Annotated in this window: 46 protein-coding genes and 1 tRNA gene (2 of these 47 running past the window's edge); 27 read left to right on the top strand and 20 right to left on the bottom strand. The window is 58.8% G+C overall.

Translation table 11 applies throughout. From position 1 onward, the window contains the following. The 4 genes in view from QQK16_RS19015 to QQK16_RS19000 are tightly spaced (at most 58 nt apart) and all read right to left on the bottom strand, a layout consistent with a single transcriptional unit that may run on beyond the window. A protein-coding gene (locus tag QQK16_RS19015) for an ATP-binding protein (protein ID WP_284198062.1) crosses the window boundary here: on the bottom strand, positions 1-1,606 show its 5' portion. The gene continues 206 nt to the left of window position 1, outside the view; only the first 1,606 of its 1,812 coding nucleotides appear in the window; it begins with the start codon at positions 1,604-1,606; its stop codon lies beyond the left edge, outside the window. Beyond that, positions 1,560-2,360 (bottom strand): D-hexose-6-phosphate mutarotase, encoded by an 801-nt coding sequence (locus QQK16_RS19010; protein WP_284198061.1) that lies wholly within the window; start codon positions 2,358-2,360, stop codon positions 1,560-1,562. The genes QQK16_RS19015 and QQK16_RS19010 overlap by 47 nt, the downstream gene beginning before the upstream one ends. Positions 2,361-2,418: 58 nt before the next feature. Beyond that, on the bottom strand, positions 2,419-2,562 hold the full coding sequence (locus QQK16_RS19005; RefSeq protein ID WP_284198060.1) for a hypothetical protein: 144 nt from the start codon (positions 2,560-2,562) through the stop codon (positions 2,419-2,421). Between the two features lie 56 nt (positions 2,563-2,618). Further along, positions 2,619-3,650, bottom strand: a complete 1,032-nt coding sequence (locus tag QQK16_RS19000; RefSeq protein ID WP_284198059.1) for an MBL fold metallo-hydrolase — start codon at positions 3,648-3,650, stop codon at positions 2,619-2,621. A gap of 90 nt (positions 3,651-3,740) precedes the next feature. Here QQK16_RS19000 and QQK16_RS18995 point away from each other — a divergent pair, with 90 nt between their 5' ends. The 16 genes from QQK16_RS18995 (at position 3,741) to QQK16_RS18915 (ending at position 17,948) form a co-directional block, all read left to right on the top strand. After that, positions 3,741-4,118, top strand: coding sequence for a MerR family transcriptional regulator (locus tag QQK16_RS18995; protein WP_284198058.1), 378 nt, complete (start codon positions 3,741-3,743; stop codon positions 4,116-4,118). Positions 4,119-4,275: 157 nt separating this feature from the next. Beyond that, on the top strand, positions 4,276-5,439 hold the full coding sequence (locus QQK16_RS18990; protein WP_284198057.1) for an isovaleryl-CoA dehydrogenase: 1,164 nt from the start codon (positions 4,276-4,278) through the stop codon (positions 5,437-5,439). Positions 5,440-5,495: 56 nt separating this feature from the next. Next, positions 5,496-6,677 (top strand): acetyl-CoA C-acetyltransferase, encoded by a 1,182-nt coding sequence (locus tag QQK16_RS18985; RefSeq protein ID WP_284198056.1) that lies wholly within the window; start codon positions 5,496-5,498, stop codon positions 6,675-6,677. A 57-nt stretch (positions 6,678-6,734) separates the two neighbouring features. Beyond that, on the top strand, positions 6,735-7,499 hold the full coding sequence (locus tag QQK16_RS18980) for a substrate-binding periplasmic protein (RefSeq protein ID WP_284198055.1): 765 nt from the start codon (positions 6,735-6,737) through the stop codon (positions 7,497-7,499). A 10-nt stretch (positions 7,500-7,509) separates the two neighbouring features. Continuing rightward, positions 7,510-7,968, top strand: coding sequence for a MaoC family dehydratase (locus tag QQK16_RS18975; protein ID WP_284198054.1), 459 nt, complete (start codon positions 7,510-7,512; stop codon positions 7,966-7,968). Position 7,969: 1 nt separating this feature from the next. Further along, on the top strand, positions 7,970-8,569 hold the full coding sequence (locus tag QQK16_RS18970) for a glutathione S-transferase family protein (RefSeq protein ID WP_284198053.1): 600 nt from the start codon (positions 7,970-7,972) through the stop codon (positions 8,567-8,569). 49 nt (positions 8,570-8,618) lie between these two features. Further along, a complete protein-coding gene (locus QQK16_RS18965) occupies positions 8,619-9,758 on the top strand; it encodes an acyl-CoA dehydrogenase family protein (protein WP_284198052.1) in 1,140 nt (379 codons plus the stop codon). Positions 9,759-9,807: 49 nt separating this feature from the next. After that, complete coding sequence (locus QQK16_RS18960; RefSeq protein ID WP_284198051.1) at positions 9,808-10,317, top strand: GNAT family N-acetyltransferase; 510 nt, start codon at positions 9,808-9,810, stop codon at positions 10,315-10,317. A gap of 5 nt (positions 10,318-10,322) precedes the next feature. Continuing rightward, positions 10,323-11,063 (top strand): GNAT family N-acetyltransferase, encoded by a 741-nt coding sequence (locus QQK16_RS21245; protein WP_308447079.1) that lies wholly within the window; start codon positions 10,323-10,325, stop codon positions 11,061-11,063. Between the two features lie 19 nt (positions 11,064-11,082). Beyond that, positions 11,083-11,430 carry a cupin domain-containing protein gene (locus tag QQK16_RS18945; protein ID WP_284198050.1) on the top strand — a complete coding sequence of 116 codons (348 nt, stop codon included), beginning with the start codon at positions 11,083-11,085 and terminating at the stop codon, positions 11,428-11,430. Positions 11,431-11,521: 91 nt separating this feature from the next. Further along, complete coding sequence (locus QQK16_RS18940) at positions 11,522-13,129, top strand: carboxyl transferase domain-containing protein (RefSeq protein ID WP_284198049.1); 1,608 nt, start codon at positions 11,522-11,524, stop codon at positions 13,127-13,129. 12 nt (positions 13,130-13,141) lie between these two features. Then, complete coding sequence (locus QQK16_RS18935; protein WP_284198048.1) at positions 13,142-13,780, top strand: matrixin family metalloprotease; 639 nt, start codon at positions 13,142-13,144, stop codon at positions 13,778-13,780. Positions 13,781-13,837: 57 nt separating this feature from the next. After that, complete coding sequence (locus QQK16_RS18930) at positions 13,838-14,599, top strand: TylF/MycF/NovP-related O-methyltransferase (RefSeq protein ID WP_284198047.1); 762 nt, start codon at positions 13,838-13,840, stop codon at positions 14,597-14,599. Further along, entirely contained in the window at positions 14,596-15,069 is a 474-nt protein-coding gene (locus tag QQK16_RS18925; protein ID WP_308447078.1) for a YaiI/YqxD family protein, read from the top strand. The genes QQK16_RS18930 and QQK16_RS18925 overlap by 4 nt, the downstream gene beginning before the upstream one ends. Before the next feature lie 11 nt (positions 15,070-15,080). Continuing rightward, positions 15,081-15,869, top strand: coding sequence for an enoyl-CoA hydratase/isomerase family protein (locus tag QQK16_RS18920; protein WP_284198046.1), 789 nt, complete (start codon positions 15,081-15,083; stop codon positions 15,867-15,869). Between the two features lie 81 nt (positions 15,870-15,950). After that, positions 15,951-17,948, top strand: coding sequence for an acetyl/propionyl/methylcrotonyl-CoA carboxylase subunit alpha (locus QQK16_RS18915; RefSeq protein WP_284198045.1), 1,998 nt, complete (start codon positions 15,951-15,953; stop codon positions 17,946-17,948). Between the two features lie 85 nt (positions 17,949-18,033). Here QQK16_RS18915 and fliD read toward each other — a convergent pair whose 3' ends face one another. Beyond that, entirely contained in the window at positions 18,034-19,434 is a 1,401-nt protein-coding gene (gene fliD / locus QQK16_RS18910) for a flagellar filament capping protein FliD (RefSeq protein ID WP_284198044.1), read from the bottom strand. Positions 19,435-19,550: 116 nt separating this feature from the next. On the opposite strand from fliD, the gene QQK16_RS18905 reads away from it, so the two are divergent. After that, entirely contained in the window at positions 19,551-20,315 is a 765-nt protein-coding gene (locus QQK16_RS18905) for a class II glutamine amidotransferase (protein ID WP_284198043.1), read from the top strand. Between the two features lie 372 nt (positions 20,316-20,687). Here the strand turns inward: QQK16_RS18905 and QQK16_RS18900 are convergent, their stop codons facing one another. Together QQK16_RS18900 and QQK16_RS18895 are read right to left on the bottom strand one after the other, a co-directional pair. Further along, a complete protein-coding gene (locus tag QQK16_RS18900) occupies positions 20,688-22,379 on the bottom strand; it encodes a fused response regulator/phosphatase (protein WP_284198042.1) in 1,692 nt (563 codons plus the stop codon). Between the two features lie 82 nt (positions 22,380-22,461). After that, the gene (locus QQK16_RS18895) at positions 22,462-22,770 is read right to left on the bottom strand and encodes an STAS domain-containing protein (protein ID WP_284198041.1); all 309 of its coding nucleotides are present in this window, start codon (positions 22,768-22,770) and stop codon (positions 22,462-22,464) included. Positions 22,771-22,994: 224 nt separating this feature from the next. Here QQK16_RS18895 and QQK16_RS18890 point away from each other — a divergent pair, with 224 nt between their 5' ends. From QQK16_RS18890 to QQK16_RS18850, 8 genes are all read left to right on the top strand, one after another. Further along, positions 22,995-24,251, top strand: a complete 1,257-nt coding sequence (locus tag QQK16_RS18890) for a methyl-accepting chemotaxis protein (RefSeq protein ID WP_284198040.1) — start codon at positions 22,995-22,997, stop codon at positions 24,249-24,251. 37 nt (positions 24,252-24,288) lie between these two features. After that, entirely contained in the window at positions 24,289-24,654 is a 366-nt protein-coding gene (locus QQK16_RS18885; protein WP_284198039.1) for a response regulator, read from the top strand. A 58-nt stretch (positions 24,655-24,712) separates the two neighbouring features. Next, a complete protein-coding gene (locus tag QQK16_RS18880) occupies positions 24,713-26,911 on the top strand; it encodes a chemotaxis protein CheW (RefSeq protein ID WP_284198038.1) in 2,199 nt (732 codons plus the stop codon). A 26-nt stretch (positions 26,912-26,937) separates the two neighbouring features. Continuing rightward, complete coding sequence (locus QQK16_RS18875; RefSeq protein ID WP_284198037.1) at positions 26,938-27,429, top strand: chemotaxis protein CheW; 492 nt, start codon at positions 26,938-26,940, stop codon at positions 27,427-27,429. A 67-nt stretch (positions 27,430-27,496) separates the two neighbouring features. After that, entirely contained in the window at positions 27,497-30,280 is a 2,784-nt protein-coding gene (locus tag QQK16_RS21345) for a methyl-accepting chemotaxis protein (RefSeq protein ID WP_368860148.1), read from the top strand. A 49-nt stretch (positions 30,281-30,329) separates the two neighbouring features. Then, positions 30,330-31,169: a CheR family methyltransferase gene (locus tag QQK16_RS18860; protein WP_284198036.1), complete on the top strand. Its 840-nt coding sequence runs from the start codon at positions 30,330-30,332 to the stop codon at positions 31,167-31,169. Beyond that, a complete protein-coding gene (gene cheD, locus QQK16_RS18855; protein WP_284198035.1) occupies positions 31,166-31,768 on the top strand; it encodes a chemoreceptor glutamine deamidase CheD in 603 nt (200 codons plus the stop codon). The genes QQK16_RS18860 and cheD overlap by 4 nt, the downstream gene beginning before the upstream one ends. A 17-nt stretch (positions 31,769-31,785) precedes the next feature. Beyond that, on the top strand, positions 31,786-32,847 hold the full coding sequence (locus QQK16_RS18850) for a protein-glutamate methylesterase/protein-glutamine glutaminase (protein WP_284198034.1): 1,062 nt from the start codon (positions 31,786-31,788) through the stop codon (positions 32,845-32,847). Here QQK16_RS18850 and QQK16_RS18845 read toward each other — a convergent pair. From QQK16_RS18845 to QQK16_RS18800, 10 genes are all read right to left on the bottom strand, one after another. Continuing rightward, positions 32,844-34,013, bottom strand: a complete 1,170-nt coding sequence (locus tag QQK16_RS18845) for a response regulator (RefSeq protein ID WP_284198033.1) — start codon at positions 34,011-34,013, stop codon at positions 32,844-32,846. The genes QQK16_RS18850 and QQK16_RS18845 overlap by 4 nt on opposite strands. Positions 34,014-34,028: 15 nt before the next feature. Beyond that, complete coding sequence (locus QQK16_RS18840) at positions 34,029-37,895, bottom strand: PAS domain S-box protein (protein ID WP_284198032.1); 3,867 nt, start codon at positions 37,893-37,895, stop codon at positions 34,029-34,031. 124 nt (positions 37,896-38,019) lie between these two features. Continuing rightward, positions 38,020-38,364: a hypothetical protein gene (locus tag QQK16_RS18835; RefSeq protein ID WP_284198031.1), complete on the bottom strand. Its 345-nt coding sequence runs from the start codon at positions 38,362-38,364 to the stop codon at positions 38,020-38,022. A 12-nt stretch (positions 38,365-38,376) separates the two neighbouring features. Then, entirely contained in the window at positions 38,377-39,126 is a 750-nt protein-coding gene (locus QQK16_RS18830) for a hypothetical protein (RefSeq protein WP_284198030.1), read from the bottom strand. Between the two features lie 366 nt (positions 39,127-39,492). Further along, complete coding sequence (locus QQK16_RS18825; RefSeq protein WP_284198029.1) at positions 39,493-40,218, bottom strand: FecR family protein; 726 nt, start codon at positions 40,216-40,218, stop codon at positions 39,493-39,495. Positions 40,219-40,222: 4 nt separating this feature from the next. Next, positions 40,223-46,768, bottom strand: a complete 6,546-nt coding sequence (locus tag QQK16_RS18820) for a two-partner secretion domain-containing protein (protein WP_284198028.1) — start codon at positions 46,766-46,768, stop codon at positions 40,223-40,225. 78 nt (positions 46,769-46,846) lie between these two features. After that, positions 46,847-48,427: a ShlB/FhaC/HecB family hemolysin secretion/activation protein gene (locus QQK16_RS18815; protein WP_284198027.1), complete on the bottom strand. Its 1,581-nt coding sequence runs from the start codon at positions 48,425-48,427 to the stop codon at positions 46,847-46,849. 391 nt (positions 48,428-48,818) lie between these two features. Further along, the gene (locus QQK16_RS18810) at positions 48,819-49,916 is read right to left on the bottom strand and encodes a hypothetical protein (RefSeq protein ID WP_284198026.1); all 1,098 of its coding nucleotides are present in this window, start codon (positions 49,914-49,916) and stop codon (positions 48,819-48,821) included. A gap of 31 nt (positions 49,917-49,947) precedes the next feature. Next, entirely contained in the window at positions 49,948-50,538 is a 591-nt protein-coding gene (locus QQK16_RS18805; RefSeq protein WP_284198025.1) for a malonic semialdehyde reductase, read from the bottom strand. Positions 50,539-50,727: 189 nt separating this feature from the next. Continuing rightward, positions 50,728-51,417 carry a Bax inhibitor-1/YccA family protein gene (locus QQK16_RS18800; RefSeq protein ID WP_284198024.1) on the bottom strand — a complete coding sequence of 230 codons (690 nt, stop codon included), beginning with the start codon at positions 51,415-51,417 and terminating at the stop codon, positions 50,728-50,730. Positions 51,418-51,636: 219 nt separating this feature from the next. Here QQK16_RS18800 and QQK16_RS18795 point away from each other — a divergent pair. Then, positions 51,637-51,726: transfer RNA gene (locus tag QQK16_RS18795), tRNA-Ser, on the top strand. A gap of 420 nt (positions 51,727-52,146) precedes the next feature. Then, a complete protein-coding gene (locus QQK16_RS18790; RefSeq protein ID WP_284198023.1) occupies positions 52,147-52,476 on the top strand; it encodes a barstar family protein in 330 nt (109 codons plus the stop codon). A gap of 113 nt (positions 52,477-52,589) precedes the next feature. On the opposite strand, the gene QQK16_RS18785 is transcribed toward QQK16_RS18790, so the two are convergent. The 3 genes in view from QQK16_RS18785 to QQK16_RS18775 are tightly spaced (at most 2 nt apart) and all read right to left on the bottom strand, a layout consistent with a single transcriptional unit that may run on beyond the window. Continuing rightward, positions 52,590-53,909 carry a TniQ family protein gene (locus QQK16_RS18785; protein ID WP_284198022.1) on the bottom strand — a complete coding sequence of 440 codons (1,320 nt, stop codon included), beginning with the start codon at positions 53,907-53,909 and terminating at the stop codon, positions 52,590-52,592. A gap of 2 nt (positions 53,910-53,911) precedes the next feature. Continuing rightward, a complete protein-coding gene (locus tag QQK16_RS18780) occupies positions 53,912-55,084 on the bottom strand; it encodes an AAA family ATPase (RefSeq protein WP_284198021.1) in 1,173 nt (390 codons plus the stop codon). 2 nt (positions 55,085-55,086) lie between these two features. Further along, on the bottom strand, positions 55,087-57,671 hold the 3' portion of the coding sequence (locus tag QQK16_RS18775; protein ID WP_284198020.1) for a hypothetical protein. 25 nt of this gene lie beyond the right edge of the window; 2,585 of the gene's 2,610 nt are visible here — the last part of the coding sequence; the start codon falls outside the window, past its right edge — the gene reads right to left on this strand; its stop codon occupies positions 55,087-55,089.

Below are 57,671 nucleotides of genomic sequence, written 5' to 3'. Positions count from 1 at the left end.
CCGCAGTTGGCGCATCAAAGCCCACACCATTGTCCAGCACCACGAACTCACGCCGGCCGCCCTGGTGCCGCTCAAACAATTCCACCCTGGCATCGGGCATATGCTCGGTAAACCGCCAGGCATTGCGCAGCAGGCAATCGAGCAAGATGCGCATCAAGCCGGGGTCGGCATGTACCACCAGGTGCGGCGCAATCACTACTGACATGCCGGGCCGGGGCTGCTGGTTCTGCAGGTCTGCCACGATCTCCAGCGCCAGTTGGGTCAGATGCACCTTGCCGACATTCAGCGGCCGCAACGATATCTTTGACAGGCTGACCAGATCATCCAGCAAACGTCCCATACGCTCCGCCGCATTCAGTGTCCGTTCCAGGTAATCCCGGCCAGCCATATCCAGCCGGTCGGCATAATCCTCCCGCAGGATAGAACCAAAGCCATGCACTGCCCGCAAGGGGGCATTCAGATCGTGCGATACGGCATAGGTAAACGCCTCCAGCTCACGCATGGTGCGTTTCACATGCTCGGTGCGGGCGGTGACCCTGGCCTCCAGTTCGGCATTGAGCCGCCTTACCTCGGCCTCTCGGCGCAGCCGCTCCAGTTCGGCTGCGGTGCGGCCAGCGAATAGCGCCATCAGCTTGCGCGCCAGCTCCGCATCGGCCACTGGCAGGCTATCCATCACCACCATCAGGCCCAGGGGGTTGCCGTCTGCCCCCATCAGCGGCATGGCCAGGTAGCTGTTTACATTGAGTTCGCGCAAGACCGGTGCATGGGGAAAGCGTACCTGTGCATCATTCAATTGCAGCCAGCCTGCCGTGCTATAGGCCTGCTGACAGGGCGTATTGAGCAAGGCAAAATCACGCGGCGGCGCGGCGCGCCCATCCTGGCTAAACGCCAGGGTGCGCATATGGGTAGGCAGATGGGCGGGGTAAACTTCCGAGATCAAGACATAGCCCACACCCAGTGCCCGGCACAACGCATCTGCCAACGCGCCGAGAAAGGCCCGCCCGACCTGGCTGTCGGTATCTACTTGCACCTGCTCGACCAGTGCGTCAAAACGTTGGCTGTGGCTGATGTCCTGGTTGATGCCGGCCATGCGCAGCGGCACCCCAGCGGCATCCCGCTCTATCCAGGCGGTGCCGCGCACGTAGTTCCAGCCGGCTGAAGACTTGACCCGAAACACCGTGTCGTAGGGCCGCTCCCCACGTAGCGCAGCGATCACGTCGTCCCGTACGCGCAGCAGATCGTCGGGGTGCAGCAAGGCCAGCCAACTGGTGCCGTCCAGCGCCACCCGGTGCGACAGCCCATAGACTTCATACATGGCGTCGTTCCACAGCAGCCGATTGGCCGCCACCTCCCAGACAAACACCCCCAGCTTGGCGGACTTGGCGGCATCCAGCAAGGCAATGGCTATGCTGCCGGGATCGTCGAGTTCCTCGGCAGAGCGTATGTCCAGGCGGCTGAAATCGGGAATGACCATGGTGGGATGGCAGCGGTAGATGATCCAGTCTAGTCTAGCCCAGACCGTCAGCAGCTGCCGGGCACGACAAGTGGTGTGCGGCGCTTCAACCGGGCTGGCGCAGCCGGCTCTCCAGCCACATGCTGGCCACATGGCGGCCTGCCGGTGCCAGCGTCACCGCAGCCACCCCGATATTGCCCCGCTCCAGGCAGACATACTCGGTCCAGTGCGGCCCGATATCGGGTATCCCTTCGGCGTGCATGCCGGGGTTCCATACCACGGCGCTACGCATGCCTTCGCCCCCCACCACAATCTCGCGCTGCCCATCCAGCAACTGCAAGTTACCTGGTGCCGTCTCGAACACGGCATCGATAGGCTGAGCCAGCAGCACCGCGCCATGGTGAGGCGTCGTGACATGTCCCACCTCGCGCCGTAGCCGACCACTCAGGCCCTCCACCGTGCAATGCCGGCTGTCCGTCACCGCAAAATAACTGTGCAAGGCATAGCTGAACGAGAACGGTTGCGTATCCAGGTTCTCCACGCTCAGTTCAAACTGCAGCCGCTCATCCAGGCTGATGGCCAGCTCCAGGCGAAAGGCATGCGGCCATAGCGCACGTCCCTCTGGGCTGTCCTGCAAGGCCAGCACTACCCGGTCTGCCTGCTGCGTCTGTACCACCCAGGCCTGATTCCGGGCAAACCCATGTGCAGGCAAGCCATCGGGGTGCTTGCCGAACCAGGGGAAGCACACCGGCACGCCACCGCGTACCGGTTTGCCCGCCTCGGTACTGGCCAACGGCGAAAGCCACAACAGCGGCTGGCCGCCGATTTCCGCCTCCAATACCTGCGCCCCTTGCCGGCTGACACGCGCACGGCCATGGGCTGATATCAGTTCGATGCAATCGTCCATCCGTGCTCCACAAGTTAGCGTCACTGCATGGTCATTCGGTGCTGCTAACCCAACCCAGCTAGCGGCGCTGGCCATTGGTCAGCCACTCCTCGCCCAGCGAGGCCAGCACACCCAGATACAGTATGCCACCCCGAGGCGACAGGCTCAGTACCAGCGGCGAGTTGAGTTCACCACGCCACACCGCAGTCAGCCCTAACAGCACGCCACCGCTCAACCATTCCCATGCAGCAACTGATCACCAGCTTCAGATACAGGGGCTCATGGCGCAATGCTGAAGCGATGGCAGCCGTCGGCATCGCGCCGCCGTACCAGCTTGCCGCCATGCCAGAGGTAATTGAGGTGGGCGATGCATTCCGCCAGGGCAAACATGGTCTGGTACAGATCGAACATGCGGCCGAACAAGGCCGGCAGCAGCTCATAGGCTGTCATGGGGCCATCCATGGCCGCCAGCATGGCAGCCAGGCGCTCGTCGTGGTGGGCCTTGAGCGCTGCCACCCTGGGTTGTATGCCCACAAACGGACGACCATGCGACGGCAACACCAGGGTGTCCTCGGGCAAATGCAGGAAGCGATCCAGCGAAGCCAGGAACTGCCTGAGCGGATCACCATCAGGCTCACCACCCCACACGCCCACATTGGTCGATATCTTGGGCAACAGCATATCGCCGGCAATCAGCACGCCCTTATCTGCGCAGTACAAAGCCATGTGCTCGGGCGAATGACCGTAGCCCGGTATGGCCAGCCAGTCCGACTCACCCAACCGGAGTACATCGCCAGCCAGGATACGGTTGAACGTCACCGGCAGGCTCTTCACGCCCCAGTGGTAGGTATTGCCCCGCTCGGCATACTGGGCCTGCTTGGCCTCGGGCAGCCCGTGCTGGGCGAAATGCCGGTTCAGCGCCGCCACATCATGCCCAGGCAAGTCATGCCACACCGCCTTGGCCAGGGCGATCTCACCTAGGCTGGCATGAAAAGCGGCATCGAAGCGTATCGCCAACCAGTCCGCCAGGCCGATGTGATCGGGGTGGTAATGGGTGGCCACCACCCGGATCAAGGGCCTGCCGCCCATGCTGCCGCTGAAATGCTGCTCCCACAGCGCCCGCGTCTCAGCGCTGTCGTAGCCCGCATCGACGGCACACCAACCGGCCTGCTCTTCCAGCAGCCACAGGTTGATGTGGTTGAGCGCAAACGGCAATGGCATCTTCAGCCAATGCACGCCTGCCGCCACCTGCAAGGTCTGTCCCGGCATCGGCAGGGTATCGTGTAGGGGGTAGCGAAGACGGTGGGGCATGTGCGGGCTGACGATCAAGGGCGAAGCGCAATTATGACAGCCGCGCTACCCTCTGATATCTTCGCCAGGCAGATATAAATACAGGCCATCATGTCCGACGATCGCATCTACACCATTACCGAACTGGCCCGTGAGTTTGACCTCACCCCCCGCGCCATTCGACATTACGAGCACGAAGGCCTGCTGGCGCCTGGGCGGCAGGGTCGCAACCGGGTATTTACCCGGGCAGACCGCACGCGCCTCAAGCTTATCCTGCGCGGCAAACGACTGGGCTTTTCGCTACAAGAGACCTTTGAGCTGTTCTCGCTCTACGATGCAGCCCGGGACGAGCGGCCGCAGCTGGTCAAATTGCTGGAATTCCTGCGTCCCAAGCGCGAGGCCCTGGTGCAGCAGCGTGCTGATATCGATGCCATCCTGCTGGAAATGGACAAGCTGGAACACGAAGCAGAGGCCTTGCTGCGCGAATAGCCGGTTTTTGCAGGCTTTGGATTGACGTTAACGTCAACGTAAAATACAGTATCGAGCAAATGCTCGGCATGGCGCCCGGCTGTCTTTCGCAGCCATGCCCGGCGGTAAAATCCGCTATCAATACCGTGGCGCACCGCGCTGCCCTGGAGACGACACCATGCACATCCCCGCCCTCAATTTCGGCCTAGGCGAAGACATCGACATGCTGCGCGAAGCCGTGCAGAGCTTTGTCGCCGCCGAGCTGGCACCGAACGCCGCCAAAATAGATGAAGAGAACCTGTTCCCCGCAGACATGTGGCGCAAGTTTGGCGATATGGGACTGCTGGGTCTCACCGTCGAGGAAGAATACGGCGGCAGCAATATGGGCTATCTGGCGCATATCGTCGCCATGGAGGAAATCTCCCGAGGCTCGGCTTCGGTTGGCCTGTCCTACGGCGCGCACTCCAATCTGTGCGTCAACCAGATCCGCAAGAACGGCAACGCAACCCAGAAGCAGAAGTACCTGCCCAAGCTGGTCTCTGGCGAATTCGTCGGTGCGTTGGCCATGTCCGAACCCAATGCCGGCTCCGATGTGGTGAGCATGAAGCTGCGTGCCGACAAGCAGGGCGACCGCTACGTACTCAATGGTTCCAAGATGTGGATCACCAACGGCGGCGATGCCGACGTACTGGTGGTCTATGCCAAGACCGACGTGAATGCCGGCCCCAAAGGCATGACGGCCTTCCTGATCGAAAAGGGCATGAAGGGCTTCAGCCACGGCAGCAAGCTGGACAAGCTGGGCATGCGTGGCTCCAATACCTACCCACTGTTTTTTGACGATGTGGAAGTCCCTGAGGAAAACGTGCTGGGTACGGTCGGCAAGGGCGTCAATGTATTGATGAGCGGCCTGGATTACGAACGCGCCGTGCTGTCCGGCGGCCCGCTGGGCATCATGGCGGCCGCCATGGATGCCGTGGTGCCCTATGTGCACGAGCGCAAGCAGTTTGGCCAGGCCATCGGCGAGTTCGAGCTGATGCAGGGCAAGCTTGCCGACATGTATGCAACCTGGAGCGCCTGCCGCGCCTATGTCTATACCGTGGGCCGCGCTCTGGATCGTGGCGAGACCACCCGCAAGGATGCCGCCGGCGCGATACTGTATGCTGCCGAAAAGGCCACCTGGATGGCCGGCGAAGCGATCCAGACCCTGGGTGGCAACGGCTATATCAATGAGTACCCGGTCGCCCGTTTGTGGCGAGACGCCAAGCTGTACGAGATCGGCGCCGGCACCAGCGAGATCCGCCGCATGCTGATAGGCCGCGAACTGTTCAACGAAACCCGCTGATATCCACTCTCACGAGCCGGCCCTCAGGCCGGCTTTTGTGCTCAAGGAGCTCTACCATGTCCGAATCCATCGTCATTGTCTCCGCTGCCCGCACCCCCATGGCCGGGCTGATGGGTGACTTCGCCAGCCTCACCGCCAGCCAGCTGGGCGCCGTCGCCATCAAGGCCGCCGTCGAGCGCGCCGGCCTTGCCGCAAACGACGTCGAAGAAATCATCATGGGCAACGTGCTGCCCGCCGGCCAGGGCCAGGCGCCCGCACGCCAGGCTACGCTGGGTGCCGGCCTGCCGCTGTCGGTCAATGCCACCACCATCAACAAGATGTGTGGCAGCGGCATGAAGGCCATCATGCTGGCCCACGACATGCTGCGTGCCGGCAATAACAGCGTGATGGTGGCAGGCGGCATGGAAAGCATGAGCAATGCCCCCTATCTGCTGGCCAAGGCACGCGGCGGCTACCGCCTGGGCCATGGCGAACTGAAGGATCATATGTTCCTCGATGGCCTGGAAGACGCCTACGACAAGGGCCGCCTGATGGGCACATTTGCCGAGGAGTGCGCCAGCAAGTACAGCTTCAGCCGCGAAGCACAGGATGCCTTTGCCCTGGCATCGCTGAGCCGCGCCAACGCCGCCATCGCAGCCGGTCATTTCCGCGATGAGATCAGCCCGGTGACCGTGGCTGGCCGCAAGGGTGATGTGTTGATCGATACCGACGAGCAGCCTGGCAAGGCCATGCCGGAGAAGATCCCCGGCCTCAAGCCCGCCTTCAAGAAGGACGGCACCGTCACTGCGGCCAACTCCAGCTCCATCTCGGACGGCGCCGCCGCCCTGGTGCTGATGCGCGAGTCGGATGCCAAGGCCCGGGGCCTGAAGCCGCTGGCCCGCATAGTCGGCCATGCCAGCCATGCGCAGGAACCTGGCTGGTTCACCACGGCACCGGTCGGCGCCATCAAGAAGCTGTTCGAAAAGACCGGCTGGAGTGCCGACTCCGTCGACCTGTACGAAATCAACGAAGCCTTTGCCGTGGTCACCATGGCAGCCATGGCCGAGCTGAGCCTGCCGCATGACAAGGTCAATATCCATGGCGGCGCCTGCGCACTGGGCCATCCCATCGGTGCATCGGGTGCCCGCATCGTCACCACCCTTCTGTACGCACTCAAACAGCAGGGCAAGACCCGTGGGATTGCCAGCCTGTGCATAGGTGGCGGCGAAGCCACTGCCCTTGCCGTTGAGCTGTACTGAGTTAGCAGACCCGGCGGCAAGGGCTAAAGTGGAATGACCATCTACGGGAGTCTACCCATGCGCCCTGCCCTGCTCATAGGCCTTACCTTGCTTGTCACCCTGGCAGCTTTGCCTGCCAGGGCGGAGCTGCGCACCGTCCTGTGCGAGTGCGACTCTCCACCACTGGTCGAGTTTGCCCCGGGCAGCTACAAGCCCACAGGCGGCCTGATCAAGGATATGAGTGAGCTGATCGCCCGTCAGATGGGAGTCAAAGCCAGCTACGTGGTGCTGTCGCGTAAACGTATCGATCTGGCGCTGACCCGTGGTGAAGTGGACTTGCTGTGCTTCGCCAACCCCGCCTGGACCTCGCTGGCAGACAAGCTGCACTGGACCGAAGAGATCGTGCCACAGGTGGAGAGGGTGATGATGGACAAGACGCGCGCCACCCGGACCAACAACGTCAACGACCTCAAGGGCATGCGTATTGGGTTGATACATGGCTTTCACTACCCTGCCATCGATCCCTTGATACTGACCGGCGATATCAAACCGGTGTACGAGAAGGATCATGAATCCAACTTCAAGCTGCTGGAGCGCGATGCCGTGGATGGCCTGATCAGTGCCGATTTGCAGATTGCGCACTATCTACGCAACCCCCCAGCCAGTGGCCGGCCTTTCGGCATGTCCAACTATGTGGTCAGCAGCACGCCCACCCATTGCGCCGTGCCCAAGGCCAGCCCCATCAAGGTGGAACGGGTCATGCAGGCTGTACAGCAGCTCAAGGCCCAAGGCGCGTTTGACAAGCTGCTCAACCAATACCGGGTAGCACAACCTGCCCGCTAGGCAAGAACCCATGACGCTTTACTTCGAAGACCTCAAGCCAGGACGTGTATTCAAGGCAGGCCCCCTACAGGTGGAACCAGCCGAGGTGCACGACTTTGCCAGCAAATACGATCCCCAGCCATTCCACCTGGACGAAGCGGCCGGCGCCGCCAGTGTTTTCGGCAGTCTGGTGGCCAGCGGTTGGCAGACAGCGGCCTACAGCATGCGCATGCTGGCAGCCAGCGAGCTCAACAGCATTGCCAATGGTCTGGTAGGCCTGCAGATAGACAAATTGATGTGGCACCAACCGGTCAAACCGGGCGATACCCTGACAGCCGAATTCGATGTCATGGGCCGCAAGCATTCACGTTCTCGCCCCGCCTTCGGCGTGGTGCAACTGGCCTGGCGCACCTTCAACCAGCACGGCGAGCTGGTGATGAGCCTGGAAAACGCCATCTGGGTCGCAGTACGCGATCCGGAGGGGAAGTGACATGGCACTGACGCTGTATGGCAGCAGCTACTCACGCAGCCTGCGCGTGTTGTGGATGCTGAAGGAACTGGACCTGCCGTTCGAGCATATCCCGCTGCAGTGGCAGGAATGCGGCCAGAATGCCGACTACCTGGCCATCAACCCGACTGGCACCATACCGACGCTGGTGGATGATGGTTTCGTACTGGCCGAATCGCTGGCCATTAACCTCCACCTGGCACGCCGGTATGGCCGCCTGTGGCCTGCAGCCGAACAGGATCAGGCACTGTGCTGGCAGTGGTCGCTCTGGGCTGTTGCCAGCATGGAGACAAGCTACATCCAGTGGGCCGCCCACACACTGTGGCTGGCACCAGAAGCGCGCGACCCGGCCAAGGCCGCAGCAGCCACAGAAGCCCTGCAACGCCCGCTGGCCAGACTGGAGCAGGCGCTACAGGGCCAACCCTGGCTGCTGGGGCACGATTTCAGCGTGGCCGATCTCAACGTCGCGGGCTGCATCAACGGCCTGCGCCGGTTTGACCTGACAGCCTACCCGACCATGGCGGCCTGGCTGAACCGCTGCCTTGACCGCCCGGCCTATCGCGCCGCCACCCAACTCCCCTGAAACGCCGGTACAGGCGTCCCCCTCACAGGAAGCAGCAGGAAGAGACACAATGATATTGAACGAAGAACAACAGATGATACGCGACGCAGTGCGCGACTTTGCCCGTGAAAAGCTGTGGCCCACGGCCGGCTTGCGTGATGAGACACTGGCCTTCCCCTATGACGAGCTGGCCGTGGCGGCCGACCTGGGCCTCTTGGGCCTGACCGTGCCGACCGAGTGGAACGGTGCCGGCCTCGACTACCTTTCCTCGGCCCTGGTCATAGAAGAACTGGCCGCTGGCGATGGCGCCTTTTCCACCATCGTATCGGTACACAATTCGGTTGGCTGTGGTCCCATCATGGCTTTTGGCAGCGATGCCCAGAAAGAGCAGTACCTCAGAAAGCTGGCATCCGGCTCCTGGCTAGCCAGCTTCTGCCTGACCGAGCCACAGGTCGGTTCCGAGGCGGCAGCGATCAAGACCCGCGCAGTCAAGGACGGCGACCACTACGTGATCAACGGCGCCAAGCAGTTCATTACCAATGGCAAGAACAGCCAGCTGGCCATCGTGATTGCAGTCACCGACCCGGCAGCCGGCAAGAAGGGGCTAAGCGCCTTTGTCATCCCCACCGATACGGCCGGCTATACCATCTCGCGGGTGGAGAAAAAGCTGGGGCAAGCAGCCTCTGATACCTGTGCCATCGTGCTGGAAAACTGCCGTGTGCCCGCTGCCAACCTGCTGGGCCGCGAAGGCGAAGGCTACAAGGTAGCCCTGGCCAGTCTGGAGTCCGGCCGTATCGGTATCGCCGCCCAGGCCCTGGGCATGGCACGCTCAGCCTATGAATGCGCCCTGCGTTACAGCAAGGAGCGCGTCACCTTTGGCCAGCCTATTTTCGAGCACCAGGCCGTCAATTTCCGCTTGGCCGATATGGCTACCCGACTGGAAGCCGCCCGGCAACTGATCTGGCATGCCGCCAGCCTCAAGGATGCAGGCATGCCCTGCCTCAAGGAAGCCAGTATGGCCAAGCTGTTTGCCAGCGAAATGGCCGAGCGGGTCTGTTCCGATGCGATCCAGATCCATGGCGGCTATGGTTACTTGAACGATTTCCCGGTAGAGCGCATCTATCGAGATGTACGCGTGTGTCAGATATACGAAGGCACCAGCGACATTCAACGACTTGTCATCGGTCGCGCTATCGGCAACGAAGTGTAGGCTGCCGCCGCAATACGCCCCGACGACCCAAGGATATAGAGATACAGACATGCAGGAACAAATACAGCGCATACGCCCCGACCAGGGCGAGGTACTCCGTGGCCTGCGCCTGTCGGGCCTGAACGAGGCGCCCGATGCCTTTGGCCGCCGCTACGCAGAGATCGCCGCCCGCCCCCTGCAGTATTGGGATGACCATGTACGCCGATATGCCACCAGCGCGGAATCGGCCACCTTCGTGCTGTACCGCGCCGGCAAGCCGGTAGGCATGGCCGGCGCCTATCTCGAAGGCGGTCGCCGCGATCATGCCTATATCTGCAATATGTGGGTTGAACCCACCTTTCGCCGCGGCGGCGCTGGTGCGCGCCTGGTCAATACCGCCAATCGATGGCTGGCCGAGCAAGGGGTGGAGCGCATCAACGCCTGGGTAGTCGAAACCAACGAAACAGCGCTGCGCTTTTACGAAACCCTGGGATTCATGCGGACCGAACAGAAGCGGCAGATGCCCAGCAACCCCGATATCCAGGAAATCCTGCTGGTGTTCGATACCGCCTTGCTATGAGTACCATGTTCGCCGCTACCCCCAAGCCACCCTACTATGCCGTCATCTTTACGTCGCAACGCAGCGCCGTGACGGCCGGTTATGACAACACCGCAGAGCGGATGGTGGCACTGGCGCAACTGCAGCCGGGCTTTCTCGGGGTGGAGTCGGTGCGCGGTACTGATGGTCTGGGTATCACGGTCTCCTACTGGGAGAGCGAGGCCGCCATCGCCAACTGGAAGCAGCATGGCGAACATAGCCTGGCCCGTGAGCAGGGACGCAAGTCGTGGTATGCCGCATTCGAGACCCGCGTTGCCCGCGTCGAACGCGCCTACGGTCAGCAACGCCCTGAACTGCGCTTCGTGCCGGCGGGCGAGGCGGACAAGCCTTACATCCTGGAACAGACCCGCCTCAACCTGCCCCAACGTGCACTGGGCAATTGGGGAGTCGAGCAGCTGGAGCAAGATTGGCCCTTGCTGCAGAACCACCTGCTGTACCTGGATCACGACCGCATAGGCATACTGCGCTGGCGCCTGCGCGACGAGAGTCTGCACATTTCGGATTTCCAGATCGAAGCAAGCCATCGCAATCGCGGACTGGGTAGCCAGGCCATGCTGCAGTTCGCCCAGCTGGCTCGCGCCCAGGGCCATGCCCGTGTCTCGCTGCGGGTCTTACACGACAACCCTGCCCGGCGCTTGTATGAGCGGCTGGGTTATGCCGAAATCGAACGCAGCGATCACTGGGCCGTACTGGCCAAGTTCGTCTGAACAGTCCACAGGAGCCGCCATGCAGACCTTTCACCTCGACGCCATCAGCCAGGACAGGCAAACCCTGGGCGAGGCCTACCACGAGTTTCTGCGTAGCCGTGACATGAGTGCCGGTGTCTATCACCTGCAGCCAGGCGCCCACGACAGCCAGGGCGCCCATCAGGAAGAATCGCTGTATTACGTGATCAATGGGTCCGCCAGCATGCAGGTGGGCAGCGACAGCCTGGAAGTGGTCGCCGGCAGCATCATCCATGTCCCGGCCCGCATCGCCCCGCGCTTCAGCACGGTACATAGCGCCCTCGACGTACTGGTGGTGTTTTCGCCAGCCGAATCGGCCCCCACCGTCGCCATACGAGGCGCGGTGTAAAGCCCCTATCGATCTCTCCCTAACCGCAACCGCCTGCCTTCGGCAGGCACGACCATGCCAAGACCCGCGCCCCGGCGCTGACCGAGACCAGATGAATACCTTACCCAACACCATCAACCCCAAGGCAGAACAGTTCCAGACCAACCAGGCCGCCATGCAGGTACTGGTGGACGACCTGCGCCTGCAGGCCGCCCGTGTCGAGCAAGGTGGCGGCGAGACAGCCCGTAACCGCCATACCGCCCGGGGCAAGCTGCTGCCGCGTGATCGCGTGGCGCAATTGCTCGATGTCGGTTCGCCTTTCCTGGAAATCGGCCAGCTGGCAGCCTACGGGCAGTACGACGATCAGGTGCCGTCTGCCGGGCTGATTGCCGGCATAGGCCGTGTCAGCGGGGTGGAGTGCATGATCATCGCCAACGATGCCACGGTAAAGGGTGGCACCTACTACCCGATTACGGTGAAGAAGCACCTGCGCGCGCAGGAAATCGCCATGGAAAACCGCCTGCCCTGCATCGCACTGGTCGACTCCGGTGGCGCCAACCTGCCCAATCAGGACGAAGTCTTTCCCGATCGTGATCACTTCGGTCGCATCTTCTACAACCAGGCCAATCTCAGCGCCCAGGGTGTACCCCAGATTGCCGCCGTGATGGGCAGCTGTACTGCAGGCGGTGCCTATGTGCCCGCCATGAGCGACTACAGCGTGATGGTCAAGAATCAGGCCACCATCTTCCTGGCCGGCCCGCCGCTGGTCCGCGCCGCAACCGGCGAGGTGGTGACGGCCGAGGAGCTGGGTGGTGCCGATGTACATGCAAAGATCAGCGGCGTGGCCGACTACTATGCCCACAACGACGCCCATGCGCTGGATCAGGTGCGTCGCATCGTTGCCAACCTCAACTGGGTCAAGCCCATGACGGTCGCCACCAAGCCTGTCCTGGCGCCGCTCTACCCGGCAGAAGAACTCTATGGCATAGTCGGCGCCGACCTGAAGAAGCCCTTCGATATCCGCCAGGTGATCGCCCGCATTGTCGATGGCTCGACCTTTGACGAGTTCAAGGAAACCTACGGCACCACGCTGGTCACCGGCTTTGCTCACATCTATGGCTATCCGGTCGGCATCATCGCCAACAACGGTGTGCTGTTCAGCGAGTCGGCCCAGAAGGGCGCGCACTTTATCGAGCTGTGCAGCCAGCGCGGTATTCCGCTGGTGTTCCTGCAGAACATCACCGGCTTCATGGTGGGCAAGAAATACGAAGCCGAGGGGATCGCCAAGCACGGCGCCAAGATGGTGACCGCAGTGGCAACCAGCAAGGTGCCCAAATTCACCATGGTGATCGGCGGCAGCTACGGCGCCGGCAACTACGGTATGTGTGGCCGGGCCTACAACCCCAATTTCATGTGGATGTGGCCCAATGCCCGCATCGCAGTGATGGGGGGCGAGCAGGCCGCTGGCGTACTGGCCCAGGTGCGCGAAGAAGCACTGGCCAAGCAGGGCAAAACGCTGTCCGACGAGGATAAGGAAGCCATACGCAAGCCACTGCGCGACCAGTTCGAAGCGCAAAGCCACCCCTACTACGCTACCAGCCGGCTGTGGGACGATGGCATCATCGACCCCAAGGACAGCCGCCGCGTACTGGGCCTGGCCATCTCCGCCAGCCTGAACAAACCCATAGCCGACACCAAGTTCGGCGTGTTCCGGATGTAAGGTCTACCGTCCATGTCCCGCCTCCTTACACCTGCCGCCCGCCTGCTGCAGCCACTGCTGTGGCTGGCCTGCACGCTGGCGGCCTGGGCCGAATCCAGCCCGGTTGTCCTATTGCAGCCCATGGGCCGCATTGCGCCGCAGCAGGTGGAATCCGTGCGCCAGGCCATCAGCCAGGTGTATGGATTTGAGGTGGCCGTCGGCACCACACAGGGCCTGCCCCAGGCAGCCTACTACCCGGCACGCCAGCGCTACCGTGCAGATCGGCTGCTCGACCATCTGGCACAGCAACGGGCGGGCGATGGCCCCATCATACTGGCGCTGACCGATGCCGATATTTCCACCACCCTGCATGGCAAACCAGATTGGGGAGTGTTTGGCCTGGGCTCGCTGGACCGCAAGGTGGCGGTCGCCTCCACCTACCGGCTCAGGCGGGGCGCCAGTGCGGCGCAGCAGCAACTGCGGCTGAGCAAGGTAGCAGTGCACGAGATTGCCCATAACCTGGGCCTGCCGCATTGCAGCAGTGCCTTGTGTGTATTGACCGACATGGAAGGCAGCATGAGCAAGCTGGACGCCGCACCGCTGGCTTTCTGCAGCACCAGCCGCGTCTGGCTACGGCTCAAGGGCATCACCGTGGCGGCCGCGTCAAATTGAACATGGATACGGTATACCCAACCAGGCAGCGTACCGTTGCCGTCTCAGGGAGAGTGCATGTTTTACCTTAGCCCCGGCAGCAAGATAGACACGGCTCAGTTGCAGGCGGCGATGAATTTCGTCGCCCAGGGCTTTGCCCGGACCTACGCGGCCGACATGCTGATCACCTTTGACCGCAATCTCGCCTTCCTTGAAGACCCTACCTTCAAGTCGGCCTTCGAGCGGGAATCCGCCAACAACGACCGTGACCAATCCCTGGCCTGGCGCATTCATACCGCCACCTGGGCGGCCAGCCAGGCACTGCATGTGCAGGGCGATTTCGTGGAATGTGGGGTGTTCGAGGGTTTCACCTCGGCCTGTATCTGCCATTACCTGCAGTTCCAGCAACAGCCTAGGCAGTTCTGGCTGTACGACACTTTTGCCGGCCTGCCCGAGCAGTATTCGACTGCAGAGGAACGCCAGCTCTGGAACGGCATGTATCAGGACCCACAGTACGCCGGTCTGTTGCAGCAGGTCAGGCAGCGCTTCGCCAGCTATCCCAATGTGCGAATCGAGCCTGGGATATTGCCCGATCAACTGCAGCAGGCCAGCCCCGAACGGATCGCCTTCCTGCACCTGGATCTCAACTCGGCACCGGCCGAGATCGCTGTGCTGGAGCAGTTGTACGAGCGTATCAGCCCTCGTGGCGTCATCCTGCTGGACGATTATGGTTGGCTAAGCAGCAGACACCAGATGGAGGCAGAACGGGCCTTCTTCGGCCAGCGCCAGGTACCGATACTGGAGTTGCCCACCGGCCAGGGTCTGGTCATCAAGCCATGAGTACAGCGGCACCACAAACCATGCGGATATGGGTCGATGCCGATGCCTGCCCCAGTGTCATCAAGGAAATCCTGTTCCGCGCCGCCGAGCGCTGGCAGGTGCCCACCACGCTGGTGGCCAACCAGTTGATACGCATACCGCCCTCTGCCTGGATACGCAGCGTGCAGGTGCCCGCCGGCTTTGATGTGGCGGATAGGGAGATCGTTTTACAGGTCCAAACCGGTGACCTGGTCATCACCGCGGATATTCCGCTGGCGGCGGCCGTCATAGAAAAAGGCGGCCATGCCATCAACCCGCGCGGCGAGATCTACACGCCCGAGAACATGGCCGAAAGACTGCGAATGCGGGACTTCATGGAGGCGCTGCGCAATAGCGGCGTAGAGACCGGCGGGCCAGCCGCCTTCAGCCAATCGGACCGGCAGGCTTTTGCCAATCAGTTGGACCGGTTCTTGCAGAAACATCAAGCCTAGGAGACAAGATCATGAGCACATCCCTGACCAAGCACATCGCCAGCAATGGCGTGGCCACCCTGACCCTCAACCGGCCGGAGCGCCACAATGCCTTCGACGACGTTCTGATTGTGGAGCTGACCGAGGCGCTGCAGGCGCTGGCGGACAATCCGGCTGCACGTGTCGTGGTCTTGGCCGCCACCGGCAAGAGTTTCTCGGCGGGTGCCGATCTGGGCTGGATGAAGCGCATGGCCAGCTACGGTGAAGCCGAGAACCTGGCCGATGCCCGCAAACTGGCCCAGCTGATGCATGTGCTGGACACACTGCCCAAACCGACCGTGGCCGCCGTACAAGGCCCTGCCTATGGCGGTGGCGTAGGTCTGATTGCCTGCTGCGACATGGTATTTGCCGCACCCGAGGCCATGCTGGCCCTGACCGAGGTCAAACTCGGCCTGATCCCAGCCGTCATCTCCCCCTATGTGGTTCGCAAGATAGGCAGCAGCCATGCAAGGCGCTACTTCCTGTCGGCCGAGCGTTTCACGCCTGACACCGCCCTGCGCATTGGCCTGGTACATGAAATCGCCCCGCAGGACGAAGTCGGCCCACTGGCACACAGCTGGGCGGCGCAGTTGCTTAACAACGGCCCGGCCTCCATGCAGGCCGCCAAGCAATTGGTAGCCGAAGTGGCTGGCCGCCCTATCTGTAGCGAGCTGAACGAGCATTGTGCTCAGCGCATTGCCCGGCAGCGGGTCAGCCCGGAAGGCCAGGAGGGGCTCTCCGCCTTCCTGGAAAAGCGCCCACCCAACTGGGTCACCCAATAACGACATGACTGGCGTACCGGCGCCTGGCGCCGGTACCTCCTCCCTCCCTTGCAGCACTGTGCTTCACAACGAGCCAAACCGATGTTCAAGAAAATCCTGATCGCCAACCGGGGCGAAATTGCCTGCCGTGTCATCAAGACAGCCCGCCAGATGGGTATCAAAACTGTCGCGGTCTATTCCGATGCCGACGCCGATGCCCGCCATGTGAAGCTGGCCGATGAAGCATTCCGCCTGGGCCCGCCGGCGCCACGCGAGTCCTATCTCAAGGCAGACCTGATCCTGGAAATCGCCCAGCGCACCGGGGCCGAGGCCATCCACCCCGGTTATGGCTTCCTCAGCGAGAACGAGACGTTTGCCGAAGCCTGTGCTGCTGCCGGTGTGGTCTTTATCGGCCCACCCGCCAGCGCCATCGCCGCCATGGGCTCCAAGTCTGCCGCCAAGACGCTGATGGAGAAAGCCGACGTACCCCTGGTGCCCGGCTATCACGGTGACAATCAGGATGCCGCCTTCCTGCAGGCCGAAGCGGATCGCATGGGCTACCCGGTACTGATCAAGGCCTCGGCAGGTGGGGGCGGCAAGGGCATGAAGATCGTCGAGAAGAGCGAGGATTTCGCCGGCCAGCTCGCCTCGGCCAAACGCGAAGCCGCCGCCAGTTTTGGCGACGACATGGTGCTGGTGGAGAAATACCTGACCAAACCCCGCCACATCGAGATACAGGTGTTTGGCGACACCTATGGTGAGGCTGTCTACCTGTTCGAGCGTGACTGCTCGGTACAGCGCCGTCACCAGAAGGTACTGGAAGAGGCGCCGGCACCCGGCCTCAGCCCCGCCTTGCGGGCACAGATCGGCGAGGCGGCCGTACGGGCGGCCAAGGCGGTCGGCTATGTCGGTGCCGGCACGGTCGAATTCATCTTCGATACGCTATCCGACGCCTTCTACTTCATGGAGATGAACACCCGGCTGCAGGTCGAACATCCGGTGACCGAAATGATCACCGGCCTCGATCTGGTGGAGTGGCAATTGCGCGTGGCCAGCGGTGAGCCGCTGCCGCGCCGGCAGGATGAACTGCGCATACAGGGCCATGCCTTCGAGGCTCGCGTCTATGCAGAGGACCCCGCAAGGGATTTCCTGCCGCAGATAGGCCGCCTGGCCCACATGCGCCAGCCACAGGAATCGGCCCATGTGCGGGTCGATACTGGTGTCACCAGCGGCGATGAAATTTCGCCCTGGTACGACCCCATGATTGCCAAGCTGATTGTCTGGGACGAGAACCGCGACCGCGCACTGGATCGCCTGTCCAGCGCACTGGCCGAGTATGAAGTGGTCGGGCTGGATACCAACCTCGACTTCCTGGGCCAATTGGCCAGTCACCCAGCCTTCCGTGCCGCCGAACTCGATACTGGCTTTATTGCCCGCTACCGCGACACCCTGATTCCGCCGCCTGCCACCGTCAGCAACGAGACCCTGGCCCTGGCCGCCCTGGCAGAGTTAGCACTGCTGGAAGGTAAAAGCGAGGCCGCCCGCCAGCGTGCCAAGGATGCCGATTCGCCCTGGTGGCAGGTAGACGGCTGGCGCCTGAACCAGGACAACCGCCACGCCCTGCATTTCCGTCACGGCGAAACAGAACATGCGGTGATAGCGCACTACCGCGATACCGGCTATCTGCTAGAGATTGGCGAGGCACAGATTGCTGCGCACGGTAGACTGACCGAAGGCCAGCTTCACGCCACGCTGGATGGCTATCGCCTGAGCGCCAGCGTGGTACGCGATGGCAACACGCTGACCCTGGTACGCAACGGCCATAATATTGCCCTGACCCCGTTCAATCCCCTTCTGGCCGGGCTGGAAGCCGTCGAAGCCGGCGGTGGCCTGACCGCCCCCATGCCCGGTACGGTGGTGGCCGTTCACGTCAAGGCTGGCGATCAGGTGGAAAAAGGCACACCCTTGGTCATACTGGAAGCCATGAAGATGGAGCACACCATACTGGCCCCCCAGGCCGGCAGAGTAGCCGAGGTGTTCTTCCAGAAGGGAGAGCAGGTCAAGGAAGGTGCCGCATTGCTGGAAATTACCAGCGACTAGGCTCCTGTCAGGCTCTTGTGACAAAAGCCCTGCTTTGGTGGATCAGAGCAGGGCTTTATGGGCGCCTTATGTCAGGCGGCTTGCATCAGAAGCTGGCGACAGACAGGTACTGCGCCAAGCCATAGAGATTACGGGTCGTCGGTGAATAGTTGAGCAAGGTCGCCTGATTGCCCAGCAGGTTCTGCAGCTGGGTCTGGCGTGCTTGCGCGACGAAAGGATTGCTATCTGTCGTATTCGCTGCGCGTAGCCCTTCTGTGCTGCGGCGCAACTGGCTGGTCACCGTGCTGTTCTCGGTCACCCCCTTCACCTCGCTGGCCACTTGCGACAGCAGGCTGGTCACACCGTCGGCGTTGGCTTCAAAGGCGCGGTTGAACTTCTCCTCGTCCAGCTTGAATCGCCCTTCACCCGTACGTTCAACCCCTAGCTGCGACAGATTCAGCCGCTTCAGGCCGCTACCGGATTCGGCGCTCCCCAGCGCCGTTTCCAAGTCGTTAGCGACGCGGCGGGTCAAACCATCTGCCTGCAGATTGCCCGCCTGGCTATAAAACCCATTCAGAGCGGCCACCAGCTTGCCAGCACTACGGCTGGCTTCGCTGGCATCACGGCTCAAGCTTATGCGCGCCGTTCCCGTGCCCTCTATATTCAAGGTCGCCCCACTCAGCGCCCGGCTGACCTGATTGCTGGGACTGCTGACAGCCCGTCCATCCACCTTCAGTTCCGCATCCTGCGCCGCACGCAGCTGGGTGAGATTACGCCCCGCCCCGGCTTGCTCGACCGGATCAAACGCCAGCCGCGACAGCCCTTGGGTGCTATCCGTGCCATTCGCATCATTGTCGCGTACCCGTATACGGAAAGCCTGGTCCGTACCCGTATTCTGGCCAGTCAACTCCAACTTGGCGCTATTGTCTTCCTGCACCACCCTGGCGCTGATGCCCACACCCGCGCGATTGATGGCATTGGCAATACCATTGAGCGAGCTGTCGAGCACGCCTATGGAGACCTGCGCCGTGGCCTGGTCGCCTTGGGTAAAGGTATTGGTGCTGCTGTTGAAGCGGCCAAAATCAATTTCGAGTGTACCCGTACCCACCAAGGTGGATGGATCAAACGCTTGGCTTTGCAGGCGCTGCGACTCAGCGACCTGAGTCACCTCTACGGTAGCGGCACGCAAAGGGCCCGCTTTCTTGTCCACGTTGGCGCTGATTTGCCTGCTATCGGAGCGCAGACTCACGCCAGCAACCTCATCATCGCTATCCAACCCGCCTACCGCAGTCTTGAGGTTGGTCAGTGCCGATTGCAGTCGGCCGTAGTCCGACAGTTTGACCTGAGTGGAACCGGGCAGACGCAAGCCGCCCACACTACTGCCAGCCCCATTGCCCGCAGCCGCGTTCAACCCCGTTGCACGCTCAAGGCTTTGCAGACGCAGTGGATCGTTGGATACTAGGCCGTAAGCCCGGCTCAGGTTGCTGGCGATGTTGGTGAGATTCACGATAACCTCCACGCAGGCGCTATGGAAGCAGCACCTGCCCTCTTACTATACGCTTGATTTTACTAGGCTTAGGCACCGTTCTGCCAAGCGGTGCAGTATTACCCAAGGAGTAGCTGATGTGCCAGCTGATGGGCATGAATTGCAATGTGCCTACCGATATCTGCTTTTCGTTTGAGGGTTTCCGCCGACGTGGCGGTGAAACCGACCACCATGCTGATGGCTGGGGCATAGGCTTCTTCGAGGGGCGTGGCTGCCGCCTGTTCATAGACTGGCAGGCCTCCACCGCCTCGCCCATTGCCGAGCTGGTGCGCAGCTACCCCATCAAGTCCACCAACGTGATATCGCATATCCGCAAGGCCACCGTGGGCAAGGTATCGCTGGCCAATACCCATCCCTTCCTGCGTGAATTGTGGGGGCAATACTGGCTATTCGCCCACAATGGCGACCTCAAGACCTTGCCCGCGCTCAGCGCCGAGCGCTTTCTGCCGGTGGGCGACACCGATAGCGAACATGCCTTCTGCTGGCTGCTGGAGCAGCTGTCTGCCCGATTCCCGGCCAAACCGGACGCAGCCACCTTGCAGACCGCCCTCAGTGAGCTGGCCGCCGAGCTATCCCGCCATGGCACGCTCAATTTCCTGCTATCGAATGGCGAGTGGCTGGCTGCCCACTGCGCTACCAATCTGCACTACATCGTCCGCAAGGCGCCGTTCGGCCAGGCCCACCTGATAGACCAGGACATCAGCGTCGATTTCGATGCCCTGACCACCCCCAATGACCGTGTCGCCCTGATCGCCACCCAGCCGTTGACCGACAACGAGGCATGGACAAAAATGCAGACGGGCGAATTGGTTGTCTTTGTGGATGGTCAACCCACCCGCTAGCAGACCGGTGAGGAACGCTTCGCGTTTTCACGGCGGGCTGAATACTGGGTAAGTACACGATGCCAGCCCTGAACGCACCTGGCATCGAATCATCAGACCCAAACCCATTCTGACTGCTTTCGTCGTCGCAAGCTCAAGCCCGCTCTCCAGCACAATGGCCCAAACGGCCACCAGATATAGTTCGAATCTGTTCAGCTCTTTCCTACGCCACTTCCCAAACGAAGCTCGTTGTTCGCAAAGCCTTCGGCGAATTTAGGCAGCTCGTTACCATGAGGCTAGCGTCGGCGCCCTACTGAAGCGCTAACCAGTCAATATACCAATCTGGTGGCGCCCAAACCCGGGCCAAACTGCCTTTATGGTGGGATATACCTATCAGAGTAAATAGTCAGCCTCGACCCGCCGTCCCTCATCGAGAAAGCGCACAGCGCTACAGCGCTCCCGAACCAGAGCAATTCCCCTACCGTGCACATGTGCATCGGTGCTTATCGGTACCGATAGGCTGGAAGGATCAAAACCCTTGCCGGAATCATGCATGGCAATGGTAATGGTGGGCTTGGTGTCTACCACGTGGCGCCGCAGCTCGACCACTATATGACCATCCTGAACGCTAGCTAGCCGCTCCAGGCGCAGCTGCAAAAACGAGTAAAAGCCGTTCTCACCATTCTTCAGGGACGAGTCCATCCCCAAAACCCCATGGTCCAACGCGTTATTGAACAGCTCAGTCACGACTAATAGCACATCAGCCAGTTGCCGCCTGCTCAGCCCCAGCTGATTTACCCAGCCGGTCAGCAGAGTCAAGCAGTCCAGACTGCGCAGTTGCAGGGCACTAAAGCGCAGTGTTACCTGCCACTCCTCCATTCCTGCAGGACTAAGGTCATGCCCCTCCGCTTGCCGCTTTTCCTCCTCGGCGTATTCAGGGTGGCAAGCAGCCAGAACAAAGGAAGTATCGTCCTGAAACTCGCCCTGCCCCACATGATGTGTAAGCGCCGTCGCAAGTTCATCCAGCATCGCAACGGGAGAGCCGACTACACCTTGTAACAGCGCTGCCTCAAGGTCAAACATGACACCAGCAGGGGAAGTTGCCTCAGTTACCCCGTCAGAACACATCAATAGTGTACCGGGCGAATTCGCACGGTACAGGGCTGGCGCGCTATCAAAGTCGTCCTCATTCATGATACCTAGTGCAGGGTGCTCAGAGCGGAAGCGGTGAACAATCCGTCCGTCCTCATCCAAAAAGAACACGTTGGGTATACCGCCATTCCACACTGAGATAATTTTTTCCGCGTGGTCAATGGCAACAATAGCTGCCGCGACAAAGTAACCAACGGGCAGGCTGTGGCGCATCTTCCGGTTGATGGTGCGGACTATTGCACTGACGCCGAATCCACGCTCTGTCATGGCAATAAAGGCATCCACAACTGGCAGGCTAGTAATTGCCGCAGTCAGCCCATGCCCAGTGCAGTCAGCCAAGAGAAGGTGATCCACCCCCGAGGGTGATCGCAAAGCCAAAACCACATCTCCGCTAAATTTCTCGGCCGGCTTGATCATGGTGGCTACATTGCGCAAGCCATGGCTGGACAAGGTAGCGAGGCGAGTCATTACATGCCGCGCCAGCGACTGTTCCTCTTCATTCTTGACGTAATAGGACTGCAGACTGTTGGCATATTCTTCGCGCTGCTCCTGCAGACTGGTGACGCGGGCAATAACCTTGAGCTTGGCAGCCAGCACTTGAAAGTCTACTGGCTTGATCAGGTAATCATCGCCGCCGGCTTCCAGCCCGACAATGACGCTCTCATGCTCATCCAGGGCGGTAAGAAAGATGATCGGCAGCCACCGCAATGAGCTTAGTTGACGGATACGGCGGGTAGCCTCGAAGCCGTCCATCATCGGCATCACCACGTCCATCAGTATCATGTCCGGTAGGTGCTCCTCGCAGTAGAGCACAGCCTCGAAGCCATTCTTCACCGTGTCGGCAGAATGCCCCAACTGGGTTACGAATGCTTCGATCATCATGCGGCTGGACGCAACATCGTCGACTACCAATACCTTCAAGGATTTGGTCACCGGTTTCCTCCTCTCACCGGCAGATGTTCTCGATTTATGCCGGGCCCCACTATCGTCAGCGCGCCTCAAGACCTCGGCGCAACTAGTTCAAGGTGTAGAACTTCTCGAAATGGGCAATATCCAGCACTTGGCGAACAGCGCCATGGCTGCCAACGATGTTGAGATCCTTGATTCCAGCCTTGAGCGCCGCCTCGCGCAGAACCAGCAGCATCCCGAGGGCGGAACTATCTATATAACTGATTTCGTAGAGATTTATGTCTATCGCAGCGATCGACTTGTCCTTACCCACCGCTGCGGTTGCGGCATTGAAAGCGGGATGCAGATCGAAGTTGAAACGTCCCTCCACCGTAACGATCAGCCTGTCGCCCCGTAAGTTGCTAGTGATACCCATATCAACCTCTCTCTTTAACTGGCCAGTCGTACACGATTTACTCGGAGCGCAGCACGTCGCGCCGTATCACCCTTGTAGTACACACGTGCAAACGGGTGACGCAGTACTTTTTATACAATTTCTTGCGTCAGTTTGCCAAAAGTCTATAAAAAAGGGGGCCTGCACAGGCTCTTGCAGTGCAACGCTGTAAAGAAAAATTGCATACATACAGTGGAGGAAGTTTGATGACGTTCATCAGCGCCGGATACGCCTCACCGGCCCCCGCAGGGACACATCTCTCAGCGTCTGTCTGGGCTGCACTTGCGCTGCTCGCCATCACCCCCCTACTACTTGCACTGCTAGGTGCCATGAGTTGGTGGGGTGTACTGGCTCAATACGTCACCTTGACGATCGCCTGTGCGATTAGCTATGGCGCGATCCGTGCTCCTCGCCCTCAAGCCCCTTCCACCATGGACGATGAGATCAGAGAGAAAATTCGTACCACTGCCAAGCTGGTGGACGACAACTCCCGGCAAATGATTGCCCATCTCGATGACGCCCTAAGCAAGCTGGAAAGCGTGCAGCGAATTGTGAGCGAAGGTGCTGGTGGCTTGGTGGTCAATTTCTCTACCATCAGTAGCAAGGCAGAGTCGCAGCAAGAGCTGGTCGTACGATTGATGCAGACGCAGTCGGTCACCAACAGTGGCGAATCCTTCTCCTTAGGGCAATTCAGTGAAGATACCGACCGCATGCTGAGCGCTTTCGTGGAATCCACCCTCCAGACCAGCGCCACCAGTATCAACCTCGTTAATGGCATGCGAGAGCTACGCGAAAAAATCAGCACTGCGTTAAGTTACCTTGGTGATATCGAAACCATCGCCAAACAGACCAACATGCTTGCACTCAATGCCACGATTGAGGCCGCTCGTGCCGGCGAGGCTGGCCGAGGGTTTGCCGTTGTGGCGGACGAAGTGCGCAATCTCTCAATACGGGCCAATGAGTTCAGCCAACGGATACGCGACATCATGACCGAGCTAAACGCATCGGTGCTAGCCTCAGACGAGAGTATCTCCAGCATGGCGTCTCAGGATATGAGCTACGTGCTGGAATCGAAAAAGCATGTTGTTGACATGATGGCGCACGTTCAATCGAGCAATGTCATAGCGGAGCGTACCATGGCCGAATTAAGCGCGATTGCGGCCGATGTGAAGGCGCATACCGACTCTGCCATCAGACTATTGCAGTTCGAAGACCTGGTACGGCAATCACTCACGCATACCTCCGCCTTGTTCCGGGCCATGCAGCCCGCCATCGTCGGCCAGCCTCAGCTACTCGAAGTACTTCGCCGGCTGGACGGTGCTTCCTCCAGTGACACCCTACTGAATGATCTGAACAAACTGAATGAGATGCTTAGCGAAGCATCCGAACAATTACGCCATGTCGGCGCAACACACCCGGTACAGCAGCAAAATATGTCCAGCGGCGGTATGGACTTGTTTTGACTAGAGACAATTCTAGCGACTGAGCGAGGCAGTAGAGATGGCAAAAAAAGCACTGACTGTCGATGACACCACATCGATGAGGAAAATGGTGGCATTTGCTCTCAAGCAGGCCGGCTTCGATGCTGTCGAAGCTCCAGATGGGCAAGCCGGGCTCAATGAAGCCAAGAAGCAAACTTTTGACCTGATTGTCACCGACCAAAACATGCCCGGCATGGATGGGCTCACACTGATCAAGACCTTGCGAGGTCTCCCTCAATACCAACGCACGCCTATCCTAATGCTGACAACCGAGGCTGGCGACACCATGAAGGCGCAAGGGCGGGCGGCTGGTGCAACAGGTTGGGTGGTCAAGCCTTTCGACCCACAGCGCTTTATCGATCTGATTAAAAAGATAACGACTTGACTGGCGAAAGCCGGGTCTTCTGTCGGGGCAGCAAGTTCGCCTAAATTGGAGGGGTGGGATGGGCTTTGATCTATCCGAGTTTATGCAGATCTTCTTTGACGAAGGTGCTGAGCACTTGTCACAGATGGAGAGCCTGCTCGTCAATCTCAACGTGGACGCGCCTGATCCTGAGCAACTGAACGCGATCTTTCGCGCTGCGCACTCCGTCAAAGGGGCCGCAGCCACGTTTGGCTTTACCGACATCGCCAGCGTTACACACATCCTTGAGAACCAACTCGATCGCATCCGTCGGGGAACGCTGCAGCTTCGGCAAGACATGGTCGATCTGTTCCTTGAGGCCGCCGATACTTTGCGCTGCATGATCAATGCCCACCAGCAGGGCCAAGAGCCTGACTTACATGCCTCAGAGTCACTATGCTCACGCTTGCACGCCATGGAAGAAGAGATTGCCCCTTCCTCCCCACCACCTCAAGAGCAAAGCCTCGCACAACATCCGGGCACCGCAAGGCTGGTCGTTTATGTCAATAAAATTGCACATGGCCAGCATGCCAGCTTGTGCACCATGCTCGCTGCCACCGATTGGCAATTGGTTAGCGAGACACCGGAACTGCTGACTTTCGAGCAATTTGATGAAGTCAATTATGCAGCGCTGGCAGAGGCGCTAAGTTTTTACCTGGAACCAGATGCCTACACTTTTGGTACCGGAAACGGCGCAGAGGAAGTGGGGCTGTTCGAACCCCAGCCCTCCACGCCTGCCGAGGACATGGGCCTGTTCGAATCCCTGCCTGCCACGGCCGCCGAAGACATGGGCCTGTTTGAACCCCTGCCTGCCACACCCGCCGAGGACATGGGACTGTTCGAACCCTTGCCTGCCACGCCCGCCGAAGACATGGGCCTGTTTGAACCCCTGCCTCCCACACCCGCCGAGGACATGGGACTGTTTGAACCCCTGCCGGAGAAAAAAGCCACAGCAGCGCTCGCTGCTACGACTGCAAATCTTCCCGAAGCAACTCGGCCTACCGTCTCGTCCAAGAGCACCGTGCAGGCGACAGAAGCCACGTCGATTCGGGTAGCAACCGAGAAAATCGATGAGCAGATCAATCTGGTAGGCGAACTGGTGATTACCCACGCCATGTTGATCGAAGCGACATCGCATCTGGACCCGGGTGAGAATGAAAAGCTCTTTGCTAGCCTGGCGCTACTGGAGCGCAACACCCGTGCGCTGCAGGAATCAGCCATGTCAATCCGCATGATGCCTATTTCCACGGTTTTCAGCCGCTTCCCACGCGTAGTGAGGGAGACCGCCAACAAACTCGGGAAGAAGGTGCTTCTGGTCACCCATGGCGAGCAAACCGAATTGGACCGTGGCCTAATCGAAAAGCTCTCTGATCCCCTGACTCATCTAGTGCGAAACAGTCTGGACCATGGCATCGAAGCGAGCAGCGAGCGTGAGGCCAAGGGTAAGGACGCGAGCGGTACATTGACACTGAAAGCCTTTCATCAAGGCGGCAATATTGTGATCGAAGTACGTGACGACGGCGCCGGTCTCAACCGCACTAAGATTATCAACACCGCTCGCAACCGTGGCTTCACCATCGACGATCAGGCACCGGATGCCGAGGTCTGGGCGCTGATCTTCGAGCCCGGCTTCTCCACCGCAGATGCAGTGACTGACGTCTCAGGTCGGGGCGTTGGCATGGATGTGGTCAAACGAAATATCCAATCCATGGGAGGACGCATTGATATCGAGTCGCACAAGGATATCGGTACCACCATGACCATCCGCCTACCGCTCACACTGGCCATTCTCGATGGCATGGCCATCCGCCATGGCAGAGAAACCTACATCATCCCATTGGGTTTTATCGTCGAATCCCTGCGTCCACAAAGTGAAGACATTCGCACCCTGGCCAACCGTGGGAAAGTGCTGCATGTACGAGGGGAATACCTTCCCATCGTCGAGTTGCGGCAGATCTTTGGGGGCATAGGCCAGGCTCGCTCTGAAGGGCACGACATGTTCGTGATCCTTGAATCCGCGCAGGGAAAGACAGCCCTGAGAGTGGATGAATTGCTGGGCCAGCACCAAGTAGTCATCAAAAGTCTAGAGTCCAACTTCCGCAAACTGCCAGGCCTCTCAGGTGCAACCATCATGGGGGATGGTCATGTTGCCTTGATCATCGATGTGGACTCACTGGTCAAGATGAGCCAGCACACGGCAGAAGCGCAAGCCTCACAACTGGAGCAACTCGCGGGCTAGGCCAGCGCAACAGAGGGGGAGCAGCTATGGCAGACCAAGATCCGACAAGCCAGCCTAGGGCTGGTGAGTATCTGGTATTCACATTGGGTCGTGAAGAGTACGGCATTGACATACTCAAAGTGCAAGAGATCCGCCGATCCGAGCACGTTACTGAGATTGCTAATTTGCCAAGCTTTATCAAGGGAGTGATCAATCTACGAGGCGCAATTGTGCCGATCGTGGACCTGCGGGTGAAATTCGCCTGTAGCGAGGCAAGCTATGACCGCTTCACCGTAGTCATCATCCTCAATATTTCCAAACGTGTTGTCGGCATCGTGGTGGATGGCGTTTCCGACGTCGTAATGCTGAGCAGCTCGCTTATCCAGTCCCCTCCCAGCTTTGGTAGTGCCATAGATACCGCCTATATCTCGGGCTTAGGCACCTTAGAGGAGCGGATGATCATCCTTACCGACATTGAGAAACTCATGACCAGCCAGGAAATGCATCTGACGGAAGTGGCGGCAGAAGCCACCATCTAAGTACCTCCGGCCGGCAGAACTGGCCTGATTCACCATGACTGCAATACAAGCTCAGGAGACGAGGAACATGAAGCGCTTCTTCTTTCATCAGGTAGGGTTGCGAAGCAAGCTCACGGCGATGGCGTTAATTGCCATTGCGCTGATCGCGTTCCCGTCGATACACCTTTGGAGCAAGACTCACGAGGAAATGGCCTTCATCACGCGTGAACGTCAGTCGCTGCAGCCGATCAAGGAGACTCAAGAACTAATCCGCCGCGCACAACTTAACCGTGCACGGGCGGTCATGCTGGCGATGGGCAAAGCCTCTACAGCCGAATACACCGGTACCCATAGGGCGGTTGAGGAGCAATTGGCCAAACTACAGGCGTTGCCAGAACTGGCAAATGAACGATCCTTGCAAGATGGCATCGCTGGCCTACGGTTATCGCTGGCCAACCTTGCCAGCCCGAGCGCTGGTGAAAACCCGGACGCACTCTTTACCCGTCATATCCAATATGTAGACCAGGTCTACCAGCTGCTGCAGGATGAGGCGGCCGTATTTGGCCTACGGCTGGATCCCGAGTCAGTAACTTACAATCTTTACGACGCGACCCTCAATGGCTTAGCAAACCAGTTAGAGAGCGTGGCGCGAATACGCGGTTACGGTATCCAGGGGCTGTCCGACCCGAAGGGCAGCACCATTCCGCTTCTGCGGCTACAGCCCGTGGCAAATGTACTGACCACTCAGCTTCAGACCACTAATCGTGTGCTTGGCTACGCCAAGGCATCTCAACTGGAACACGCTGATCCCGAGATGGCGGCCACCATAGATAAAATAGCGGCAGAAAATCAGCAGGCCGTATCCAAGGTGTTGGAACTGGTGACCAAGCTCAGCGCTGACCAGACCATCCCGCTCGACCAGTGGATAAGTGCATCGAGTGCGGCACTAGACCAGATCAATGAAAATACCACTCAGCTGCTCGTCATGCTGGATGAGGAGTTCCTTCAGCGGCTGAGTGATAAGCAAGCCATCAAACACCGCCTGCTCCTGTTGCTGATCACATTGCTGCTGTTGATGGTCGGTACTGCCCTGCTGGTTGGTTACTCTATCATTGTCCCCTTGCAGCAGGTGGTAGCTAGTGCAAATCGCATTGCACAAGGCGACCTCTCTGAAACAGGCGAAGGCATCAAGGGCAATAATGAGGTCGCCCGCCTTGCGCAAGCCGTGGGCAATATGCGGCAGAACCTTTACGACACTCAACTACGCGACCAGGCAAACGCCCGCGAGACGGCCCGGGTGGTAAGTGCGCTCGACAATACCAGCGTCAATTTGATGATCGCTGACGCCAATCGACAAATTATCTATATGAACAGTTCGGTACGAAGGATGCTCAAGAAAGCCGAGCCCGAGCTCCGTAAGGCATTGCCAAGCTTTGATGTCGACAAGCTGATCGGCAAGAGCATGGACGAATTCCACAAGAATCCATCGCATCAGTCACACTTGCTCGCCTCCCTCACTACCACCTACCAGGCCAAGATCTCAGTGGCTGGATTCCACTTCCGGCTTATTGCCAATCCTATTTTCGATAGCAAGGCGGAACGGCTGGGATCGGTGGTCGAATGGCAGGACATCACCGACGAAGTCAATACCGAAGCAGAAGTTGCGGCACTGATCGAGGCTGCCAGTCTTGGTAACTTCAGCTCACGACTGGAGCTGTCCGGCAAGGTGGGCTTCTTCAAGATACTGACGGAGGGCATTAACTCCCTGCTTGATACCACCGAACGGGGCCTGAACGATGTGGGCGCCATGTTCACTGCGTTGGCTGCTGGTAACCTGACCCACCGTATGGCAGGTGACTACAGCGGCATGTTTGCCCGACTACAGGACGACGCCAACCTAACGGTGGAGCGGCTGACAGAGATCGTGAATCAGATCAAGGAATCGTCAGACACCATACTGACAGCAGCCCGCGAAATTGCCGCTGGCAACCAGAACCTGAGCCAGCGTACCGAGTCACAGGCAGCCAGCCTGGAGGAAACCGCCAGTGCGATGGAAGAGCTGACCAGTACCGTCAAGCAGAATGCGGAGAACTCGCGCCAAGCCAATCAGTTGGCACGTGGTGCCAGCGACATTGCCGAAAAGGCTGGTGGGGTAGTTGGAGAAGTGGTCGACACGATGAAGGGGATCAACTCTTCGGCCAACAAGATTGTAGACATCATCGCCGTGATCGATGACATAGCCTTCCAGACCAACATCCTCGCGCTAAACGCCGCCGTAGAGGCAGCAAGGGCAGGCGAACAGGGCCGTGGCTTTGCCGTGGTCGCCAGCGAAGTGCGCAATCTGGCACAACGCTCCGCCGCCGCCGCCAAGGAAATAAAGCAACTGATCAATGACTCGGTCGACAAAGTAGAAAGCGGCTCGCTGTTAGTCAACCAGGCCGGTCAAACCATGGAGGAGGTGGTGAACTCGGTCAAGCACGTCACCGACATCATGAGCGAGATCTCCGCAGCTTCTACGGAGCAAAGTGCAGGCATCCAGGAGGTAAACCAGACTGTCACCCAAATGGACGACATGACACAGCAGAACGCTGCCTTGGTTGAGGAAGCAGCTGCAGCCGCCAAGAGTCTGGAGGAACAAAGCCACCGTCTGACAGAGGCTGTCAGCGCCTTCCGCCTCACCAACGAATCGTCGTCACGATCCCCACGTACCTATGTACACACGGCTACGCCAGTCGAGTTGCCCTCGCGGGAGACGAGCAGGGAAGAAAGCCCGAGTAGCAACAAGGCCAGCAAGAAGAAAACTACTGACAGTAGCAGCACTTCGCGCCGGCTACCCAAAACCATCGCAGAGGATGATTGGGAGCACTTCTGAATCAGCAAGCGGCCGCCAACTTTGTCTACACCCTCACTGACGGGAAACCATGACAGTGCAACGCGACGCGGAATTTGCATTTACCGATATGGAGTTCGAACATGTTCGGCACATGATCTACCAGCACGCCGGTATCGTACTGAATAGTTGCAAAAAACAGATGGCGTATACCCGACTGGTAAGGCGTATACGCCAGCTGCGGCTTGGCGGTTTTTCTGAGTACCTCGCCTATCTTGAAGACGACAAAGAAGGTGAAGAATGGCAAGCTTTCGTCAATGCCCTGACAACCAACCTTACCTCATTCTTCCGCGAGAACCATCACTTCAGTGACCTCGCCGCCATGGCGACACAGTGGTATCAGCGTCATGGCCAGATACGGGTCTGGTGTGCAGCCGCCTCTACCGGCGAGGAGCCATACTCCATCGCTATGACATTAGTGGAAGCGCTACCGGGTAAGCAGGCCGCAATCAGTATCCTAGCCAGCGACTTAGATACGCAGGTGCTTGAGACCGCACAGAATGGCATCTATCCGTTGGATAGGTTGGAAGGCGTTTCAGCGGAGCGCCGCAGCCGTTTTTTCTATCGCGGCAAAGGACAGAATCAGGGGCTTGCACGCGTGGACCCTGCCTTGACTAGTTTGATCCGCTTTCGCCAGATCAATCTGCTGGATGCACACTGGCCGATCGATGGCAATTTGAATGCCATCTTCTGTCGAAATGTCATGATTTACTTCGACAAACCCACGCAGAAAAAACTGGTGGACCGTTTTCGCCCCCTGATATTGGACGACGGCAGACTCTTCGTTGGGCATTCGGAGAACATCGGTCACCTATCCGATAGCTGGCGCAGTTGTGGGCGCACTGTCTTTGCTCCGCAGGTACAAGCATGACCCTGAACGAAGGGGCCACACCTGTCATCTACTTCGACCGCCAGTTCGAGATTGACGCTGTCAAGATACTGCCGGGTGAGTACTACGCTACCGCGCGCGACATGCTGATTGTCACGGTGTTGGGTTCCTGTGTGTCTGCCTGCATACGCGACGTGCGAATGGGGGTCGGTGGCATGAATCACTTCATGCTACCTTCCTCCAGGCTGGAAAATAACGACCCGCTTTCGGTTGCCGCGCGTTATGGCACCTATGCCATGGAGTTGCTCATCACCAGCCTCATCAAACAAGGGGCGAGCATGAAGAACTTGGAGGCAAAGGTATTTGGTGGCGCCAGGGTACTGCAGGAGTTTTCGTCGTCCAATGTAGGTGCACAGAACGCACATTTCGTACACCAATATCTGGCCGCAGAGCGCATCCCCGTCGTTGCCGAAGACCTACTGGATGTCTATCCACGCAAGGTCTACTACTTCCCCAAGACCGGCGATGTTTTCATCAAGAAGCTCAAGACCATGCACAACGACACCATCGTAAGGCGTGAGCGTGAGTACAGCCACCGCCTGCAGACCGACAAGGTGTCTGGCGATATCGACCTTTTTTGATTTGATGAGACCAGTCCATGATCAAGGTAGCCATCGTCGACGACTCCGCCTTGATACGCAATATCCTGACCCGCATCATTAGCCACGAGAAAGACATGACCGTGGTAGGCGCGGTAGGTGACCCCTATGCGGCTCGGGAGTTGATACGCAATACCAATCCAGACGTACTTACGTTGGACATTGAAATGCCGAGGATGGATGGCCTCGCCTTTCTGGAAAAGATCATGAAGCTACGGCCCATGCCAGTGATCATGATCTCTACCTTAGGAGAATCAGGCTCCATCGCCACGCTGCGAGCCTTGGAGCTGGGCGCCATTGATGTCGTTGCCAAGCCCAAGATCGACATAGAGCGTACCCTCGACGCCTACGCCGCTACCCTGATAGAAAAGATACGTGCAGCTGCTACTTCCCGCCCACGGTCCTTATTGCCACAGCAGATAGCTGCCCCCCCTACCGGCAGCAGAAACCCTGCCTTGCGGCAGCACTCAACCGAGCAAATATTGGCAATCGGTGCGTCTACAGGCGGCACGGAGGCAATTAAGTTCGTGCTCATGGGCATGCCACCCGACGCACCAGCCATCGTGATCGTTCAGCACATGCCCGTTGCATTTACCAAATCCTTTGCCAAGAGGCTGGATGAAGTAAGCCGCATGACCGTAAAAGAGGCTGAAGACGGAGACCGACTATTGGGTGGCCATGCCTATGTCGCTCCTGGCGATGCCCATATGCGTGTAGTACGTAGTGGTGCCAATTACCTACTAAAGCTCGATAACGGTGAGGAGGTGAGCGGCCATCGACCCAGCGTAGATGTGTTATTTCACTCTGTCGCCGAAAACGTCGGCAATCACACATGTGGCGTGTTGCTTACGGGCATGGGCAAAGATGGCGCAATGGGACTCAAAGCCATGCATGACGCCGGCGCATGGACCTGTGCCCAGGATGAAGAAAGCTCCGTCGTATTCGGCATGCCCAAAGAGGCCATCAGGCTTGGCGCAACCGACGCAGTGCTACCGCTGGCCGAAATACCCGGCCAGCTGATCAGTCACTTCCAAGGCGCCTACCAGCGCACTCGGATCTAGCCCGCACTAGTTTGGTAGCCCCGCCGTACGATGGGGCCGCTACTAGTAGCAGCAACATTCATACGCGCATCAAGAGCACTCACATGTTCGTCTATGCCCAAGCCCTCAGCATACAGAGCCGAAATCTTTGTAGCCGCAGTACGCAACATCTCCGACACCACGGTTTCCTGCCGAATAGATAGCCCAAGTCCAGGGAAGGTGGCGTCCATCTCCGACAGCATAAGGTTCAGTATCTGTTCCGTATGGCCACGATTTTGCACATGCTGCATCTGTATACTGGTCAAGGCATCCCTTGCCTGCTCAAACAGTTTGCTTTGGGTTAGTTCCTGCGCCTTAATCCGAGCCTCACTTGCCAATACCTTCAACCGTGCATCGGCCCCTTCGGCAATAAGGGCAAGCAAGTCCCGATAGCGATCACTATTCCCGCCCTCCTCCTTAGGGAGGTTCTTGACCAGGAAGGTAGTACCGCCGTAGTTGAAGGCGCATTGCCTACCTAGGGAAAAGATACGATCACCTTCAGCTAATTTGGACAGCACTCCCGCCTCGACCGGTGTGACATAACCTTTCTGGTTGGCACGATGTATCTCATCTCCCAATCGCAATTGCACACAAGCTTCCAACCCGTAGCTACTGCAAGCATCCAAAATGACTCCTGCAAGGCCAGCGAGGTCTGGCACTGAAACTGATTTGCGCAGCGCCTCAATCACGATACCCAGCTCGCCAATCGAAGTCATGGATGTCATGGCGACCTCCATCGCAGCGGCTAGGTCTCGTTCTAACCTGATTCGCTCCTCGATGTCCTTGAGTGCCATGCTGACTTTGGCGCGCAGCTCTGCGGCGTTTGGTGGCTTGCTGATGAAGTCTTCACCTCCGGCATCGTAGGCGGATAGTCGGTCTTCAAGACCGATCTCGCCTGAAACAAACAACACCGGAATACGCTGCAGTTCATCGTGGGACTTGAACTGTCGGCATGCCTCATAGCCGTCCATATTGGGCATCCTGATGTCCATCAGAACAAGATTGGGTGGACTGTCCAGAGCCAGCCGCAATGCCTCCTGTCCATCCGATGCTTCCACGATCTCATACTCTGCGGCCAGTGCATTGCGTGTCAGCAAACGAACTATGGGATCGTCATCGACGACAAGTATGGTTTTGCTATCCGTCATGCTATTTCCTCCTCTTCATTCAGCGTGTACGTTCTCACTCACCAAAGCCAGCGCCGCGGAGAACTGGGACAAATGTATGGCTTCAGTGATTCGCCGTGCCGTGACATCACCTAGTGGCACAAGGTAGTCCCCGTATTGGGCAATCCAGTTTTGCGCTGCATTGTCGTTCCGTTGTAACAGGTCCCGCAGCTCATCCAACACCAATTTGGCACGTATCCGCGCCTCTTCTAGAACCTCGGCAAGGGCATGGGTAGCCTCAACCAACTGTGTAAATTCCACCATGTCAGGTGTGCCTTTCCGAACGCTTCGCTCCAGACTCTCTGCCGCGACACCTACCTGACTGGCGCCGATGGCATATGCCGTCCCTTTGAGGGTGTGCGCTAGCCTTTCTGCATCTTGCAATTGGCCATCCTTCAGCGCGCTCTTCAAAACCTTTGGAAGACCTGCGTGGTAATCCACGAACATATTCAGCGCACTCTCCAAGATTGCTGCATTGTTATCGACAGGGCCACGTGCACGCTCAATGTCCAGCAATCCTGCCTCTGCAGCAGCCCGAGCGAGTGGGCCTGCTCGAAATTCGCTTTCTCGGGGTAGTGGTTGTGCGGCAACTTGAGGCGATGCCTGCACCAGATACTTACCCAGCACATCGACCAGATGCGATAGCTGCACTGGTTTCTCGATGAAGTCTGCCATTCCGGCCATACGACAGGCGGCGCGGTCATCCATGAAGGCGTTGGCGGTCATGGCCACGATGGGTATATCGCAGGTACTGGGGTCGCTCTTTAGTATCCGTGTTGCAGACAAACCATCCATCTCAGGCATCTGCAAATCCATCAGAATCAAATCGAAGTGCATGTCCTTACACGCCGCAAGGGCTGCTGCCCCATCTTCCACGATGATCGGGTCCACACCCAAAGGTGCAAGCATCGCCCTCACCAGCATCTGGTTCATGGGGTTGTCTTCTGCCACCAACAACGTGCCGCTGAAGCGCGGGTCAGGCTGCTTGCCCAACTGCTGACTCTCTTGCTTAGCGCGCTCTGTATGGCCGCCGCAATCCACGATGCCGAAAGGTAATTCGACCCAGAACACACTACCCATGCCAGGTTCGCTCTGTAGACCAATACTACCGCCCATGGCCGTGGCGAGATTGCGGCATATGGCTAGGCCCAAGCCTGTACCGCCGTAACGACGGGTGATTGAGTTGTCGGCCTGAGCAAAAGGTTGAAACAGCTTATTCTGTTGCTTGGGGTCGATTCCTATGCCGGTATCACTTACTTCCAGCCTAATCTGACAAGCCCCAGAATCAAGTGTGAGCACGCTAGCACAGAGCTTGATTTCACCGCTCTCTGTGAATTTGGCAGCATTGGCGGCGAGGTTACCCACTATCTGCCTGAGCCGAATAGGGTCTGAATTTACCCACTCAGGTACGGACGCCTCCACCCTTACCTCAACCTCAACAGGCTTGTGCCTTACCTTGGAGCGAGCCAAATCGGCGGCGTACTCCAACGCGGCCCTGACGGAGACTGGCTCGCTCGCAATCTCCAGTTTACCGGCCTCCAGCTTGGAGAAGTCTAGGATGTCGTTGATGATAGCCAACAGTTGCTGGCTAGCTATATCGATCATTTCCAGTCTATCCAGTACGAGAGGGTCCTGTACCTCTTTACACAACACCTGTGCAAAGCCCAGGATGGCATTGAGCGGTGTCCTCACCTCGTGGCTCATATTTGCGACAAAAGCCGATTTGGACAGCAGCGCTTCTTCTGCCGCCGTCTTGGCGATGACCAAGTCGAGGGTGCGCTCAGTCACTAGGTCTTCCAATTGACTGCGGTGCTTTTCAAGCTCCTGCTCAACACGCAGGCGGTTCGTCACATCCTCCGTCACCCCAACCACCTTCAGCGCCAAGCCATCCTCATCTCGTACCAGCGACAGCACATAGCGAACAACAACGTCCATGCCGTTTGCATTGCCTTGCTGGACATCCTCTTGCCAAACCCCGGCTTCTATAATCGCCTGCCGTATAGTCAACCAATCCGACGGGCGTGAATCATCACCATGTAGCGCCATCCAGTCCTGCCCAACCAGCGCCTCAATCGTATGGGGAGTAGTTCGGGCGAAGGCATGATTGGCATACTGAATACGCCCTTCCATATCCAGGATCAGAAATCCATGTGGGCTCTGGGTAATACCCTGAAGCAGTTCCTGTAGTGCCGCCTCACGCTTAACGCGTTGTCTTACATCGCGGATGATCGCCATAAAGGCAGGTCCGCTCTGCTCATGAAATGTGGCAAGTGCTACCTCTACCTGCATCAAACTGCCATCCGCATGCCGTGCTGTGACCTTGCGGTTAGGCGCCATCTTGCGTCCGTTCTGAGCCTCATTGGCAAAGTTGCGCACCAGCTGGCCATGTGCAGCGGCTATGCCATCCGGTAGCAACTGTTCCAGAGGCTGACCGATCAGGGCTGCAGGCTGATACCCAAACAAAGTGCCAACACTGCGGTTGGCATCGATGATGACGGAACTCAAATCGACCGTCAGTATGGCATCCGGGGCATTGTCCAGCAGACCTTGCAGCCGGCGCGTTGAACGCTTGACCTGCTCTTCCAGCTCGTGGGTATGGGTAATGTCGGAAAAGGTGCATACAGCACATAACTGCTCTTCATTCGGGCGGCGGAAGGGATGCACGGAGATCGTGATCCAGCGAAGCGTTCCGTCCTCCAGATATACCCCCATTCGTTCGTCAACCAAGGATATGCCGTCTCGCAATGCACGTGCGGTGGGGTGGTCTGTCGCCGGGTAGTGAGAGTGATCTGCCCTGATGCAGCGCAAACCAGGGGCAATAGAATCCTGCAGTAGTAAACGCTCCTGGCTCAAACCCAGTATCTGCGCTGCTTGTGGGTTGCACTCGACTATCATGCCTGCATGATCCTGAACCATATAACCCTCATGCATGGCCTTCAACATGGCATCCTTGCCCTCGATTGAGCGCAACAGGGAAGACGTGTTGTGACGGAATCGACCATGCTGCCGATACAGCAAGTACATGAGTCCACCTAGTAGCAGCAGGCTGAACAAGGTTCCCATCACCATCATTTGCAATTGGCGCTGCGCCGCCAGCCCCAAACCGCCATCTGGCTCTACAACGGCGACTATCAGCGGAAAGCGCTGCAAGCGGACCATCCCTACACTGTATTGCGAGCTGCCGTCCGTAGGCCTGTATTGGCTCAGCTTTACATACATGGGCGGCAAGTTGGGATCCGGGCGGGGAAAAGCTGGCACAGTTCCTGTATCGGAAGTACCGAACAACCAAGCATTGGTATTGAAGTGGTAGATGCCATAGGTCGCACCTTCATGAGGGTGAATGGACTCTACCTCACGGGAAACCTTGTTCAGCGCCAACGTCGCGGAGACGAGACCATCGAATCGGCCACTCCGGTCATGCAAAGGGTAGGCGATCATCAGCGTTGGCTTGTCATCAACTAGAGAAGCTGGAAGTGACGCAATTATCAGCTCTACACTGTCGCGCTTAGCCTGACTGGCCAATCTGAAATGGGGTAAATCGGCTATGTTCAATGACGGTGGTACAACTGCGGTTGAAGCTAGCAGATCTCCTTTACGGTCAAATATCCACAATCCCTGGATTTCCGGTGTATATCGCGGGTCCAGCGCCAAATCATTTAACAGGTCCTGCACCGCATCATGCGCATTACTTTCACTTCCCCGATTGCGCCAAACGGTAGCAATCAGCGCTAGCTGGTTGCTTGTATGACTTAACAGTTTGTGCAGATGTTCTGAAGTAGCGCGCGTATAGCTAGTGATATGAATCGAAGCCATCTCACTCGATTGTCGCTGCAGGGATTTGTATTCCGCAAACAGCAGTGCCATGCTGGCCACGAGAATGGCCGCATATGCAGTCGCCAGTCCCCAAAACAGGCGGCGTTGCCACGTAGAAGTACCGGCCCACGAATTCAGCCTTACCCGCCCTCGCCGCGCTATCATATTCCCGAGCTTACTCATAATTTATTCCCAAGCCGGATCGAGATAGGCTCATAGGCTCCGCCGCGGACAAATAGCGCGGCAAACACTTCAGGTTTGAAACAACTTTTGCCCCCTCTATGGTCAACCGCACGGCATTCACATGAGGGATAAACCCCTTAAACGCCCGGTAAGCAAGCTTGGTAACGGCGTTCCTTGCCACCACCATCACACGCGCGGACAATGAAGTGGAGACGGCTACTGGTCCCACGATATCGCCTGTGCCATTCCACATCCCATGGCTGTAACAGGTGACCACCTTGGCATGATCGAGAAACTCGAATTGCCGGGGATCCGTTGCTTCTACCGAACCCGCCATGTCGGTCGCCTCCTACAAAACGCGCAAAGTGGTAAGCCCCAGGGTGGCACGCGTTTTAACGATCTTGTTTGCATTGGTATCGCGTTTGCTGAACCCAAGCAGAATATGCTCGAGAATGGTGACCTGAGCGATAAAGTGCAACATGGGTACCCATGCGAAACCGCTTAGGCGGTTGGGCTTCAGAAGTGCCGTAATACGCTTGTGCAGCTTGAGAAACTGGCCCGTAGTCTCAAAGTAGGCATGCTCTAGCGACGTATGCTTGCCCGCTTGATTGGACGATGCCATTGCCGAGCCAGCGCTGAGTCGAAATGTGGCATAGGTCATGCCAGCCATGCCATCTTGTTGAGATCGGGCATATAGCATCTCGATCTGGTACCGCACCCAGGCAGGCACCAAGCGGAGGCGGCTTATTTTACTAACGCTGTTGACCGCACCTATTTGAAACGCCAAAACATCGCTGCCTTCAATAAACCAGGTTGCTGCACGGATGCTCGGGGTATCGCAGATTTCCAGCCTTGCTTGCGGAAAGCTCAGTACTTCGCAGCCATCGACCTCGCTGAATACGGCATCTTGTTTGATTTGCCCAGGTTGTTGAGATGACCGACAGGTTGTCGCGACTGCCACGCTGCTGGTCACAGCATGGATGTTGTCAGCACGGAAGAGAATGTCGCTGAGCTGGTAAGGACGCTCGTCATGACCATCGAAGATGAACGCAGCAGAACGACGGGTAATACCCGTCATAACCAGGCAGCCAATTTGCATGGCTGACACCTCCTCAGATGTGATATCCACACCGTTGTTGCCCAACGGCTTTTATCTTGTTCGATTTATTACAGTGTAGATGCGATAGCTTTGAGTCGCTGAGAAAACCGCTGCACAAGGCGTAAATCAATCAATGAAACCGATTGAGCAAGGCTTAGGAAGTCGCTCAGCACCCCCAAAGCGGACGTCCAACCTGCCTGGATGCTATGAACCCGATTCACTCGCACTCAGCAGTCGAAGAGGACCTTCTCTGCTGCAAAGGTATTTGGCCAAATCAAAAAACAAGCACCCGGTTTCACCGGGTGCCAGGGTCACACTTCTCAAAACGACACTGCTTTCCTGTTCATTACAGGCGCTCAGTCGGAATCAGTCTATGGTGCACTCAAAGTCCTTCTGATCTACCTGCTTTTCCAGCACAGCCTCAGGCGGCTTGTTAGTGCCCTTGTCGGTGGCAATGGGCACGCCGCTGCGCGGCGGCACGGTAATCGGTGGCGTAGTCAAGGTGCCCACATAACCGAACTCGCCGGTGCCGAATTCCTGTGCCCCCCCCTGGTTCTGCACCACGATGCGGCCATCTGCCACGTCAACATACAGGCCATCCAATGGGATCTGCCCTTCGTTGCTGCGATACTCGTCACACTGGCTTTCCTCCTTGCGGCAGAACAGCACGCCATAGTTGGTGCCGCGTATGCCTATGGTCGCCGTCGGCGTGGCCATGCGGTAGTTCTCCAGGCCGTTACGCTTGCCTACCAACCCAGTCACCGCTCGCAAGCCCCCTTTGACCAGTCGGAAGAAGGCATTGTCTTCCTGCGGCTTGGCCTGATCGAACTTGTAGTCATCGATCTTGAGCTGGGTATTGGGCCGCAGGGTCAACTCCCCGCCATCGCTGAACTTCAGCCTGGCATAGGTATTGGCCCCGGTGGAGAGCAGGTCACCCTTGTCCACGCTGGACTGCAAGCCCAGTATCTTGACGATACCATCTGCCTTGCGCGCACTCAGCACACCGGCCAGCTGGGTTACGGTACCCGCCTGGGCTGCGTAAGCAGGCACGGCGAGGGTGAACGAGACCAGAAGCGTCGCCAGCTTCAACATGGGGCTAGCACTTCTTGGTTTTCTTGTTCTTGTCATCGCCTTGTTCCTCATCAGTTTGCGTCTGGTCACCGCTCTGCTGCTCGTCTATCTTCTTCTGGGCGTCATCCTTGACATCGCCCGCATTGTTCACCGTGGTGTTGACCGAATTGATGGCATTAACCGTATCATTCTGGGCGCCATCATCCGTCGTTGGCGCCGAACTGCCAGGCACCAGGCCACCCGATGCATCGCGTACCACGGCATAGCCTACGCCGCTGTTGAACTTCAGCTGATCGGCAGGCACATCCACGCCCATGTCGATACGTCCACCCGCATTGACTGTCAGCTGACCGCCACGCACATTGATGCGACCTGGTGTGACCGAGCTGACTGCGCCAGTCGTCGCATTCACTGCCACCGCACCGGTCGGGCCCGCATCCAGCAAGCTCAGCGCGATATTGCCTTGCGCCGTGTACCCTATGCTGCCGCCGTTGGTGGAGGTGGTGGTGCCTGCTGCCATCAGCACATTGCCGGTCTGGGAATTCACCGTCACTGCCCCGTTGCCGCCCAGTACGATATTGGCGTTCTGGGCCACGCTGCCACCGGCATCCACCAGGCAACCGCCCGTGGTGCTCTGCAGGATGCCGTTGATGGTGATGTCATCGTTGCCCGTACCGGAGCCCGATTTGAGGGTAATTCCCGAACCGGCCGACACGCCACCAGCACCAATGGTGAGTGGGCTATGGGTAATCAGATCCACCGAGGTACCGGCCACGACCGGACCGGTGGTTGTCAGGCCGCCGTTCGATTCGATACGCACGCTGCCCGAACCTGCGGTAGCGCTCTGCACTTCCAGCGCAGTTGCGTTCAGTACATCGATGGAGTTGCCAGCCTTGGCTTGCAGCACCTGCAGGCTGGTTTTAAGCGGCCCTATCATGCCACCCGCCGAGAAACTGGCAAGGCGGGCGCTGACGCTGTTGCCGCTGCCCGAACCCACGATATTGCCCGATGCCGTGGCAGTCAGGTCGCCGCTGGTCAACAGCCCGGCCAGGTCTATCACGCCTAGGCTGGCCAGCTTGATGCCCTTGCCTCCACCCGCTGTGCCTGCTGCCGTCAGGTTGCCGCCCGCCGTCAGTTCGATGGCGCCATCGGTGGTCGTCACCACGGCGTTCAGGGCGTCTTTCTCGTTGATGAATACGCCGCCAGCACTGGTTACCTTCAGGTTGTTGGCTGCCACCCGCAGCGCCTCCGCGCCGGTTCCCACTCCGCCGGATGCCACTGACAGCTCGATATCGCCGCCTTTGACTTCGCCACTCAGGCCGCCAGCCAGGTTCAGTAGTACCGAACCGGAGCCCGCGTCGATCGAGGCCAGCAATCCGGTTGCATCAGCGGTCTTGAGCTGGATAGCGCCGCTACTGCTGCCCAGATTCGCACTCGCCAAACTGCCCAGACTATTGATGAAGACGCCGCCACTACCAGACTTGGCCGTGAGGTTACTGGTATTGACCGAGGCTGCGGCACCCGAACTACCTATGCCAGTAGCTGCGATCAACGTCAGCGTTGGCGCAGTGATGCTGACGCCGCTGGCGGTGGTAATGCTGCCGCCGCTGTCCAGTGTCAATGCGCCGCTGGAACTCAGATTGCCACCCAGATTGAAACTGCTGGCCGACTTGAGCGCCAGTTCCGCTGCCTCCAGGCTCACGCCAGCCGGGGTGTTCAGGTTGCCGCCGCTGGCCAGCGAGAGCTTGGCCAGCGAACCGCTCAGTGCGCTGACAGTAAGGTCGCCGCTGGTCGTGGCCAGCGACAGGCTGCGATTGCTGCCCCCCACCGTTGCACCGACGGTACTGGCACCGCCACTGGCAAAATCGATATCGCCATTGGTGGTGGTCAATTGCGCCGTGGTGCCATCTGCTTCATTGGCAAAGATGCTGCCGCCACTGAGCAGGGTCAGGTTGTTGGATGCCAGTTGCAGGCGCTGCCCGGCATTGCCTATCGAGCCCACCGATTGGACATGCACATCGCTGCCCGCCACGCTCCCGGTCATATCGCCGGCCACGCTCAGGCGTACATTGCCCGAACCGGCATTTACCGCCGCATTCAGGGGCGAAGTACCCACGCTATTGATATAGATACCGGCGCCACTACCGCTGGTGGAAGCCAGCAGGTTGCTGGTGTTGACGTTGGCGCTGCCGCCTTCGGTGCCTATGCCGCCTACGGCGCGCAAGGTCAGCGTCGGCGCCGAAATAGTGGCACCGGCCGCGGTCGTGATCGCGCCACCGCTATCGAGCGAGAGCGCCGTATTGGCAGTCAGGTTGCCGCCCAGGTTGAAGCTGTCGACCGACTTCAGACTCAAATCTGCCGCAGACAGATTGACACCCGCGCTGGTTATCAGGCTACCCGCCGATGCCAGCGTCAGCTTGTTGGCCACATCGCCAAGGCCCGCTACTGTCAGGTTGCCGCTGGTGGTTGTCAGCGACACATTACGGCCGGCACCGCCGGTCGTTGCCGTCACGCTGGCAGCCCCCCCGCTGGTGAAGCTGATGTCGCCATTGTTGGTGGTCAGTACGGCCGAATCCACGCCATCGGCCTCGGCAATGTAGATGCCCGAGCCGCTACCCGTGGTAGTGGCCTTAAGCAGGCTGCTGGCATTCACCCTGACAGGCCCGCCGTCAGCGCCTATGCTGCCTGCGGCCATCAGCGTAATGCTGCCACCACTGGCACTGGCCAGGTTCAGAGCGCCTGCGCTGTTGACCAGCACGTCTCCGGTGCCGGTCAGGCTACTGAATGACAAGTCGCCCGCACCGGTGATATTGATCCCGCCACCCGAACTGGTCGCACTTAGCGAGGCCGGCCCTTGCGCGTTGTAGACGATATCACCAGCCGCATTCAGGGTTACCTGGCCCGCATTAGAAGCCGCATAGATACCGGCACCCGCCCCTGTTGTCACCAAGGTCAGGTTATTGGCCGTAATACCCAAGGGTGCACTGGACGACCCCAGGCTGCTGGCCGATGTCAGCGAGATCAGACCGCCGGTTATGGCAGACAGGCCGGTAATGCCGCCACCGCTGTTCACAATGATATCAGTGGCCGAAAGGCCATTGAGGCTCACACCGGCGCCCGCCTTGATATCGACCACATTGGCGCTGACCATCGCACCGGCATTGAAGCTACCGGTTATATCCGTACCCAGGCGGCCTGACAGGGAGATACCTGTCGGCAGATTGACGTTATTGCCGGTCAGCAGCAGGTTGTTGGTAAACAGGCTGGCTGCCAGGCCGGTGCTCAGGGTCAGATCGCCGGTGGGTTGGAAGGGCGATAGCGTCAGCGACGACAGTGGCGAGGCCGATGTACCCAGCGACTGGCCGCCGAAGATAATATTGTCCGCCGCTACCGTGGCACTGCCTATACTCAGCGCCGGCGCCGAGCTCATATTGAAGGTGCCGGCCTTGACGTTCAGATTATTGACAAACACCGACGAGCCATTAAAGGCAACCGAGCCTGCAGACCCCGCTTCCAGCGTCAACCCGCTCAGGTTGTAGCTGTAGTTGCTCAGCGACACACTACCGCCGCTGGACTTGAGGGCAAGCTCATTACCAGTGATGCCAGCATTGGCGTTGATGTTGTTCAGTGCCGTAACAAACAGGTTGCCAATATTGAAGGACGAGGTTTCGCCACCTGCAAACAGGCTCAGGTTGCCGGAGCCTTGCATATCCAAGGATACGCTGCTGATGGTATCCGATCCCGAACCGATATAGACCGCCATGCCGCCGCCGCTGGTCAGCTTCAGCGGAGCACTCTTGGAGCCTACGGCCCCCGTACCGCCCATGCTTTGCAAATAGAGGTTGTTTGCCGACACCATCCCTGACGAACCAGCCTGCACCGCCGCGTTACCTGACTTCAGGTTCACGCTCGTCGTACCTGCCACCAAGGCATTGATGTCGATGCCGCCGCCACCATCCAGGCTCAAGCCACTGGCTGCAGTGACGTTGCTGTTAACTGTCAGCTTGCCATCACTAACCAGATCGACAAACCCACCCCCATTCACCACACCATTGACCGTCAGCGGTCCTACGCTCTTGATGGTGATGTTGTTGGGGCCGGTAACGGCATTGGTGCCGAAGTTGGTCAGCGCCATCGCGGTATTGTTGTTCACACTCAGTGAACTGGCGCCACTGCAACTGCCCTGGCAAACCGCCGCGCTCAATTCGGCAATCTCGTTGATCGAGCCGCTGCCATTGAGCAGGATATTGCCGGTCCCTGAGGCATTCTCCGAGGTCACGATCAGGTGCTTGGCTTTGACATGCGAGCCATCCACCTGCGTAATATCGCCAAACTTGGAGTTGAGCTTGACCGTGCCCCCCGCCCAGCCTATGCCGACACTACCCACCTTTAAGCCTTGGTTGATACCAGCTGTCTCGGTAATATCAAGCGTCAGATTGCCGAAGCCAGCGTCGTGAGCAGCATTGATCTGTGTCTGTGTGGTCTTACCATCCAGGCCGCCTATGGTGACATTGCCCTTGGCGCCAATAATGAATAGGGCGTCGGTATCCACCCGCGTATTGGCGCCGGAATTGAATCCACCCGTACCCACATGCAGATTGACTGTCGGCGCCATTACAGTCGCCGTACCTGTCATGCTGGCAGCGCCATTCAGTGACTTGAGTTCCACCGTGCTATCGCTATCAAGCGAGCCATCCAGGGTGATATGACGGCTGGCGTCGATTTTCAGCAGGCCAGCAGCGTCCACCAAGCCGCCCGAGCCGAGGTACACATCCCGCCCCATCAGGGTTACCGCGCCGCTGCTGGCAGTGATATTAGCGCCCGAAGCAATCGAGATATCATTGGTCGCCTGCAACAGTACCGAGGTGGAACTATTGATGGTGCCGAGGTGGAAAATTCCGTTGCCCGCAATCAGGTCTACCGGGCCACCGTTGGTCGTGATGGTGGCACTCGAACCCACCAGGATATCGTGATCGGCATCCAGCACCACACTGCCCAGATCGCTGAGTATATTGACGCCGCTTAACACCTCGATATCGTTGTTAGCTTGCAGCGTCAAGCCGAAATCACTCTCGACATCCTCGGCAACCGTGATGTTGTTGTTCGATTGCAGTGTAACCATCGCCGACGCACCCTGGATATTGATCAGGGAGGCGGAGATATAGGAGTGATCGGCGTGCTCGGCGTAGCTAAAGGTGTTGTCCAGCAAGGTGCCGCCGCTGCTACCATCCACGCATACCGTCGGCAGACACACGCCAGGTGCGGAGCCTATCCACAGGTCGGTCGGATCCAGCAGCAGCTGCCCCACCTTGCCATGGGTCGATGAGAGATCCACCACCGAGCGCAGGTCGAGGTGGCCTTTACTCGAAATCTCGGTGAAGCCACCGTCACCACCCAACTGCCCACCACGGGCGCTTAGGTTGCCTTGCACACGGGTCGCCAGGTCAGACCAGACGATAAGCCGGCCACCCATGCCATTGCCGGTAGCATTGGCACTCACCTTCGCCCCTTCGGCAATAGCGGTAACCTGCGCATTCTGTACATCGGGGTTCTTGCCCTGGAAGTCACCACCAATACGTACCTGGCCACCGCCGTCACGCCCATCGGCCACCACGGTCGCACCGTTGAACACGCCCACGCGCTTGCCCAGCAAGGTCGCCTGCCCGCCCACACCGGCGGTATTGGATACGTCCACCACACCGCTTACCAGGGTATCGCCCGCACTGGTCTGTGCCAGCACCTGCCCGCCCTTGGCCTCGGTGAGGCTACCGGCAGCCAGGTTCAATGCATCAGTGGCCTTGAAGACGATCTTACCGCCCTCGCCCACTTCGGCACGGTTGGCGCTGACCACGCCCTGCTGCATGATGGCCGCAGCAAAGATGCCTATACGGCCTTGCTCGGCAATCAGTTGCCCCACATTGACCACTTGGCCGGCAGGTGCATGCACCTTCACGCGCAGGCTGGTATCAACACCATCGACCAACTCCACACTGCGGCCAGCCGAGAGCAATATCTCGCCCTTGGGCGATACGATGACACCGCTGTTTTCGACATTGGGTGCGATCAAGTAGACAAAGCCGCCTGACGGCGTGGTGATATTGGCGGCATTGCTGATATTGCCTGTGGCCGCACCCTCAAACTTGAGCTTGCCGGCCCTGAAATCGTCGTCGCTGATATTGAGCGTCGAGGCCACCAAGCCCGCCGTATCAATTTGCGCCCCCTGGCCGAACACAATCCCGTTCGGGTTGATCAGGAACACCCGCCCATTCGATTGCAGCTGCCCCAGTATCTGCGAAGGGTCCTGCCCGGTGATCCGGTTCAGCACCGCGCTATTGGCGTTCTGCTGCACAAAGCGGGTCAGTTCATCCTGATTGATGGAGAACGACTGCCAGTTGATCACCGTACCTGGCGTATTGGTCACGATCAGGCTGTTGCCTTGCTGGTTGAACGTGGCACCGCCGGACACCACCGTACCGCCGGTAGGGTTGGCAGCGACCAGCGGCGCATAGCAGGCCAGCGTGGCAACAAACAGGGATTTCATGGCAAAACCGGGCTGCTGCGAGATACTCATGGTGACTCCTTCCGCTCGACGCGGAGGCGGTTTAACCGCCATATTTATCCAGTTACTGCGACACGCAAACGTGCCGGCTCAATATGAAACAATCGCCGAGACATGGGCCTTGGTATCGCCCTTCTTTTTAGGCTGTCCATCCTGCTGCCCTTCCTTCAGGGTCTGCGCGATGTCCAGCTTGATTGATGCACGCTTCCCCCAACCCAACCGTAAGCCAATACCCGCACCTGCCAGCTCGGTGCTGTCGATCTCGCCCAGTGCCACGTCATTCCGGGTAATCCGCCCCCAGTCGAAAAACACCAGGCCACGCAAGGTCATGCTTTCCCAGCCCCAGCGCTTGGCAAAATCCGGTGTATAGGCCTCCAGGGTCAGGTTCACCCCCTCATCATTGGCGAATTCCCGCTCGTCATAGCCACGCACGCTATTGGCACCGCCCAGGCCAAACTGCTCGCCAGGCGCAAGCGCATCGGGTGTCAGCTGTGCATTCATGCCCACATGGGCCGTCCATTCGGCCGGCAGGCTGATATAGGCATTCCCACCCAGGCGCGCAATCGTGTATTCGGTGGTAGCCGTCAGCCGGCCCGACTTGGATAGTCCGGCACCGGTCTGGCCCAATTCATCACCACCCGGCAAGTTGCGCGACAGGCCGGCACTCCAGTCATAGCTGGACTTGGCATTTTGCCATTGCCCCTGATAGGCAAGGCTCACCGGTTGCACCGTATAACGGTTGGAACCCACGGTATTACCGCCACCGAAGGTAGAACGGGTATTGAAGCGGCGCCAATCCAGGCCCCATTGCAGCTTGTGCTGCAACGCTCCATCGGACGGCAGGCCCTGGGTATAGCGGGCGCCGAACACGGTGCCCTTGCCAGTGACATTGAATAAACCGGCCAAGGCGGCTGATTCCACATTGGAATAGCCACCAAACAGGCTCAGGCTATCGCCCCAGCCATAGAATGGCACGCGATAGCCTATGCCGAATATCTTGACCTTGTCCGCCTCACTCGGCGAGGTAGTGAACTGCGTGGTCAGGACATGATCGAGATCGAACAGATTGGAGTGCTGGTAGCCCAGTGACAACCGCGCCTCGCCGGTCTCCTTGGAGCCAGTGTTGTCCGCCTGGGCAAACACCCGCCATGGCCGCTCATCGGCCACCTTAACGTTGGCATCTACTGTTTGTGGCGTCTCCCCCGCCTGCAGGGTTACGGTCAGGCGGCGGGCGGGGCTCTCGTTGGCAAGACGCAGGCTATCGGTCACCGAACCAGTATTGGGAACGTCCCCCTCGCGCAGTGCTGGCAGCGCCCGGCGGATGTTGCCCTCGCCGTAATACTGATTGCCCTCGATACGAACCTTGCCCAGCTTGGGCTCGACCACCTTGAACACAATGGTGCCCTGGTTCATTTCCTGTTCTGGCAGATATACCTGCAAGGCCCCATAACCGGCCTTGCGGTACAAGGTCTCCAGCGCCTCCAGTGCGCGTTGCACATCGGCAAAATCGCGCCCCTGCCCTGCAAAGGGCGCCAGAGTGGCCTGGATACGCGCATCCGGCAGCACGGTATTCCCCTCCACCTTGTACTGGTTGATCGAGAACCTGAGCGTTTCTTCTGCGGCGGCTACCGTAGTGCATGCCAGCAGTAAAGCGGCTAAGTGCGATTTCATTCTGACCCCGGGCAAGATTGATGCGGTCTTACTTTAGACGGCATGAACCGCAAGCGCCAGCGCGATTGAGCGCTGGCAGCCTACCCGGCGGATAGCTGCAACACTATCGCGGCCGGTAATCGGTTCACGAGTAATTATTACGGCAAGTATGCTGGCATTACTGCACAGTTGCTGGATTGTCCCCTCGCCACCTGTCATCCCCCTCATACCAACAGGAAGCCTGCAACGGTACTACCGGAATCTCGCCACTACCTCATCATAGGAGGCGCTGAGAAAATCACAGCCTGTCAAATAGCGGCCGAATGTCGGCATATGGGGTATCAGGCAGTATCCGCCGTATTGTAGCCATGGCCACACACAGGTGAGCGATACCAAAAGCGAGCCAGGACTGCTAGAAACCGCCCACCATGGACATGGACTGCAGCAACTGCATGCCTTGCTCCGAGACATAGTGTCGGAAATTGAACTGCTTGAGCTGCCTGAGCACTGTGCTCGGATCAAACTTGCCCGACGATATCTGGTCGCGGATGCGCTTGAAGCGCCCGCACTCCAGCAGCAAAGCCTGCCGACGTTTGATTACCAGCTGTGCGTGGTGCTTTTCAATGATGACCGAGAGCTGCAGCCAGATCAGCAAGCCGCCCGCCGCCCACCACCACTCGGCAAACAGGGCAATGATGCAAAGCAGGACCAGCAGCAGATACCACACCAGATCTGCATGGGGAAATTCTGGCGCCCAGTTCCCCAGCTTGGGCCAGTTGAGCTTGAGCTGGCTGATGATGCGCTCGCGGTCGTTGGCATCACGCTTGAGCCGCGCCCAGATGGCATCGAACTCCAGCGCGATATACCACTTATCGAATAGCTTGGATTGCAACCAGCCCGCCGCGCGGTAGTTCTCAATCTTGCTATTGAGCAGCTGCCGATACGCATCACTGGCCAGCGGCGGCAGCAGCTCCCACTCCGGGTGGGCAAGCTGGCGCCGCACGATCAACGGAAAACCCAATACTTCCGTCAACTGCGCCCGCCGTACGGCGATTGACGTCCGATCGAGCCTATCATCCATCTTGTCCAGATTGGCGTACTCCTCGACCAAAGCATCCAGCTTCTCCAGCGGCGGGGATACCAGCGGATTCTTGGCCAGCGTACGGCGCTGATTCTCCACTTCCTCCAGAATTCCCGGCACCAAGTACTGCGCCTCAATCGGCCAAGGCATGCGCAGGCAGTTCTCTACTTTGAAGAACACTTCTTCATAGTGAGACGCAAACGCCCGCTTGTACTCCTCTTGCGCTTGCGCATCCTTGTCGCGCTCGCCGGTATTCAGGGGGGGTGATGGCGGCCGCCGCTGCAAGTCCAGACGCAGGTTGTTCACCATCTGGGCAAACTCCGGCGCTACGCCTACCCGTGCAAACATGGGCGCCAGTTCCTTATAGCGCTGGCGTAGCTCTTCCAGCTCTTTCCAGATATCCCACTGCGGTTTCTTGTTCTCGGCCATCTCGACGCGGCGTCCCTAGGCTGGCAGGCAGTTATGCAATGCGGCAGGCTTCCTCAAAGGCCAGGCGTGGGTTGCGCGGAAACAAGCCTTCCGGCACGCCATAACCCAGATTGATCAGGAAATTGGACTTTACCGTGGTGCCCGCAAAGAACGCCTCGTCCACCTTGGCATTATCAAAGCCAGACATGGGGCCGCAATCCAACCCCAGCGCCCGCGCCGCCAGCATCAAATAAGCGCCCTGCAATGTGCCGTTGCGGAAGGCCGTGGTCTGGATGACCGCATCATTGCCGGCAAACCAGCTACGGGCATCAGTATGCGGGAACAGCTTGGGCAATTGCTCGTAGAAGGCCAGATCGTGCCCCACAATCACACAGACTGGCGCCTTCAGCGTTTTTTCCAGATTGCCTTCGGACAAAGCAGGCCGCAGCTTCTGTTTGGCCTCGGCAGACTTTACAAAAACAAAGCGGGCCGGCGATGCATTGGCGCTGGTCGCCCCCCATTTGAGCAAGTCATACAACGCCACCAGCGTCGCATCGTCAACTTCGCGCTCGGCAAAAGCATTGTAGGTACGCGCTTCTCGGAACAATTGGTCGAGAGCTTGAGGGTCGAGCGTGGCTTTCATGTAGGGCAATTCAAAAGTGATACAGACCGGGCCTAGCATAGCCGTCCGGCAGGTGGAATGCCAGTTCCAGCCCCAGCCCGACTCAAAAACAAACGCCCCGGCTAAGCCAGGGCGTTCTTGTTTGCACTGCAACGCATCAGCGATGCGGACAAGTCATACCCCGTCTCAGCAGGGCCTTGCCAGCACGGCTTAGTCGCGCTCACCACCCAGTGCAGTCAGCAAGCTGAGCAGATTCACAAAGATGTTGTACACATTCAAGTACAGCGACAGCGTGGCCGTGATGTAGTTTGTCTCGCCACCGTTCACTATGCGGCTGACATCAAACAGGATATAAGCCGAGAAGATCAGGATCACCGCAGCCGAAATCGCCAGCGACAGCGCCGGCAGCTGGAAATAGATATTGGCCAGCGAAGCCACTATCGCCAGTATCACACCCACGAACAGGAACTTGCCCATGAACGAGAAATCACGCTTGGTCACGGTCGCCAGTGTGGCCAGCGAGAAGAAGATCACCCCCGTGCCACCCGCCGCCATGGCGATCAACTGGGCGCCATTGCTGAACTGCATGGCAAACTGCAGGTACTGCGACATCCACAGGCCCATAAAGCCGGTGTAGGCCAGCAGCAGCACTACGCCCATGGCGCTGTGCTTGGTCTTCTCGATAGCGAAGAAGGCGCCAAAGCTCACGCCCAGAAACAGCATCAAGCCCATCCAGCCGCGCAACATGAACTGCATCTCCATGCCCAACCAAGCGCCCAGCGCAGTCGGAATCATGGACAAGGCCAGTAAGGAATAAGTATTGCGCAGTACCTTGTTCTGTGCAGCGCTGTCTACGCCCTGCCCCAGGCCACCGGCTGTCGTTTGCCATTGCGATTGCATGATGCTGACTCCTCAAACGGGATTGAAACCAAGATGTGACTCAGATTGCGCCGCAGCAGCAAAGTTTCAAGTCACGCAGACGCTACTGTAGCCAAAATCCCCCACTTGCGGTAGCATCTGCGCCCGCTTTGTACAAAGACTGCGGGCCCGCCCTCAGCGGCCCAACCCGCGCTGCCGGTAAGCGTGGCAGACAACAGTCGAATCCAGCAGCAAAGCAAAGGAAGCGTGGCCGAGTGGTTTAAGGCAGCGGTCTTGAAAACCGCCGTAGGTGTGAGCCTACCGTGAGTTCGAATCTCACCGCTTCCGCCAGAATCTCGCAAGCTCTTGATCTAGTTGTGAAGGGAACCATAAAGTTGCCGCTGCGGCAAGTATATGCTTCCACTTTGCCGTATTTTCTTACAAGTCCCGTAAGAAATGGCACTCCAGTCGCTCTTCCCTTCCGCCCCACTTCAGCTTGTAAGCTAGGCCACTCAATGGTTTCAGCGGCTCTCCCCCTGAGCATCGACCTTGCGCGTGTATGCCATTGAACTGGCAACTTTATGCTTCGCTTTTTGCAAAACGGCAACTTTATGGTTCCTGCTTTTCGCGTATAGAACCATAAAGTTGCCGCTTTTCGTGTGGAGTGGAACCCTATGAGAAGCATAAAGTTGCCATTCCGCGAATAACTCGGCAGCCCGTCCGAAAACCGCACCCAAGTTCCGTCACCTCGTGACTAAATCATCGCTAAACATGGCTCGCGCTACACTCATCGATATTGACCTGCACTCTGTCGCCACCGCCAACGAGCTGCACCAGTTGCTCATGGAGTCCTTGGATTTCCCAGGTTGGTACGGCTGCAACTGGGATGCCTTTTGGGATGCAATAACAGGATTAGTAGAGATGCCTGAGGCCTTGCGCCTAGTCGGATGGGCCGCCTTTGAGACGCGAATGCCAGATGAGGCTAAGTTGATCCGCGAGTGCTTGGGCGAAATGGCTGCGCAATTTCCGTTATTAGCCCCAAAGGTTGATTATCTTTCTGCCGATGACTGGCTCTCAATCTATCCAAGCTCGTGCAACTGAGTTAAGGAGGGCATCATGATGGCTTGGGGCCTTGAAGACTGGATCACCGACACCGGAGCGGACATCCTCGACAAACGACTGCCAAATCCGGCAGCTCTCTCACCTATCGAAGGTCACTGGTCGGCAATTTCGCCACGTACACGCCTATATGCGGCCCGCAACCGAGGGTTCTGCAGCGACAGCCGAAGGTGGCGTAGCCGCTCCGTCACACGGCGAATACTTGGCCGCTGACCGTCAGCTGCTATCCCCAGCGCAACCACTTGGACCGTCCGAACACGCTCCGACCACCGGCGATTCGATTGTGCATGCCGATGAGCCCGATGCTTCTCGCTTAACTTGGCCATGATGGCACGATGCCGATAACGCAGTTGGGAAACGGTAACGCCGACCTTCGCAGCAGCAGCCGCTGCGGAAGGAGGCGAGTCGGTGCCAGCCATGAGCAGACCTAGTTCAGCCTCAGTATTGCGCTGCGCGATGGCCGACGCCGCTTCCCGGCGCTTGATAGTCACACTCGCGGGAACCGGCATGATCGGCGGCTGCTTGCCACCGCATTCGCCCAGCAACTCGCGAACGCTCAGGCCGGTGGCGTCACACAACTGCAGCAGTTGCGGAAACACCGGGCGCTGCTTCTTCGCCACCCAGGTGCTCACGCTGGTCTTCGTGAAACCCAGCCTCAGCGACAGCGCTCGTTTCTCGCCTTCCGTCCAGGCATCGGCAAGCGCGGAAAGCCGACGGCACAAGTTTGCATGTGTCGCCCATGTCTCGGTATCGGTGGCATAGTCCAGCATGTTCTCGATCAGCATTGCGCGCAGCAATTGCCGCTCCGTTGGCACCTCGTCTGCGCGTTGGTGGACAAGCTCGCTGCCGAGGTAGCCGCGGCAATGCGTGCAGCGATGCTGGTCAGGGTAGTCCGGTACCGCATGCTGGGCACGTCCACACCACGGACAAGCGCTCGCCAGCCGCCTGCTGTGCCGAGGGCATGCTTGGTAACAGTCCAATGACCAGGCCAGCAGGAAATGGCTGTCCTCACCTGCCTGCCGCTGCGACACCAGGCATTCTGGGCACCATTGCACTCGCTCTGCCACCAGCCCGAAACCAACTGCAGGTACGACGCCCGCCCACGGCAGCATGGTCAAATGCGCTAGACCATTGCGCCCTGTTAAAGCCTCAAGGGCATGAACAAAGGCGCAGGCATATTTGCCTACGCCTGCCGTCGTCCGTGCCTGGTCGGCGTAGAACCTGCCGCATGCAGGCCCGCCGCCGAGATCTGCCAGCGGCAGAATCTCGGTGCGGATCAACTGGCGCGGACTCATCGAATGCGCTCGCGCCAAGCGCACCAGGTACGACAACAGGCTTTCACCTGCGGCCGTACCCACCGCAATGGGCGCCAGCGAAAACAACCTGGTTGGTAAATCATCACTGGCGCCGCTCACGACTAGACCCCGCCCGAGGCAGCATCTTTCCGGCCTACCGGATCGCGACGCGCGCTGCGTTCGCCGACACGCCGCTTCTGGCGGGGTTTGCCAAAGTGTCGACCGATATCAGACTTGCCGGCCTGCCTGAGGCCAGCCTTGTGCGCCAGAACCAGGTTCTTCAAGGCATCGAGCGATACTGCGGCTAGCTTGCGCTCACCGACCAGCGCCTCCTCAATGATGGTCTGCAGGCAGCGGTTCTCCATGGCATAGTGCTCCATTTCCTCAATCGTCAGCTGGTCCTGGTTAGCATTCAAAGCCGCTTCGACTACGGCATCCAGCCATACCTTGAGAATACCGACGCAGCCCGCCGATTTGAGATAAAAGTACTCGAACTGCTCTGTCAGATCCGGAACCTGCGCGAATGGCATATGCGCGCCGAAGGTCTGCAACGCACTGCCGAACGCGGTGCAATCGTCTGCATCATCCAGCCGATAGCGCGGCAGATGGATGATCCGCGAGCGGCGTACCAGTTGCGCCGACTGGTCGCGAATCTCCAGCAGGTCATAGGTACCGACCAGGATGATCGTCACCCCCGTCTCGATCGCGAGCGACTTGATGACCTCAAACCTCCGGCGTAGCTCCTTGGGGTTGCAGCCGACGACTATTTGGTTTGCCTCGTCAATGATGAGCACGTGGGCACTACGATGCTGCAGTGCGACTTCGATAGTGCGCTCGTAGCCGCCGGTCGTCAGGCGGCTCTTTGCCATATGGAACGGCGCTTCGCTGAGGTGACCGGGTTCGCCGCCAAAGTCGAGCTTCAGCTGCGGGTTCGTCTGGTCCAGCCGGCATAGCAAGCGGATATAGAAGTCGCGCCAGTCGAACCCTTGCGACCCCGTCGTCACCGCCGACAATCGCACGACGGGAATCATGCCCGGCGAGTATCGGCGATTCGGCTCGAAGTGATTTGCCACCTCGCGTTCCAGTCGCGCAGCGAGCGTGGTTTTGCCGACACCCGTCGGGCCGGTGACGATGACAATGTCCGGTCCCGTTTCGCTGAGAATGGCGTCGAGCGCATCATGCAGCGCCATATCCAGGCGTGCGTGCAGGATTGTCTTGTCGAGGAAGTAGGTGAGTTTTTGGCTGGGAGTGCCCGCCATCACAGAGGCGGGAACTTGGGTGTGGGTGTACGCCATGATTAGAAGTCTTCGCATTGATGGTAGGTTTCGCGGGGTGCGGGAGGCAGTGCGGAAAGGTCGGCAACGGGCATCTCAGATTCGAGCTCGTGCGCCAGATTCGCATCGCGTTCTTCGCGGAGCCGCCGTTCGTCGTCGTACAGGTTGCGGAAGAATGCCGCCCGTTGGTCAGCACGGATTTCCCGATGCGAACCGTCCTTCAGCATGAGCCCGCGAAACGCGGCGGATGCAAGCCGGACCTCGCGTTCTGTACGGTAAGCATACAGCGGCGCATCATGGGCCCTACACTGCTGCCACTCGGCATCTACATAGGCGTAGAGCACTGCCATATTGAGCGGGTCGTACCTTACCGGCACATCAGTGTTTTCGTGCCTGGGGGATCGGAAAGACTCGCACCAGTAATATTCCCCGTAGTGCTTGACGCCTTTGCCAGGGTAAACGTTGCGCTGCGGTCGCGACTTCGGCGTAGGCAGACAGCTCAAAATGAAGGCGGCATCGTAGGGAATGCGCACGTGCTCACGGGCGCCGAATTCCTTCAGGCCGGCATCAAATACGGCGTTGGGTGTCGCCTGTAGGCCACCGTGCGGTGAAGTGTGATAGACCTGCTCGAACCAATCCCCTAGCGTCTGATCTATCGCATCCAGCGTCCAGATTGCGAGCCGCCGCGGATCGTGAGTTCTGCTGCACTTGCGAACGCACTGCAGGATTAGGGTGTTGCCGTACAAGACATGGATCAGCCCCTTGTTGGTCGTGCCAAACAGGCGTTCCATCACCGAACCGAAGTGCCCCTCAGCGGGCGGGCGCGTCTTCTTTTGCATTTCGAAGAACGCGCACAAGATCTCGAAATAGCTGCCGGCGAACTCTTTGCCACCGTCCACGATGATCTTCGACGACAGGCGGCCATGCCTGCGAACGCATTCCCGGATGACCATCATGCAGCTGATGCCGCTAGGCGGGTCGAAGCTGATGTAGTAAGCAAGCACCTTCCGCGAATAGCCATCGATCAGCGCAGTCAACCACACCCGGCCTATTACCTCGCCCAGCTGCTTATCGACCAGCGCGAGATCCAGCTCTGTGTGATCTACATAGGCAACGTCAAACGGGTACGCGCCATGTGGAAGAAACCCGCGCTGTTTCGTCCACACCCAGGGTTTCGAATCGTAGGCCATGCGATGGCCGTCGAACTGCAAGGCGTCCTCGTGTACACCAACATGATGCTTACGCCATTTCGCTACCGTCTTCGCACTGGGCGCTTGCAACCCTTGCTCCTTACAGCGGTTCCGGATGTCGCCAAAGAGCTCGACTTTCGTGCGACGAACATTGCGCTCACGCGTCTGGCGCTCGACGTCGGCAATGATTTCGAAGACGGCCTCAGGATATCTTGGTGTACGGTTACCACGCAGCTTGAAGTCTGGAATCAAGCCCAGCGCACCGACGCCAACCGCAACCTCGGCCTGTCGGAAGCGTGCAGCGTAGCTTCGCATGGTGCGTGCGCTGCGCGATACCGCTGCGCCGCGCCGATGATCGGCAATCCATTTGATACGCCTGTGCGCTTCGGCTGTTGCGCTAACACACGCGCCTCGAACAATCTGGTCACGCATGCCCGCCGAAACATCGGCTTCTAATGCGGTACCAGCAAGCTTACCTTCATGAGCAAGTTGTTCGACGCTCTCAAGCGCAACAGGCACCGGCTTGCCATTTTCCCCGACAAGCGTTACCAACCCGTCCTTCACGAAGGCCACCGTGAACGAGGCCCCCTCCCACGACAAAGACGCACCAACCTCAAGTTTGAACGGCGATGTGCATGGAACAGGCATAGTCGCATGGTTCGCATCGATGACAGACGCGACCTGCCGATCGCGATAGGCCCGTGCAAACTCGTCCGTCAACGGCCGCGCCGATAGGTCGACATAAATGTCGTCCGCGACGATCAGCTTGTAGATGGCGTCAGCAGTTAAGGCTGGCTCGACGGTAAGCAGCTCGTGCAACGGCATCCAGGCTGTGCGTTCGAATAGCCGGCGGACAGTGCTACGCTCCTCATCACTTGGTGGCGGACAATCCTCGCGCATGAAGTCTGCCAAGAAATCGAAATTTCGAAGCAAGTTCCAGTTGAAGCCCCCCGAAGGGCAAACTTTGTAGCCCAAGCCAAACTGCGACGCAAAGGTTTCGCCAGGAGGGCTGATCCATTTGCTCTCGCGCTGTGCGTAACGCTCCGGCCTCTCCACAGCCAGCTTTGCCAGCTCCTCATCGGTCTTGCACTCGACCCATCCGATGAACGCATCTGAAATCAGGAAGAAATCCGATGTGTGCATAGGTGCGACATTGCGCGCGCCGTTGTGGTATGGCAATTTAAATGGCTCGGGCTGATCATAGAACTCATGAACGGTCTCGTCGAATTCCCAGCTGTAGATCGCGGCTAGCTCGTTGGTGTGGCTTTCGGCCTGGATGATCCGTCCCATTTTGCGAGAGGGGTACCGGCAGGTCATGCTTCCCCTTCCTGGCCGAACCCGGCGACTCGGCTCACTACTGCGGATGCGCATGACGATTGCACGGGCATCCGGGGATAGATCGTGGCGCTCCAGAAAGG

This window comes from Chitinimonas prasina, from assembly GCF_030160395.1.
GTDB lineage: Bacteria > Pseudomonadota > Gammaproteobacteria > Burkholderiales > Chitinimonadaceae > Chitinimonas > Chitinimonas prasina.
This window is presented reverse-complemented; position numbering and strand designations above follow the sequence as displayed.

What these genes read in the sequence shown, in the direction of transcription:
- QQK16_RS19010 (WP_284198061.1), bottom strand. Translation starts at nt 2,360, where the DNA reads ATGGACGATTGCATCGAACTGATATCAGCCCATGGCCGTGCGCGTGTC.
- QQK16_RS19000 (WP_284198059.1), bottom strand. Translation starts at nt 3,650, where the DNA reads ATGCCCCACCGTCTTCGCTACCCCCTACACGATACCCTGCCGATGCCG.
- QQK16_RS18995 (WP_284198058.1), top strand. Translation starts at nt 3,741, where the DNA reads ATGTCCGACGATCGCATCTACACCATTACCGAACTGGCCCGTGAGTTT.
- QQK16_RS18990 (WP_284198057.1), top strand. Translation starts at nt 4,276, where the DNA reads ATGCACATCCCCGCCCTCAATTTCGGCCTAGGCGAAGACATCGACATG.
- QQK16_RS18985 (WP_284198056.1), top strand. Translation starts at nt 5,496, where the DNA reads ATGTCCGAATCCATCGTCATTGTCTCCGCTGCCCGCACCCCCATGGCC.
- QQK16_RS18980 (WP_284198055.1), top strand. Translation starts at nt 6,735, where the DNA reads ATGCGCCCTGCCCTGCTCATAGGCCTTACCTTGCTTGTCACCCTGGCA.
- QQK16_RS18975 (WP_284198054.1), top strand. Translation starts at nt 7,510, where the DNA reads ATGACGCTTTACTTCGAAGACCTCAAGCCAGGACGTGTATTCAAGGCA.
- QQK16_RS18970 (WP_284198053.1), top strand. Translation starts at nt 7,970, where the DNA reads ATGGCACTGACGCTGTATGGCAGCAGCTACTCACGCAGCCTGCGCGTG.
- QQK16_RS18965 (WP_284198052.1), top strand. Translation starts at nt 8,619, where the DNA reads ATGATATTGAACGAAGAACAACAGATGATACGCGACGCAGTGCGCGAC.
- QQK16_RS18960 (WP_284198051.1), top strand. Translation starts at nt 9,808, where the DNA reads ATGCAGGAACAAATACAGCGCATACGCCCCGACCAGGGCGAGGTACTC.
- QQK16_RS21245 (WP_308447079.1), top strand. Translation starts at nt 10,323, where the DNA reads ATGTTCGCCGCTACCCCCAAGCCACCCTACTATGCCGTCATCTTTACG.
- QQK16_RS18945 (WP_284198050.1), top strand. Translation starts at nt 11,083, where the DNA reads ATGCAGACCTTTCACCTCGACGCCATCAGCCAGGACAGGCAAACCCTG.
- QQK16_RS18940 (WP_284198049.1), top strand. Translation starts at nt 11,522, where the DNA reads ATGAATACCTTACCCAACACCATCAACCCCAAGGCAGAACAGTTCCAG.
- QQK16_RS18935 (WP_284198048.1), top strand. Translation starts at nt 13,142, where the DNA reads ATGTCCCGCCTCCTTACACCTGCCGCCCGCCTGCTGCAGCCACTGCTG.
- QQK16_RS18930 (WP_284198047.1), top strand. Translation starts at nt 13,838, where the DNA reads ATGTTTTACCTTAGCCCCGGCAGCAAGATAGACACGGCTCAGTTGCAG.
- QQK16_RS18925 (WP_308447078.1), top strand. Translation starts at nt 14,596, where the DNA reads ATGAGTACAGCGGCACCACAAACCATGCGGATATGGGTCGATGCCGAT.
- QQK16_RS18920 (WP_284198046.1), top strand. Translation starts at nt 15,081, where the DNA reads ATGAGCACATCCCTGACCAAGCACATCGCCAGCAATGGCGTGGCCACC.
- QQK16_RS18915 (WP_284198045.1), top strand. Translation starts at nt 15,951, where the DNA reads ATGTTCAAGAAAATCCTGATCGCCAACCGGGGCGAAATTGCCTGCCGT.
- QQK16_RS18905 (WP_284198043.1), top strand. Translation starts at nt 19,551, where the DNA reads ATGTGCCAGCTGATGGGCATGAATTGCAATGTGCCTACCGATATCTGC.
- QQK16_RS18895 (WP_284198041.1), bottom strand. Translation starts at nt 22,770, where the DNA reads ATGGGTATCACTAGCAACTTACGGGGCGACAGGCTGATCGTTACGGTG.
- QQK16_RS18890 (WP_284198040.1), top strand. Translation starts at nt 22,995, where the DNA reads ATGACGTTCATCAGCGCCGGATACGCCTCACCGGCCCCCGCAGGGACA.
- QQK16_RS18885 (WP_284198039.1), top strand. Translation starts at nt 24,289, where the DNA reads ATGGCAAAAAAAGCACTGACTGTCGATGACACCACATCGATGAGGAAA.
- QQK16_RS18880 (WP_284198038.1), top strand. Translation starts at nt 24,713, where the DNA reads ATGGGCTTTGATCTATCCGAGTTTATGCAGATCTTCTTTGACGAAGGT.
- QQK16_RS18875 (WP_284198037.1), top strand. Translation starts at nt 26,938, where the DNA reads ATGGCAGACCAAGATCCGACAAGCCAGCCTAGGGCTGGTGAGTATCTG.
- QQK16_RS21345 (WP_368860148.1), top strand. Translation starts at nt 27,497, where the DNA reads ATGAAGCGCTTCTTCTTTCATCAGGTAGGGTTGCGAAGCAAGCTCACG.
- QQK16_RS18860 (WP_284198036.1), top strand. Translation starts at nt 30,330, where the DNA reads ATGACAGTGCAACGCGACGCGGAATTTGCATTTACCGATATGGAGTTC.
- cheD (WP_284198035.1), top strand. Translation starts at nt 31,166, where the DNA reads ATGACCCTGAACGAAGGGGCCACACCTGTCATCTACTTCGACCGCCAG.
- QQK16_RS18850 (WP_284198034.1), top strand. Translation starts at nt 31,786, where the DNA reads ATGATCAAGGTAGCCATCGTCGACGACTCCGCCTTGATACGCAATATC.
- QQK16_RS18845 (WP_284198033.1), bottom strand. Translation starts at nt 34,013, where the DNA reads ATGACGGATAGCAAAACCATACTTGTCGTCGATGACGATCCCATAGTT.
- QQK16_RS18840 (WP_284198032.1), bottom strand. Translation starts at nt 37,895, where the DNA reads ATGGCACTGCTGTTTGCGGAATACAAATCCCTGCAGCGACAATCGAGT.
- QQK16_RS18835 (WP_284198031.1), bottom strand. Translation starts at nt 38,364, where the DNA reads ATGGCGGGTTCGGTAGAAGCAACGGATCCCCGGCAATTCGAGTTTCTC.
- QQK16_RS18830 (WP_284198030.1), bottom strand. Translation starts at nt 39,126, where the DNA reads ATGCAAATTGGCTGCCTGGTTATGACGGGTATTACCCGTCGTTCTGCT.
- QQK16_RS18825 (WP_284198029.1), bottom strand. Translation starts at nt 40,218, where the DNA reads ATGTTGAAGCTGGCGACGCTTCTGGTCTCGTTCACCCTCGCCGTGCCT.
- QQK16_RS18820 (WP_284198028.1), bottom strand. Translation starts at nt 46,768, where the DNA reads ATGAGTATCTCGCAGCAGCCCGGTTTTGCCATGAAATCCCTGTTTGTT.
- QQK16_RS18815 (WP_284198027.1), bottom strand. Translation starts at nt 48,427, where the DNA reads ATGAAATCGCACTTAGCCGCTTTACTGCTGGCATGCACTACGGTAGCC.
- QQK16_RS18810 (WP_284198026.1), bottom strand. Translation starts at nt 49,916, where the DNA reads ATGGCCGAGAACAAGAAACCGCAGTGGGATATCTGGAAAGAGCTGGAA.
- QQK16_RS18805 (WP_284198025.1), bottom strand. Translation starts at nt 50,538, where the DNA reads ATGAAAGCCACGCTCGACCCTCAAGCTCTCGACCAATTGTTCCGAGAA.
- QQK16_RS18800 (WP_284198024.1), bottom strand. Translation starts at nt 51,417, where the DNA reads ATGCAATCGCAATGGCAAACGACAGCCGGTGGCCTGGGGCAGGGCGTA.
- QQK16_RS18790 (WP_284198023.1), top strand. Translation starts at nt 52,147, where the DNA reads ATGGCTCGCGCTACACTCATCGATATTGACCTGCACTCTGTCGCCACC.
- QQK16_RS18780 (WP_284198021.1), bottom strand. Translation starts at nt 55,084, where the DNA reads ATGGCGTACACCCACACCCAAGTTCCCGCCTCTGTGATGGCGGGCACT.